This is a genomic window from Desemzia sp. C1, from assembly GCF_020882875.1.
Classification (GTDB): Bacteria; Bacillota; Bacilli; order Lactobacillales; family Carnobacteriaceae; genus Desemzia; species Desemzia incerta.
This window is the reverse complement of sequence record NZ_JAJIZP010000003.1, coordinates 954,773-1,012,443: the sequence shown is the minus strand read 5'-3', so window position 1 is coordinate 1,012,443 and position 57,671 is coordinate 954,773. Positions and strand designations below refer to the sequence as shown.

Annotated in this window: 43 protein-coding genes, 6 rRNA genes, 1 pseudogene and 2 other annotated features; of the genes and pseudogenes, 39 read left to right on the top strand and 11 right to left on the bottom strand. The window is 40.3% G+C overall.

The window, feature by feature from the left end:
* Nucleotides 1-14: 14 nt before the first annotated feature.
* The 12 genes from LMF32_RS05350 to LMF32_RS05295 all read left to right on the top strand — a co-directional run bounded on the left by LMF32_RS05350 (nt 15) and on the right by LMF32_RS05295 (nt 18,395).
* Nucleotides 15-701 (top strand): response regulator transcription factor, encoded by a 687-nt coding sequence (locus LMF32_RS05350; protein WP_230524086.1) that lies wholly within the window; start codon nt 15-17, stop codon nt 699-701.
* Nucleotides 702-759: 58 nt separating this feature from the next.
* Nucleotides 760-1,881, top strand: coding sequence for a HAMP domain-containing sensor histidine kinase (locus tag LMF32_RS05345; RefSeq protein WP_230524085.1), 1,122 nt, complete (start codon nt 760-762; stop codon nt 1,879-1,881).
* A gap of 202 nt (nt 1,882-2,083) precedes the next feature.
* Nucleotides 2,084-3,439: a serine hydrolase gene (locus LMF32_RS05340; RefSeq protein ID WP_188205472.1), complete on the top strand. Its 1,356-nt coding sequence runs from the start codon at nt 2,084-2,086 to the stop codon at nt 3,437-3,439.
* A gap of 75 nt (nt 3,440-3,514) precedes the next feature.
* Nucleotides 3,515-3,752, top strand: a binding site (T-box leader).
* A 56-nt stretch (nt 3,753-3,808) separates the two neighbouring features.
* Complete coding sequence (gene serS / locus LMF32_RS05335; RefSeq protein ID WP_230524084.1) at nt 3,809-5,083, top strand: serine--tRNA ligase; 1,275 nt, start codon at nt 3,809-3,811, stop codon at nt 5,081-5,083.
* 124 nt (nt 5,084-5,207) lie between these two features.
* Nucleotides 5,208-5,744: a peptide-methionine (S)-S-oxide reductase MsrA gene (gene msrA / locus LMF32_RS05330; protein ID WP_092480459.1), complete on the top strand. Its 537-nt coding sequence runs from the start codon at nt 5,208-5,210 to the stop codon at nt 5,742-5,744.
* Between the two features lie 470 nt (nt 5,745-6,214).
* Nucleotides 6,215-7,765: ribosomal RNA gene (locus LMF32_RS05325) — 16S ribosomal RNA — on the top strand.
* Between the two features lie 207 nt (nt 7,766-7,972).
* Nucleotides 7,973-10,891, top strand: a 23S ribosomal RNA gene (locus tag LMF32_RS05320).
* Between the two features lie 79 nt (nt 10,892-10,970).
* A 5S ribosomal RNA gene (rrf, locus tag LMF32_RS05315) occupies nt 10,971-11,086 on the top strand.
* Nucleotides 11,087-12,785: 1,699 nt separating this feature from the next.
* Nucleotides 12,786-14,336, top strand: a 16S ribosomal RNA gene (locus tag LMF32_RS05310).
* A gap of 207 nt (nt 14,337-14,543) precedes the next feature.
* A 23S ribosomal RNA gene (locus LMF32_RS05305) occupies nt 14,544-17,462 on the top strand.
* 79 nt (nt 17,463-17,541) lie between these two features.
* Nucleotides 17,542-17,657 (top strand): 5S ribosomal RNA (gene rrf / locus LMF32_RS05300).
* The 16S, 23S and 5S rRNA genes sit together here, the layout of an rRNA operon.
* Nucleotides 17,658-17,855: 198 nt before the next feature.
* Complete coding sequence (locus LMF32_RS05295) at nt 17,856-18,395, top strand: methylated-DNA--[protein]-cysteine S-methyltransferase (protein WP_230524083.1); 540 nt, start codon at nt 17,856-17,858, stop codon at nt 18,393-18,395.
* Between the two features lie 104 nt (nt 18,396-18,499).
* Here LMF32_RS05295 and LMF32_RS05290 read toward each other — a convergent pair whose 3' ends face one another.
* A complete protein-coding gene (locus LMF32_RS05290; protein ID WP_230524082.1) occupies nt 18,500-18,955 on the bottom strand; it encodes a transposase in 456 nt (151 codons plus the stop codon).
* A gap of 167 nt (nt 18,956-19,122) precedes the next feature.
* Between LMF32_RS05290 and LMF32_RS05285 the strand changes: the two genes are divergently transcribed.
* Complete coding sequence (locus LMF32_RS05285) at nt 19,123-19,863, top strand: polysaccharide deacetylase family protein (protein ID WP_230524081.1); 741 nt, start codon at nt 19,123-19,125, stop codon at nt 19,861-19,863.
* A 270-nt stretch (nt 19,864-20,133) separates the two neighbouring features.
* Here LMF32_RS05285 and ugpC read toward each other — a convergent pair whose 3' ends face one another.
* Entirely contained in the window at nt 20,134-21,261 is a 1,128-nt protein-coding gene (gene ugpC / locus LMF32_RS05280) for a sn-glycerol-3-phosphate ABC transporter ATP-binding protein UgpC (RefSeq protein WP_230524080.1), read from the bottom strand.
* Between the two features lie 535 nt (nt 21,262-21,796).
* Here ugpC and LMF32_RS05275 point away from each other — a divergent pair.
* The 11 genes from LMF32_RS05275 to LMF32_RS05225 all read left to right on the top strand — a co-directional run bounded on the left by LMF32_RS05275 (nt 21,797) and on the right by LMF32_RS05225 (nt 32,951).
* Nucleotides 21,797-22,336 (top strand): dUTP diphosphatase, encoded by a 540-nt coding sequence (locus LMF32_RS05275; protein WP_230524079.1) that lies wholly within the window; start codon nt 21,797-21,799, stop codon nt 22,334-22,336.
* Nucleotides 22,337-22,508: 172 nt separating this feature from the next.
* Nucleotides 22,509-23,882 carry a DNA repair protein RadA gene (gene radA / locus LMF32_RS05270; protein WP_230524078.1) on the top strand — a complete coding sequence of 458 codons (1,374 nt, stop codon included), beginning with the start codon at nt 22,509-22,511 and terminating at the stop codon, nt 23,880-23,882.
* A 115-nt stretch (nt 23,883-23,997) separates the two neighbouring features.
* Nucleotides 23,998-25,107, top strand: coding sequence for a PIN/TRAM domain-containing protein (locus LMF32_RS05265; protein WP_230524077.1), 1,110 nt, complete (start codon nt 23,998-24,000; stop codon nt 25,105-25,107).
* 12 nt (nt 25,108-25,119) lie between these two features.
* Nucleotides 25,120-25,842, top strand: a complete 723-nt coding sequence (gene ispD / locus LMF32_RS05260; protein ID WP_230524076.1) for a 2-C-methyl-D-erythritol 4-phosphate cytidylyltransferase — start codon at nt 25,120-25,122, stop codon at nt 25,840-25,842.
* A gap of 137 nt (nt 25,843-25,979) precedes the next feature.
* Entirely contained in the window at nt 25,980-27,452 is a 1,473-nt protein-coding gene (gene gltX / locus LMF32_RS05255) for a glutamate--tRNA ligase (protein ID WP_092480851.1), read from the top strand.
* Between the two features lie 26 nt (nt 27,453-27,478).
* Nucleotides 27,479-27,690 (top strand) — a binding site (T-box leader).
* Nucleotides 27,691-28,468: 778 nt separating this feature from the next.
* Nucleotides 28,469-29,008: a serine O-acetyltransferase EpsC gene (epsC, locus tag LMF32_RS05250; protein WP_230524075.1), complete on the top strand. Its 540-nt coding sequence runs from the start codon at nt 28,469-28,471 to the stop codon at nt 29,006-29,008.
* Nucleotides 29,009-29,039: 31 nt separating this feature from the next.
* Nucleotides 29,040-30,446: a cysteine--tRNA ligase gene (gene cysS, locus LMF32_RS05245; protein WP_230524074.1), complete on the top strand. Its 1,407-nt coding sequence runs from the start codon at nt 29,040-29,042 to the stop codon at nt 30,444-30,446.
* Nucleotide 30,447: 1 nt separating this feature from the next.
* A complete protein-coding gene (locus LMF32_RS05240) occupies nt 30,448-30,858 on the top strand; it encodes a Mini-ribonuclease 3 (protein ID WP_230524073.1) in 411 nt (136 codons plus the stop codon).
* Nucleotides 30,845-31,696 carry a 23S rRNA (guanosine(2251)-2'-O)-methyltransferase RlmB gene (gene rlmB, locus LMF32_RS05235; protein WP_230524072.1) on the top strand — a complete coding sequence of 284 codons (852 nt, stop codon included), beginning with the start codon at nt 30,845-30,847 and terminating at the stop codon, nt 31,694-31,696. Before LMF32_RS05240 ends, rlmB begins: the two co-directional genes overlap by 14 nt.
* A gap of 52 nt (nt 31,697-31,748) precedes the next feature.
* Nucleotides 31,749-32,273 carry an NYN domain-containing protein gene (locus tag LMF32_RS05230; protein ID WP_230524071.1) on the top strand — a complete coding sequence of 175 codons (525 nt, stop codon included), beginning with the start codon at nt 31,749-31,751 and terminating at the stop codon, nt 32,271-32,273.
* Between the two features lie 81 nt (nt 32,274-32,354).
* Nucleotides 32,355-32,951, top strand: a complete 597-nt coding sequence (locus tag LMF32_RS05225; protein ID WP_092480857.1) for a sigma-70 family RNA polymerase sigma factor — start codon at nt 32,355-32,357, stop codon at nt 32,949-32,951.
* Nucleotides 32,952-33,077: 126 nt separating this feature from the next.
* Here LMF32_RS05225 and LMF32_RS05220 read toward each other — a convergent pair whose 3' ends face one another.
* The gene (locus tag LMF32_RS05220) at nt 33,078-33,914 is read right to left on the bottom strand and encodes a DUF975 family protein (RefSeq protein WP_230524070.1); all 837 of its coding nucleotides are present in this window, start codon (nt 33,912-33,914) and stop codon (nt 33,078-33,080) included.
* Nucleotides 33,915-34,221: 307 nt separating this feature from the next.
* On the opposite strand from LMF32_RS05220, the gene LMF32_RS05215 reads away from it, so the two are divergent.
* The 4 genes and pseudogenes from LMF32_RS05215 (at nt 34,222) to LMF32_RS05200 (ending at nt 39,378) form a co-directional block, all read left to right on the top strand.
* Nucleotides 34,222-35,760, top strand: coding sequence for a helix-turn-helix domain-containing protein (locus LMF32_RS05215; protein ID WP_230524069.1), 1,539 nt, complete (start codon nt 34,222-34,224; stop codon nt 35,758-35,760).
* Nucleotides 35,757-36,530: a hypothetical protein gene (locus tag LMF32_RS05210; RefSeq protein ID WP_230524068.1), complete on the top strand. Its 774-nt coding sequence runs from the start codon at nt 35,757-35,759 to the stop codon at nt 36,528-36,530. Before LMF32_RS05215 ends, LMF32_RS05210 begins: the two co-directional genes overlap by 4 nt.
* 241 nt (nt 36,531-36,771) lie before the next feature.
* Nucleotides 36,772-37,974, top strand: coding sequence for a M20 family metallopeptidase (locus tag LMF32_RS05205; protein WP_230524067.1), 1,203 nt, complete (start codon nt 36,772-36,774; stop codon nt 37,972-37,974).
* A 48-nt stretch (nt 37,975-38,022) separates the two neighbouring features.
* Nucleotides 38,023-39,378: pseudogene (locus LMF32_RS05200) on the top strand (MFS transporter).
* Between the two features lie 60 nt (nt 39,379-39,438).
* On the opposite strand, the gene LMF32_RS05195 reads toward LMF32_RS05200, so the two are convergent.
* Nucleotides 39,439-39,771, bottom strand: a complete 333-nt coding sequence (locus LMF32_RS05195; protein WP_230524066.1) for an NAD(P)H-dependent oxidoreductase — start codon at nt 39,769-39,771, stop codon at nt 39,439-39,441.
* 310 nt (nt 39,772-40,081) lie between these two features.
* Here LMF32_RS05195 and LMF32_RS05190 point away from each other — a divergent pair, with 310 nt between their 5' ends.
* Both LMF32_RS05190 and LMF32_RS05185 read left to right on the top strand, forming a co-directional pair.
* On the top strand, nt 40,082-40,525 hold the full coding sequence (locus LMF32_RS05190; RefSeq protein ID WP_230524065.1) for a MarR family transcriptional regulator: 444 nt from the start codon (nt 40,082-40,084) through the stop codon (nt 40,523-40,525).
* Nucleotides 40,518-40,952: an organic hydroperoxide resistance protein gene (locus LMF32_RS05185; RefSeq protein ID WP_230525081.1), complete on the top strand. Its 435-nt coding sequence runs from the start codon at nt 40,518-40,520 to the stop codon at nt 40,950-40,952. The genes LMF32_RS05190 and LMF32_RS05185 overlap by 8 nt, the downstream gene beginning before the upstream one ends.
* A gap of 40 nt (nt 40,953-40,992) precedes the next feature.
* Here LMF32_RS05185 and LMF32_RS05180 read toward each other — a convergent pair whose 3' ends face one another.
* Entirely contained in the window at nt 40,993-41,904 is a 912-nt protein-coding gene (locus LMF32_RS05180; RefSeq protein WP_092480863.1) for an AEC family transporter, read from the bottom strand.
* Between the two features lie 191 nt (nt 41,905-42,095).
* Between LMF32_RS05180 and LMF32_RS05175 the strand changes: the two genes are divergently transcribed.
* The 4 genes from LMF32_RS05175 to LMF32_RS05160 all read left to right on the top strand — a co-directional run bounded on the left by LMF32_RS05175 (nt 42,096) and on the right by LMF32_RS05160 (nt 46,935).
* Nucleotides 42,096-42,662: a class A sortase gene (locus tag LMF32_RS05175; RefSeq protein WP_230524064.1), complete on the top strand. Its 567-nt coding sequence runs from the start codon at nt 42,096-42,098 to the stop codon at nt 42,660-42,662.
* 266 nt (nt 42,663-42,928) lie between these two features.
* Nucleotides 42,929-43,375 (top strand): MarR family winged helix-turn-helix transcriptional regulator, encoded by a 447-nt coding sequence (locus tag LMF32_RS05170; protein WP_230524063.1) that lies wholly within the window; start codon nt 42,929-42,931, stop codon nt 43,373-43,375.
* A 19-nt stretch (nt 43,376-43,394) separates the two neighbouring features.
* Nucleotides 43,395-45,161 carry an ABC transporter ATP-binding protein gene (locus LMF32_RS05165; RefSeq protein WP_230524062.1) on the top strand — a complete coding sequence of 589 codons (1,767 nt, stop codon included), beginning with the start codon at nt 43,395-43,397 and terminating at the stop codon, nt 45,159-45,161.
* Between the two features lie 37 nt (nt 45,162-45,198).
* Nucleotides 45,199-46,935: an ABC transporter ATP-binding protein gene (locus LMF32_RS05160; protein WP_223156112.1), complete on the top strand. Its 1,737-nt coding sequence runs from the start codon at nt 45,199-45,201 to the stop codon at nt 46,933-46,935.
* 344 nt (nt 46,936-47,279) lie between these two features.
* Here LMF32_RS05160 and LMF32_RS05155 read toward each other — a convergent pair whose 3' ends face one another.
* From LMF32_RS05155 to LMF32_RS05140, 4 genes are all read right to left on the bottom strand, one after another.
* Complete coding sequence (locus LMF32_RS05155; RefSeq protein ID WP_230524061.1) at nt 47,280-48,320, bottom strand: SDR family oxidoreductase; 1,041 nt, start codon at nt 48,318-48,320, stop codon at nt 47,280-47,282.
* A gap of 207 nt (nt 48,321-48,527) precedes the next feature.
* On the bottom strand, nt 48,528-48,728 hold the full coding sequence (locus LMF32_RS05150; RefSeq protein WP_092480867.1) for a cold-shock protein: 201 nt from the start codon (nt 48,726-48,728) through the stop codon (nt 48,528-48,530).
* Nucleotides 48,729-48,963: 235 nt separating this feature from the next.
* A complete protein-coding gene (gene fetB / locus LMF32_RS05145) occupies nt 48,964-49,722 on the bottom strand; it encodes an iron export ABC transporter permease subunit FetB (RefSeq protein ID WP_230524060.1) in 759 nt (252 codons plus the stop codon).
* Nucleotides 49,706-50,377 carry an ATP-binding cassette domain-containing protein gene (locus LMF32_RS05140; protein ID WP_092480869.1) on the bottom strand — a complete coding sequence of 224 codons (672 nt, stop codon included), beginning with the start codon at nt 50,375-50,377 and terminating at the stop codon, nt 49,706-49,708. Before LMF32_RS05140 ends, fetB begins: the two co-directional genes overlap by 17 nt.
* 207 nt (nt 50,378-50,584) lie before the next feature.
* On the opposite strand from LMF32_RS05140, the gene LMF32_RS05135 reads away from it, so the two are divergent.
* Entirely contained in the window at nt 50,585-51,676 is a 1,092-nt protein-coding gene (locus tag LMF32_RS05135; RefSeq protein ID WP_230524059.1) for a MupG family TIM beta-alpha barrel fold protein, read from the top strand.
* Between the two features lie 159 nt (nt 51,677-51,835).
* On the opposite strand, the gene LMF32_RS05130 is transcribed toward LMF32_RS05135, so the two are convergent.
* Nucleotides 51,836-52,270 carry a hypothetical protein gene (locus tag LMF32_RS05130; RefSeq protein ID WP_230524058.1) on the bottom strand — a complete coding sequence of 145 codons (435 nt, stop codon included), beginning with the start codon at nt 52,268-52,270 and terminating at the stop codon, nt 51,836-51,838.
* Nucleotides 52,271-52,560: 290 nt separating this feature from the next.
* Between LMF32_RS05130 and LMF32_RS05125 the strand changes: the two genes are divergently transcribed.
* The 4 genes from LMF32_RS05125 (at nt 52,561) to LMF32_RS05110 (ending at nt 56,599) form a co-directional block, all read left to right on the top strand.
* Complete coding sequence (locus tag LMF32_RS05125; protein WP_230524057.1) at nt 52,561-53,202, top strand: NAD(P)H-dependent oxidoreductase; 642 nt, start codon at nt 52,561-52,563, stop codon at nt 53,200-53,202.
* Between the two features lie 398 nt (nt 53,203-53,600).
* Nucleotides 53,601-54,647, top strand: a complete 1,047-nt coding sequence (locus LMF32_RS05120) for a PTS sugar transporter subunit IIC (RefSeq protein ID WP_092480874.1) — start codon at nt 53,601-53,603, stop codon at nt 54,645-54,647.
* Nucleotides 54,648-54,686: 39 nt separating this feature from the next.
* Nucleotides 54,687-55,613: a 2-dehydropantoate 2-reductase gene (locus LMF32_RS05115; RefSeq protein WP_230524056.1), complete on the top strand. Its 927-nt coding sequence runs from the start codon at nt 54,687-54,689 to the stop codon at nt 55,611-55,613.
* A 116-nt stretch (nt 55,614-55,729) separates the two neighbouring features.
* Nucleotides 55,730-56,599: an MBL fold metallo-hydrolase gene (locus tag LMF32_RS05110; RefSeq protein ID WP_230524055.1), complete on the top strand. Its 870-nt coding sequence runs from the start codon at nt 55,730-55,732 to the stop codon at nt 56,597-56,599.
* Nucleotides 56,600-56,646: 47 nt separating this feature from the next.
* On the opposite strand, the gene LMF32_RS05105 is transcribed toward LMF32_RS05110, so the two are convergent.
* On the bottom strand, nt 56,647-57,639 hold the full coding sequence (locus LMF32_RS05105) for an asparaginase (protein WP_092480877.1): 993 nt from the start codon (nt 57,637-57,639) through the stop codon (nt 56,647-56,649).
* Between the last annotated feature and the right edge of the window lie 32 nt (nt 57,640-57,671).

The following is a 57,671-nucleotide window of genomic DNA, read 5'->3' as shown; positions in this document are numbered from 1 at the left end:
GAAGAGGGATCGGTATGAAGGTATTAGTCATTGATGATGACAAAGAAATCGTCGAACTATTAGGCATCTATATCCAAAACGAAGGCTACGAATTAGAGAAAGCTTACAATGGAAAAGAAGCCTTGAGCAAATTGAACACCCAAGAAATCGATTTGGTAGTATTGGATGTGATGATGCCGGAAATGAACGGCTATGAGATCATTAAAGAGATTCGAAAAGATTCGCAATTGCCTATTTTGATGTTGAGTGCGCGGTCAACGGATGTTGATAAAATCAAAGGTTTGATAACGGGAGCGGATGACTACGTAGTAAAACCGTTCAATCCACTGGAAGTTATGGCTCGCATCAAATCTTTATTGCGTAGAAGTACGTATACAGCTGTGCCAGAGCAGCCGAACAAGTTAGAGATTGGACCGTTGATCATTGAAAAAAATTCGCATGAAGTGATAACACTTACGGGTACACGCATCGTTTTAACGGTATTGGAGTTTGGGATTCTCTATTTGTTAGCAAGCCATCCAAATCGTGTGTTTAGCGCAGAAGAAATTTTTGAACGTGTGTGGCAGCAAGAAAGTATCGTATCTGCTAAAACAGTTATGGTCCACGTTAGTCATTTGCGCGATAAAATCGAAGAAGCTACAGGCGGCGAAAAAGTGATTCAAACCGTATGGGGAGTAGGCTATAAAATCGAAGACCGGTAATGAGCGAAAGATGGAATGAATGTCCAGTTTCTACTATACGTAAGGGAGTTTTTTCTTAGTGAATCTATCTAGAAGAGAAAAAGGTAAAATGATACTAGAAGCTTTTATCACTATTGGCCTCATGTTTTTATCTTACTATGCGGTTCATATGATTTTGAAACGCGTCGTACTTATTTTTCCTGAGTCTTTTAAATCGATTTGGGGGATTGGTGATGTCATCGTCAATATTGAAGGGAATCAAGTATTCACTTCTACACCGCCTTTTCTCATATTAGTGTTGATTTTGACAGGATCTGTGACGTATTGGCGTTTAAAGAGACGTTACCGCCAGTATCAATTGAATCATATTATCAATGAATTGCATTACATCGCAGAAGGACATTACGAGCACCGCATCACTCATGATTACAGAGGGGATATGTCCAGAGTTGTTGATAGTATACATGTATTGGTGGATAGTACAGTGAGAGCTATGGAAGAAGAGCGGATGATCGAACAGTCTAAAGACGAGCTGATCACAAATGTGAGCCATGACATCAGAACGCCGCTAACTTCTATCATCGGGTATTTAGGATTGATAGAAGAAGGCAGATACCACAATCAAGAAGAATTGTTGAAATATACGAGAACAGCCTACCAAAAAGCTAAACAAATGAAAGTGCTGGTAGATGACTTGTTTGAATACACTAGAGTTCGGCAGCAAACAACGCCTTTGAACTTGGTTCATTTTGATATGATCCAAATGTTGGAACAAATTGCTGCAGATTTTGAGTTAGAGGCCAATAAACAGGAAATGACTATAGAAGTGGTTTCTGCATTGCCTAGTTTGTATATGGAAGCTGATACAGAAAAGCTCGTTCGTGTATTCAATAATCTGCTGTCTAATGCATTAAAATATGGCAAAGACGGGAAACGAATCTTGATCAAAGTAGAAAAAACGAGTGAAGAAGCAGTTATTACTGTAAAAAATGATGGTCCGGAAATTTCACCTAGAGCTTTAGCGCATTTATTTGATCGCTTTTATAGAGCAGATGAATCGAGATCGCAAGAAACAGGAGGAACCGGGCTAGGATTGGCAATTGCTCAAAGCATCGTGCGATTGCATCATGGAGATATCAGTGCGCATTCTCAAAGCGGTTGGACAAGTTTTATTATTCGATTGCCGCTGAATGAGGCATAAGTGAAACAGAAGAATGTTTCACGTGAATCAATTTCAAAAAAAGTGTGAATATAAAACAACTGTCTTTGTTCTTATAGAAGAAAGAGGGTTGTTTTTTTATAGCATGTTCGTTAATATAGAAAAAGTGAGATTTACTTAGTAAATGAATAAAATGGACAATTAACTTAAAAGAAAAAGACATATTTGAGGAGAACATACATCGATGAAAACATTAAAAAAATTTGGAGCAATATTTGCTGCAACAGTATTACTAGGAACAGCTGCACCAACTTTCCAAATAGCAGGAACTGAGTTCAATGTTAATACCGAAGTTGCTGCTGCAACAAAAGCACCTGAGATCAAAGCTGGAGCTGCATTTGCTATTGAGCCTACAACTGGGAAAGTATTATTGAATCAAAATGGCGATACACCACTAGGAATAGCATCGATGACAAAAATGATTGTTGAATACATTTTATTTGAATCAATCGAGAGCGGTAAAATCAGCTGGGATCAACAAGTTTCCATCAGTGACTATGCATTTAAAATCAGTCAAGATACAAGATTATCTAATGTACACTTGAGACCAGACGAAACTTATTCAATTGAAGAATTGTACCAAGCTTTAGCAATCTATTCAGCAAATGGTGCGACTATAGCTATCGCAGAAGCTATTGCAGGTACTGAACCGGCATTTGTAGACATGATGAAAGTGCAACTGGACGAATGGGGTATTACAGATTACAAATTGTATAACTCAACAGGTCTGAACAATAGTGATTTACAAGGAAATGTGTATCCAGGAAGTTCTGATACAGATGAAAACATCATGACTGCAAGAGGAATTGCAGAAGTAGCGATGCATTTGGTAAATGATTATCCAGAAGTATTGGAAACAACCAGCATACCAAAAATGACGTTTAGAGAAGGCACGGATGATGCTATCGATATGTCTAACTGGAACTGGATGTTAGAAGGATTGTTATTTGAACGTGAAAACGTTGATGGTTTGAAAACTGGGACGACAGATTTCGCTGGTGCTTCTATTGCAGGAACAGCGGTTGAAAATGACATGCGCATTATTACAGTTGTCATGAATGCGGAAAATGGCGAAGAAGACAAAGGTTCTCGCTTTAAAGAAACAGACAAGATCATGGATTGGGTTTTTGCGAACTGGGAATTTTTAGATGTTTATAAAAAAGGCGATGTGGTAACGGAAGCTGGGAAAACACCAGTAGCTAAAGGTAAAGACGACGCGATTGAGGTTGCTGCGGGATCAGATGTATCCATCGTTGTCCCTCAAGGAACAGATGCTGAACAAGTAACTGCTGCATACCAAGCAGATCCTGACTTGTTAAACGAAGGAAACGAATTGACAGCACCGTTCAAAAAAGGACAAGAGATCGGTCAAGTTCAAGTGAACGTAGAAGGCGATGAGTTAGGTTACATTGATGGCAATGAAGGTAAACAAGTTGCTGCAACAACTACAGAAGAAGTCAAAAAAGCTAATGTCTTTGTTCTTGCTGGACGTTGGGTAGGAAACTTCTTCACCGATCTTTACGCTAATATTTTTGGCTAGAACTTCTCACCAGTAGAGTTTGTATTGACTTATATAAATGAGTTGGTTAAAATAAACTCAATTAAAAGAATACAACGAACGTTAGTAGTATGAGCTAGTAAAGAAAAGTTAATTCTTTAGAGAGTCAGCGGCTGGTGGAAGCTGATGGTTAATTTTCTTGAATCCGTCATACGAAGTAAATAATGAACCTTAATAGTTTCTTCTATTAAGTATTAAATTATTTCGGCTCCAGACCGTTATCTGAAGTAGAGAGTAACTGTAACAAGTTAAATCTGGGTGGTACCGCGAACGTGAAGTCCAATTCGTCCCTATAACAGGGAAGGATTGGGCTTTTTTTATTTGTAAGAGTGACTAGAGGAGGAATAAGGTATGTTGGATAATAAAGAATTGAGAACTAATTTTGACGTTATTGCAAAGAAATTAGCTGCACGTGGAGTAAAAGAAGAGGAATTGAATCATTACGTCGACTTAGACAGTAAGCGTAGAGATCTAATAGTAGAAACAGAAAAAGCAAAGAGCTACCGTAATGAAGTATCAGATGCTATTGCTTCTTTAAAACGCAATAAAGAAAACGCAGATGAAAAAATCCTTGAAATGCGTGAATTAGGCGGCAAAATCAAAACCTTAGATCGAGAACTTTCTTCTATAGAAGAAGAAATCGAAAACATCGCTACTAGATTACCTAACTTACCACACGACTCAGTACCAGTCGGCGCAGACGAAGAAGAGAATGTTGAAGTACGCAAATGGGGAGAGCCTCAAGCATTCGACTTCGAACCAAAACCACACTGGGAGATCGGAGAAGATTTAGGCATACTTGATTTTGAACGTGGAGCTAAAGTATCTGGAAGTCGCTTCTTATACTATAAAGGGTTAGGTGCTCGTTTAGAACGTGCCGTATACAATTTCATGTTAGACATGCACATTTACGACCATGGATATACAGAAATGATGACACCTTATATGGTAAACAGTAAAGCGATGTTTGGAACAGGCCAATTCCCTAAATTCAAAGAAGACGTCTTTCAAATGGAAGATAGTGATTTGACATTGATTCCGACTGCGGAAGTTCCCTTAACGAATTACTATCAAGATGAAATCATTGATGAAAAAGAATTGCCTGTATACTTCACAGCGCTAAGTCCATCATTTAGATCTGAAGCGGGAAGTGCTGGACGTGATACTAGAGGGTTGATTCGATTGCATCAATTCAATAAGGTAGAAATGGTGAAATTCAGTAAGCCTGAAGAATCATACGAAGAATTGGAAAAAATGACGGCTAACGCAGAAGATGTATTGAAGAAACTAAATCTTCCATATCGTGTACTAGCTTTATGTACAGGAGACATGGGCTTCTCTGCTGCTAAAACGTATGACTTGGAAGTTTGGATTCCAGCTCAAGACACCTATAGAGAGATCTCTTCATGTTCAAACACTGAAGCTTTCCAAGCTAGAAGAGCTAAGATCCGCTACCGTAATGAAGAAACTGGGAAATTGGAGTACGTTCATACATTGAATGGTTCTGGTTTAGCAGTTGGACGTACAGTGGCAGCCATTTTAGAAAACTACCAACAAGCAGATGGTTCAGTAAAAGTTCCAGAAGCATTAGTTTCTTATATGGGTGGAGTAACTGAGATACGTTAACAACATAGGTAAGAAGATGAAAGGGAAGCTGACTCGGCTTTCCTTTTTTTGATCGTAATTTTTTTAAATAGAGAACTAGACGTGATATACTATTGAATACTAATGAGATAAGGAAGGTATAAGTATGAGACAAACAAATTTAAAAAAAGCGACATTTGCTGGCGGATGTTTTTGGTGCATGGTAAAACCTTTTGACTCTCTACCAGGTATAGAGTCTGTAGTATCTGGTTATACAGGCGGACATGTAAAGAACCCAACTTACGAACAAGTTACTACAGGAACTACAGGACACACTGAAGCGGTTCAAATAACTTACGATCCAGAATTATTTGATTATGCAGAGTTAGTCGAGATCTATTGGAGACAAACAGACCCCACTGATGCGGCGGGGCAATTTGCAGATAGAGGCGATTCCTATCGTCCAGTAATTTTTTACCATGACGAAGAACAAAAAGAAATAGCAGAAGCCTCAAAAGAAGCGTTACAAAATAGCGGGAAGTTTAATGCTCCCATTGTTACTTCGATAGAACCAGCTGAACCATTTTATGAAGCAGAAGACTACCATCAAGACTTTTATAAGAAGAATAGTGCCCATTATAATAGATATAGTCATGGATCAGGTAGAGCAGGGTTTATTCAACAAACTTGGGGAAATGAATAATAAGTTGTTATATTAATAAATATTCATTTTTCACCTATCTGTACCATCTTGGTTAACTGAAAGAAATCGTTCGGCAAACGAGGGGAATTCCCCTCGTTTTTTAGCGGTAAAAATAAAATAGTTCAGTTTTATAAAAGTTTTTGATTTATTTCGAAAAAACAGTTGACGAAACTCAGGAATGTTGGTATATTAATAAACGTTGCAGGGGACAAACAAAACGTTCACGAGCAACGAAAAAATAATTTTAAAAAGTTGTTGACATCGAGTTGATAACCTGATATTATTAAGTAGTTGTCAAAACGACAACGAAACACGAAATTAGACCTTTGAAAACTAAACAAAGTAAGACGAACCAAACGTGTAAGGAGTTTCGGCAAGTGCCGAAACAACAACATTAGTGAATAATTATTCGCTAGCAATCAATTAATGAGCTTCAAGCATCATTAAGCAGTCACCTTCGGGTGACGACTTTATATGAGAGTTTGATCCTGGCTCAGGACGAACGCTGGCGGCGTGCCTAATACATGCAAGTCGAACGCTTCCTACCGGTGCTTGCACCGGGAAAGAAGAGTGGCGGACGGGTGAGTAACACGTGGGTAACCTACCTACAAGCGGGGGATAACATTCGGAAACGGATGCTAATACCGCATAGATCTTTTTGTTTCCTGACAGAAAGAAGAAAGACGGTTTCGGCTGTCACTTGTAGATGGACCCGCGGCGCATTAGTTAGTTGGTGAGGTAATGGCTCACCAAGACGATGATGCGTAGCCGACCTGAGAGGGTGATCGGCCACACTGGGACTGAGACACGGCCCAGACTCCTACGGGAGGCAGCAGTAGGGAATCTTCCGCAATGGACGAAAGTCTGACGGAGCAACGCCGCGTGAGTGAAGAAGGTTTTCGGATCGTAAAACTCTGTTGTTAGAGAAGAACAAGGATGAGAGTAACTGCTCGTCCCTTGACGGTATCTAACCAGAAAGCCATGGCTAACTACGTGCCAGCAGCCGCGGTAATACGTAGATGGCAAGCGTTGTCCGGATTTATTGGGCGTAAAGCGAGCGCAGGCGGTTCTTTAAGTCTGATGTGAAAGCCCCTGGCTCAACCAGGGAGGGTCATTGGAAACTGGAGAACTTGAGTGCAGAAGAGGAAAGTGGAATTCCATGTGTAGCGGTGAAATGCGTAGATATATGGAGGAACACCAGTGGCGAAGGCGACTTTCTGGTCTGTAACTGACGCTGAGGCTCGAAAGCATGGGGAGCAAACAGGATTAGATACCCTGGTAGTCCATGCCGTAAACGATGAGTGCTAAGTGTTGGAGGGTTTCCGCCCTTCAGTGCTGCAGCTAACGCATTAAGCACTCCGCCTGGGGAGTACGACCGCAAGGTTGAAACTCAAAGGAATTGACGGGGGCCCGCACAAGCGGTGGAGCATGTGGTTTAATTCGAAGCAACGCGAAGAACCTTACCAGGTCTTGACATCCTTTGACCACTCTAGAGATAGAGCTTTCCCTTCGGGGACAAAGTGACAGGTGGTGCATGGTTGTCGTCAGCTCGTGTCGTGAGATGTTGGGTTAAGTCCCGCAACGAGCGCAACCCTTATTATTAGTTGCCAGCATTCAGTTGGGCACTCTAGTGAGACTGCCGGTGATAAACCGGAGGAAGGTGGGGATGACGTCAAATCATCATGCCCCTTATGACCTGGGCTACACACGTGCTACAATGGATGGTACAACGAGTCGCAAAACCGCGAGGTTAAGCTAATCTCTTAAAGCCATTCTCAGTTCGGATTGTAGGCTGCAATTCGCCTACATGAAGCCGGAATCGCTAGTAATCGCGGATCAGAACGCCGCGGTGAATACGTTCCCGGGCCTTGTACACACCGCCCGTCACACCACGAGAGTTTGTAACACCCAAAGTCGGTGAGGTAACCTTCGGGAGCCAGCCGCCTAAGGTGGGACAGATAATTGGGGTGAAGTCGTAACAAGGTAGCCGTATCGGAAGGTGCGGCTGGATCACCTCCTTTCTAAGGATATAACGGAACTTTACACGGTTCGCTTTTACTTTGTTTAGTTTTGAGAGGTTTAGTCTCTCAGAACTTTGTTCTTTGAAAACTGGATATTGTCTAATAGAAACATTTAAGTAAGAAAACCGAGAAAACACCGCGTTTTAAATGAGTTTTTTAATGTTCTTATCGTAAGATAAAGCAAGTAATACCAATTTAGTAATGATAGGTTAAGTTACTAAGGGCGCACGGTGGATGCCTTGGCACTAGAAGCCGATGAAGGACGGGACGAACTCCGATATGCTTTGGGGAGCTGTAAGTAAGCTTTGATCCAGAGATTTCCGAATGGGGGAACCCAGCATCTTTAATAGGATGTTACTGCTGACTGAATACATAGGTCAGTAGAGGTAGACGCAGAGAACTGAAACATCTAAGTACCTGCAGGAAGAGAAAGAAAATTCGATTCCCTGAGTAGCGGCGAGCGAAACGGGAAGAGCCCAAACCAGAAAGCTTGCTTTCTGGGGTTGTAGGACTGAACACATAGAGTCATAAATGAACGTTGTAGAAGAAGCGTCCTGGAAAGGACTGCCGAAGAAGGTAAAAGCCCTGTATTCGAAACGACGTTCACTCTGATCAGTATCCTGAGTACGGCGGAACACGAGAAATTCCGTCGGAATCCGGGAGGACCATCTCCCAAGGCTAAATACTCTCTAGTGACCGATAGTGAACCAGTACCGTGAGGGAAAGGTGAAAAGAACCCCGGAAGGGGAGTGAAATAGCACCTGAAACCGTGTGCTTACAAATAGTTAGAGCCCGTTAATGGGTGATAGCGTGCCTTTTGTAGAATGAACCGGCGAGTTACGATTACATGCGAGGTTAAGTTGAATAGACGGAGCCGTAGCGAAAGCGAGTCTGAATAGGGCGAATGAGTATGTGGTCGTAGACCCGAAACCAAGTGATCTACCCATGTCCAGGTTGAAGGTGTGGTAAAACGCACTGGAGGACCGAACCCACGTACGTTGAAAAGTGCGGGGATGAGGTGTGGGTAGCGGAGAAATTCCAATCGAACTTGGAGATAGCTGGTTCTCTCCGAAATAGCTTTAGGGCTAGCCTCGGAATTTAGAATCATGGAGGTAGAGCAACTGTTTGAACTAGGGCCCCTTATCGGGGTACCGAATTCTGATAAACTCCGAATGCCATTGATTCATGTCCGGGAGTCAGACTGCGAGTGATAAGATCCGTAGTCGAAAGGGAAACAGCCCAGACCACCAGTTAAGGTCCCAAAGTTTATGTTAAGTGGAAAAGGATGTGGGGTTGCTTAGACAACTAGGATGTTGGCTTAGAAGCAGCCATCATTTAAAGAGTGCGTAATAGCTCACTAGTCGAGTGACCCTGCGCCGAAAATTTACCGGGGCTAAACATAACACCGAAACTGTGGATAGAACCATTGGTTCTATGGTAGGAGAGCGTTCTAAGGGCGTTGAAGCTAGATCGTGAGGACTAGTGGAGCGCTTAGAAGTGAGAATGCCGGTATGAGTAGCGAAAGACGGGTGAGAATCCCGTCCACCGAATGACTAAGGTTTCCTGGGGAAGGCTCGTCCTCCCAGGGTTAGTCGGGACCTAAGCTGAGGCCGAATGGCGTAGGCGATGGCCAACAGGTTGATATTCCTGTACCTGTTTGTTTTGTTTGAGCAATGGAGGGACACAGGAGGCTAAGAAATGCGTGCTGCTGGATATGCACGTCCAAGCAATGAGTCTTGAAGTGAGTGAAATGCTTGCTTCTCTAAGGATGAGTTGTGATGGGGAGGGAAATTAAGTACCGAAGTTTCTGATGTCACACTGTCAAGAAAAGCTTCTAGTGAGAAACAAACAGCCCGTACCGCAAACCGACACAGGTAGTCGAGGAGAGAATCCTAAGGTGTGCGAGAGAACTCTCGTTAAGGAACTCGGCAAAATGACCCCGTAACTTCGGGAGAAGGGGTGCTGACCATTGGTCAGCCGCAGTGAATAGGCCCAAGCGACTGTTTATCAAAAACACAGGTCTCTGCTAAATCGAAAGATGACGTATAGGGGCTGACGCCTGCCCGGTGCTGGAAGGTTAAGAGGATGGGTTAGCTTCGGCGAAGCTCAGAATTGAAGCCCCAGTAAACGGCGGCCGTAACTATAACGGTCCTAAGGTAGCGAAATTCCTTGTCGGGTAAGTTCCGACCCGCACGAAAGGCGTAACGATTTGGGCACTGTCTCAACGAGAGACTCGGTGAAATTATAGTACCTGTGAAGATGCAGGTTACCCGCGACAGGACGGAAAGACCCCATGGAGCTTTACTGCAGTTTGATATTGAGTGTCTGTACAGCTTGTACAGGATAGGTAGGAGCTATTGAAGCCAGGACGCCAGTCTTGGTGGAGGCATTGGTGGGATACTACCCTTGCTGTATGGCCACTCTAACCCTCAACCATGATCTGGTTGGGAGACAGTGTCAGACGGGCAGTTTGACTGGGGCGGTCGCCTCCTAAAATGTAACGGAGGCGCCCAAAGGTTCCCTCAGAATGGTTGGAAATCATTCGTAGAGTGTAAAGGCAGAAGGGAGCTTGACTGCGAGACCTACAAGTCGAGCAGGGACGAAAGTCGGGCTTAGTGATCCGGTGGTTCCGCATGGAAGGGCCATCGCTCAACGGATAAAAGCTACCCTGGGGATAACAGGCTTATCTCCCCCAAGAGTCCACATCGACGGGGAGGTTTGGCACCTCGATGTCGGCTCATCGCATCCTGGGGCTGTAGTCGGTCCCAAGGGTTGGGCTGTTCGCCCATTAAAGCGGTACGCGAGCTGGGTTCAGAACGTCGTGAGACAGTTCGGTCCCTATCCGTCGCGGGCGTAGGAAATTTGAGAGGAGCTGTCCTTAGTACGAGAGGACCGGGATGGACACACCGCTGGTGTACCAGTTGTTCTGCCAAGAGCATCGCTGGGTAGCTATGTGTGGAAGGGATAAACGCTGAAAGCATCTAAGCGTGAAGCCCCCCTCAAGATGAGATTTCCCATCACGTAAGTGAGTAAGACCCCTGAGAGATGATCAGGTAGATAGGTTGGAAGTGGAAGTCTAGCGATAGGCGGAGCGGACCAATACTAATCGGTCGAGGACTTAACCAAGATTTTAGGTGGATTCAACGGATCCGAACGAATGCGATATTAGACAAATCCAGTTTTGAGAGCGCAAAGTTCTCATATGTGTGGTGATGATGGCAAGAAGGTCACACCTGTTCCCATGCCGAACACAGAAGTTAAGCTTCTTAGCGCCGAAGGTAGTGAGGGGTTTCCCCTTGTGAGACTAGGACGTTGCCACGCAAATCGACAGTACCATCTTCGGATGGTGCTTTTTTTGTTTTATAAAGAAAACAACATCTTAAAATCACCAATAGGATGTTTTTGGTCGGACGATATTCATGAAATATATTTTTTTCATTCCTATTTTAGCCAAAGGCTATAAGTAGGCATCTAATTGGAGAAATTTATATAAATGCCAACTGCTTTTCGAATAAAAAGTAAAGACATTCGAGATTCTGATTTATGATCACTAATTACGGGTGAAAGCGATGAAAAAAATGGTTAAGCATCTTACAGATGATGACTAAGTAAAGTTGGAGTGAGTAAAGCATTCATTGTCTGTCAATTACATAATATTCTCATGGGTTCTTTCGTTTTTTTATGTTTAGTATTTCTGTACACGGAGTTCTACTTTTCCTGTTTTCTATTGGACTATATAAAAGTAAATACCCCTGGATGTCTGTATCAAATTCGATCTGGTGATACAGACGTTTTTCCTTATAATACTGATTCTGCTGATTCCGTTGTCGTTTACTCTTTACCTTTATTTAATGGAAAAAGATGTCTTACACAAGGGTGAGAATGGATTGAACCTTTACTTACGCAAACGTTTATTATGTAGGAGACTAATAAGAATAATAGTGCAGCAAAAAATAATAATTTGCCTCTAGTGATTCATTCGCAAAAGAATGATTTACGCAGTGTAGTTCTTCTTCGATGAGTTAAAGTTCATTACTGTAAAAGACTAGAGATTTTAACTAGTTGTAGTAATGAGTTTTTCTTTGTATACTTAGCCTCGATAACTCGGCTCAGTGTAAACCTACAATCAATGAATTTAAAAGCTTATCAGAAAATCAAAAAACTGAGTATGGAGCTGACAAACTATATAAGATGTATTGATAAGGATTAACTTCGAAAAGGAGTTGCTTTTTAAAGTATATATTCTCAGAAGATAAAGAAGGTATAGTTTTAAGTAAGCAGGTACTAAAAGAGGGGACTGAAATGAAAGATAATGAATAAATTAATGGTATTTTCTTACATAGTAAAAACGGCTTAGAAAGGGTACCTAGAAAATTAGGTCTTCTAAAAAATATAGAAATCAAATTTAAGTGAAATGAATACTTTACGTACTAGGAATGAATCTTCAATAAATGTCAGTTTAAGAAACAGCGCGTAATGAAATAAATTTTGGATGGAAAATTACACCACTTCGAAAATAAGAAAGTAAAAAAAGAGCATTAAAATCGTTAAAGTAATAGAGGGGAAACACAATAAAAACATACATTTTTTATGCTTGAAATGCATAAAAACAGTGCTAACACTGAGGTCTAGAAGCCATAATGCTGACAAAAGCTATGAAGGATCAAAATAATTGATATTCAAAAAGTGAACTAAATGTTAAAAAAGTGTTGACGGCTTTTTAAATCCCTGTTATAATAAAATACGTTGCTGAGGGAGCTGTAAAAAAGCCTTCATGACAACGAAAAAATAGTTTTAAAAAGTTGTTGACATCGAGTTGATAACCTGATATTATTAAGTAGTTGTCAAAACGACAACGAAACACGAAATTAGACCTTTGAAAACTAAACAAAGTAAGACGAACCAAACGTGTAAGGAGTTTCGGCAAGTGCCGAAACAACAACATTAGTGAATAATTATTCGCTAGCAATCAATTAATGAGCTTCAAGCATCATTAAGCAGTCACCTTCGGGTGACGACTTTATATGAGAGTTTGATCCTGGCTCAGGACGAACGCTGGCGGCGTGCCTAATACATGCAAGTCGAACGCTTCCTACCGGTGCTTGCACCGGGAAAGAAGAGTGGCGGACGGGTGAGTAACACGTGGGTAACCTACCTACAAGCGGGGGATAACATTCGGAAACGGATGCTAATACCGCATAGATCTTTTTGTCTCCTGACAGAAAGAAGAAAGACGGTTTCGGCTGTCACTTGTAGATGGACCCGCGGCGCATTAGTTAGTTGGTGAGGTAATGGCTCACCAAGACGATGATGCGTAGCCGACCTGAGAGGGTGATCGGCCACACTGGGACTGAGACACGGCCCAGACTCCTACGGGAGGCAGCAGTAGGGAATCTTCCGCAATGGACGAAAGTCTGACGGAGCAACGCCGCGTGAGTGAAGAAGGTTTTCGGATCGTAAAACTCTGTTGTTAGAGAAGAACAAGGATGAGAGTAACTGCTCGTCCCTTGACGGTATCTAACCAGAAAGCCATGGCTAACTACGTGCCAGCAGCCGCGGTAATACGTAGATGGCAAGCGTTGTCCGGATTTATTGGGCGTAAAGCGAGCGCAGGCGGTTCTTTAAGTCTGATGTGAAAGCCCCTGGCTCAACCAGGGAGGGTCATTGGAAACTGGAGAACTTGAGTGCAGAAGAGGAAAGTGGAATTCCATGTGTAGCGGTGAAATGCGTAGATATATGGAGGAACACCAGTGGCGAAGGCGACTTTCTGGTCTGTAACTGACGCTGAGGCTCGAAAGCATGGGGAGCAAACAGGATTAGATACCCTGGTAGTCCATGCCGTAAACGATGAGTGCTAAGTGTTGGAGGGTTTCCGCCCTTCAGTGCTGCAGCTAACGCATTAAGCACTCCGCCTGGGGAGTACGACCGCAAGGTTGAAACTCAAAGGAATTGACGGGGGCCCGCACAAGCGGTGGAGCATGTGGTTTAATTCGAAGCAACGCGAAGAACCTTACCAGGTCTTGACATCCTTTGACCACTCTAGAGATAGAGCTTTCCCTTCGGGGACAAAGTGACAGGTGGTGCATGGTTGTCGTCAGCTCGTGTCGTGAGATGTTGGGTTAAGTCCCGCAACGAGCGCAACCCTTATTATTAGTTGCCAGCATTCAGTTGGGCACTCTAGTGAGACTGCCGGTGATAAACCGGAGGAAGGTGGGGATGACGTCAAATCATCATGCCCCTTATGACCTGGGCTACACACGTGCTACAATGGATGGTACAACGAGTCGCAAAACCGCGAGGTTAAGCTAATCTCTTAAAGCCATTCTCAGTTCGGATTGTAGGCTGCAATTCGCCTACATGAAGCCGGAATCGCTAGTAATCGCGGATCAGAACGCCGCGGTGAATACGTTCCCGGGCCTTGTACACACCGCCCGTCACACCACGAGAGTTTGTAACACCCAAAGTCGGTGAGGTAACCTTCGGGAGCCAGCCGCCTAAGGTGGGACAGATAATTGGGGTGAAGTCGTAACAAGGTAGCCGTATCGGAAGGTGCGGCTGGATCACCTCCTTTCTAAGGATATAACGGAACTTTACACGGTTCGCTTTTACTTTGTTTAGTTTTGAGAGGTTTAGTCTCTCAGAACTTTGTTCTTTGAAAACTGGATATTGTCTAATAGAAACATTTAAGTAAGAAACCGAGAAAACACCGCGTTTTTAAATGAGTTTTTTAATGTTCTTATCGTAAGATAAAACAAGTAATACCAATTTAGTAATGATAGGTTAAGTTACTAAGGGCGCACGGTGGATGCCTTGGCACTAGAAGCCGATGAAGGACGGGACGAACTCCGATATGCTTTGGGGAGCTGTAAGTAAGCTTTGATCCAGAGATTTCCGAATGGGGGAACCCAGCATCTTTAATAGGATGTTACTGCTGACTGAATACATAGGTCAGTAGAGGTAGACGCAGAGAACTGAAACATCTAAGTACCTGCAGGAAGAGAAAGAAAATTCGATTCCCTGAGTAGCGGCGAGCGAAACGGGAAGAGCCCAAACCAGAAAGCTTGCTTTCTGGGGTTGTAGGACTGAACACATAGAGCCATAAATGAACGTCGTAGAAGAAGCGTCCTGGAAAGGACTGCCGAAGAAGGTAAAAGCCCTGTATTCGAAACGACGTTCACTCTGATCAGTATCCTGAGTACGGCGGAACACGAGAAATTCCGTCGGAATCCGGGAGGACCATCTCCCAAGGCTAAATACTCTCTAGTGACCGATAGTGAACCAGTACCGTGAGGGAAAGGTGAAAAGAACCCCGGAAGGGGAGTGAAATAGCACCTGAAACCGTGTGCTTACAAATAGTTAGAGCCCGTTAATGGGTGATAGCGTGCCTTTTGTAGAATGAACCGGCGAGTTACGATTACATGCGAGGTTAAGTTGAATAGACGGAGCCGTAGCGAAAGCGAGTCTGAATAGGGCGAATGAGTATGTGGTCGTAGACCCGAAACCAAGTGATCTACCCATGTCCAGGTTGAAGGTGTGGTAAAACGCACTGGAGGACCGAACCCACGTACGTTGAAAAGTGCGGGGATGAGGTGTGGGTAGCGGAGAAATTCCAATCGAACTTGGAGATAGCTGGTTCTCTCCGAAATAGCTTTAGGGCTAGCCTCGGAATGTAGAATCATGGAGGTAGAGCAACTGTTTGAACTAGGGCCCCTTATCGGGGTACCGAATTCTGATAAACTCCGAATGCCATTGATTCATGTCCGGGAGTCAGACTGCGAGTGATAAGATCCGTAGTCGAAAGGGAAACAGCCCAGACCACCAGTTAAGGTCCCAAAGTTTATGTTAAGTGGAAAAGGATGTGGGGTTGCTTAGACAACTAGGATGTTGGCTTAGAAGCAGCCATCATTTAAAGAGTGCGTAATAGCTCACTAGTCGAGTGACCCTGCGCCGAAAATTTACCGGGGCTAAACATAACACCGAAACTGTGGATAGAACCATTGGTTCTATGGTAGGAGAGCGTTCTAAGGGCGTTGAAGCTAGATCGTGAGGACTAGTGGAGCGCTTAGAAGTGAGAATGCCGGTATGAGTAGCGAAAGACGGGTGAGAATCCCGTCCACCGAATGACTAAGGTTTCCTGGGGAAGGCTCGTCCTCCCAGGGTTAGTCGGGACCTAAGCTGAGGCCGAATGGCGTAGGCGATGGCCAACAGGTTGATATTCCTGTACCTGTTTGTTTTGTTTGAGCAATGGAGGGACACAGGAGGCTAAGAAATGCGTGCTGCTGGATATGCACGTCCAAGCAATGAGTCTTGAAGTGAGTGAAATGCTTGCTTCTCTAAGGATGAGTTGTGATGGGGAGGGAAATTAAGTACCGAAGTTTCTGATGTCACACTGTCAAGAAAAGCTTCTAGTGAGAAACAAACAGCCCGTACCGCAAACCGACACAGGTAGTCGAGGAGAGAATCCTAAGGTGTGCGAGAGAACTCTCGTTAAGGAACTCGGCAAAATGACCCCGTAACTTCGGGAGAAGGGGTGCTGACCATTGGTCAGCCGCAGTGAATAGGCCCAAGCGACTGTTTATCAAAAACACAGGTCTCTGCTAAATCGAAAGATGACGTATAGGGGCTGACGCCTGCCCGGTGCTGGAAGGTTAAGAGGATGGGTTAGCTTCGGCGAAGCTCAGAATTGAAGCCCCAGTAAACGGCGGCCGTAACTATAACGGTCCTAAGGTAGCGAAATTCCTTGTCGGGTAAGTTCCGACCCGCACGAAAGGCGTAACGATTTGGGCACTGTCTCAACGAGAGACTCGGTGAAATTATAGTACCTGTGAAGATGCAGGTTACCCGCGACAGGACGGAAAGACCCCATGGAGCTTTACTGCAGTTTGATATTGAGTGTCTGTACAGCTTGTACAGGATAGGTAGGAGCTATTGAAGCCAGGACGCCAGTCTTGGTGGAGGCATTGGTGGGATACTACCCTTGCTGTATGGCCACTCTAACCCTCGACCATGATCTGGTCGGGAGACAGTGTCAGACGGGCAGTTTGACTGGGGCGGTCGCCTCCTAAAATGTAACGGAGGCGCCCAAAGGTTCCCTCAGAATGGTTGGAAATCATTCGTAGAGTGTAAAGGCAGAAGGGAGCTTGACTGCGAGACCTACAAGTCGAGCAGGGACGAAAGTCGGGCTTAGTGATCCGGTGGTTCCGCATGGAAGGGCCATCGCTCAACGGATAAAAGCTACCCTGGGGATAACAGGCTTATCTCCCCCAAGAGTCCACATCGACGGGGAGGTTTGGCACCTCGATGTCGGCTCATCGCATCCTGGGGCTGTAGTCGGTCCCAAGGGTTGGGCTGTTCGCCCATTAAAGCGGTACGCGAGCTGGGTTCAGAACGTCGTGAGACAGTTCGGTCCCTATCCGTCGCGGGCGTAGGAAATTTGAGAGGAGCTGTCCTTAGTACGAGAGGACCGGGATGGACACACCGCTGGTGTACCAGTTGTTCTGCCAAGAGCATCGCTGGGTAGCTATGTGTGGAAGGGATAAACGCTGAAAGCATCTAAGCGTGAAGCCCCCCTCAAGATGAGATTTCCCATCACGTAAGTGAGTAAGACCCCTGAGAGATGATCAGGTAGATAGGTTGGAAGTGGAAGTCTAGCGATAGGCGGAGCGGACCAATACTAATCGGTCGAGGACTTAACCAAGATTTTAGGTGGATTCAACGGATCCGAACGAATGCGATATTAGACAAATCCAGTTTTGAGAGCGCAAAGTTCTCATATGTGTGGTGATGATGGCAAGAAGGTCACACCTGTTCCCATGCCGAACACAGAAGTTAAGCTTCTTAGCGCCGAAGGTAGTGAGGGGTTTCCCCTTGTGAGACTAGGACGTTGCCACGCAAATCGACAGTACCATCTTCGGATGGTGCTTTTTTTGTACATATTTAAGTTACAATAAGATTACTATTGTTGATTTGGCTATCTTAGTTTTAGAAATCCTTGTACAATAAATGTAAGATAAAGATACGGAAACTAAAGACAGAATATTTGATCTTGATATCTGTCACAGCTCCATGAGTATCAAGAGGAGTGGATTATATGGAAGAATCAACTAAAGAAATGTATTATTGTGCTCTTAGTCTGAATGACAAAGAATATTTGATTGCTGCTACTACGAAAGGTTTAGCTTTTGTAGGATCGCAAAATGCTGGTTTGATAGAATTAGTCGTTTGGATCGAAAAAAACCGACCAGGAACGCTATTAAAAGAAGATAGTATGTTTATGGAACCTTACTGTATAGAGTTGGAAGAATACTTTACAGGTAAAAGAAAGAAATTTGATTTACCATTAGATGTAGAAGGATCAAATTTTCAAAAAATGGTTTGGAGAGAATTGCTGAATATTCCTTATGGAGAAACAAGAACGTATTCTGATATTGCTTGGGCAGTAGAAAATCCAAAAGCTATTCGTGCAGTCAGTTCTGCTGTAGGAAAGAATCCTATTGCAATCGTTGTTCCTTGTCATCGTGTGATTGGCAAGAATGGAAAATTGAATGGATATCGTGGTGGTTTGGAAATGAAACAAGAACTATTGGATCTTGAAAAAATCAATACACCACCTTTAAAAGCAACTATGTAACAAAGAGGCTGGGACAAAATCTCCTGGTAACTGAAAAAACGGTAATTGCAAAAATGCAATTACCGTTTTTTGTCTATTTCAAATATATCTGTAAGATTTTAAGCTCAGCTAATCTTCATTTTTCTATATTTTTTGAAATTATTGGCCATAAAGGCCAAGCCGATAACGACTTTTACTTTCTCTTTTCCACGTAAGTGGAAGCGGGCGAAACCTAAATTAGCTTTTACCTGCCCGAAAACTGGCTTCACTTCGATTTTGCGTCTCGCAAAAATCTTAGAACCTTCAGGAGATAAAAGCTTGTTGGATTCTATTTCTTTTAGTGATTCATAGTGCCAATTATAATGGAATGTTTTTTGTTCAGTCTGCTCAGGGTAGTCTGGTTTGTACACATGAATATCCTGACAAAAGCCACTACGGTTTTTCCTGTGACTGATGTGGCTGAAGTCAAAGCGATTGTTGTTTCGATCCGTAAAATAATTTCCTTCGGAATGATACGACCAATTCTTTCGGTTTCTTGGAGATTTTTTATACGATCGTGTTTGTTCTTTATCATCGTGCAAAAAAGCATCCAGCTTTTTAAAGACAAGCAAGATAAAGCGACCACATTCGGGTTGGCTATTAAAAATTTAGTCGTTTACCATGGAGCGCAAATTGTATTGTACAGTCTGGGGATTTTATTTGGTTAATGTGAAGCGCAATGATTAAGCAGAGAGAAGGCTGAGGGTGTATGGGGTTTAGAACATTGTGTTACCATGAATTTCGCAAACGAGAAGAAATAACTGAAACAGGTCCATCGACAATAAAAGTTGCGCAAGATTATCAAGATGCATTGCCGCGACCGTTGTTTACTTATGTCGAAGATTTTGAAGAGCAAATAGGTTATTTAAAAGCGGAAGGTTATCACTTTTTGACGTTGGAAGAAGTACGGGCATATTACACAGGACAAGATATTCCGAAGAAAGCTATTTTACTAACGGTTGACGATGCGTATCAATCTTTTAAAAAGTATGCTTACCCGATTCTAAAAAAACACAACATTCCCATCGTTTCTTTTGTAGTATTGGGATGGTTGAGTGAAGAGAGAGAATCGTATGCACCTGATCTTTCTCTAACGATGAGCAAAGAAGAATTGTCAGAGATGGCAGATAGTATAACAACGGCTAATCATACAACGCGATTGCATCAAAGGTATGCAGACGGCAGCACGGCTTTCCAAAATATTTCTTTTGAAGAGTTGAAAAGTGATTTGGATGAATGTGGAGAGTTTGTAGAAGAGCCTTCAGTGTTTGCTTATCCTTTTGGCATTTACAACAAAGAAGATGTGCTGCGTTTAAAGAACGCAGGTATGGAGTTTGCTTTTACATGCGAGTCAGGGATGAACACGCGCCTGACAACACCGCTGGAATTGCACCGGGAGGTTGTTCCATTAGGGATAGCTTTAAAACAATTTAAAGATTTAGTGAAATAAAGCTGGGAAAAGCCGGACCTGGGAAATAACTCCCAGCTCCGGCTTTTTTTACGAATATTGGTTTCGTAAACGTGCTCAAAAAGGCAGCCCCGACGTCCACTTCACGAATAATGCTCGAATGGTCTACGACCATCCTGTGCTTATTCGCTCCAGTGATTCGGGGCTAAACGCCTTTTTTCCCACTCTCGGCTTTTTGGCAGCAGCTCAAATAAAAATCCTTTCTGCCACAAAGACAGAAAGGATAAAAAGGGGTAATCATTTGAACCAAAATTATGGTTTCATTGTTACTGGTTCTCTGCGAACAACTTCTTGAGTTTCTAAATCAAAGAAGTGACCTTTATTCATATTGAAAGCTAATTCGATCATTTCACCAGGGTTGTGGAAGTCGCGTGCATCAACTTTAGCAATGAATTCTGTATCGCCGACTCTTGAGTAAAGCATCGTTTCAGCACCTAATAATTCAGATACCACTACTTCAGATGTCACGACAGTATTTGGACTAGCGTCAATTGCCACTTGTTCGCTGTGGATATCTTCAGGACGAATACCGAAAATCAATTTTTTGCCATCATATCCGCGTTCTTTCAATAAGCCTAATTTACCTGCAGGAACTTCGATCTCTAGATCTCTTCCATTCGAGATCATGTTTCCATTTAGAGTTACTTCAAACAAGTTCATTGCCGGAGAACCAATAAAACCAGCTACGAATACATTGTTTGGAGTATCATAAACTTCTTTAGGAGAACCGATTTGTTGAATGAATCCATCTTTCATAATAACGATACGGTCAGCCATAGTCATAGCCTCTGTTTGGTCATGGGTTACATAAATCGTTGTTGTTTCAAGGCGACGGTGTAGTTTAGCGATCTCAGCACGCATCGCTACACGTAATTTAGCATCTAAGTTGGATAAAGGTTCATCCATTAAGAATACTTTCGCATCACGAACGATGGCACGTCCTAAAGCAACACGTTGACGTTGTCCACCAGAAAGAGCTGCTGGTTTACGTTTTAGATATTCTGTTAAACCTAAGATTTCTGCAGCTTCTTCAACACGTTTTTTGATTTCTTCTTTTTTGTACTTACGCAATTTCAACCCGAAAGCCATGTTGTCGTATACAGTCATATGAGGGTATAAAGCGTAGTTTTGGAAAACCATCGCGATATCACGGTCTTTTGGTGCAACGTCATTCATCATTGTGTCGCCGATCCAAAGTTCGCCATCTGTGATTTCCTCTAAACCAGCTATCATACGCAATGTAGTGGATTTACCACATCCAGATGGTCCGACGAATACGATGAACTCACGATCTTTGATGTTTAAATTGAAGTCTGTTACTGAGTAAGTATCATTATTGTCATAACGTTTATGAATTTGTTTTAGTGCCATTTCTACCATGTCGTTTGTCCCCTTTAAGTAAAGTGTTTGTTTGAATATCATCAGTATATTGTAAACGCTCTCTTTTTCAAATGTTGGAGTGCACAAAAATGAAAAGCGTTCTTTGTGCAAATTGCTCAGGAGTGAAATGGGTAGTTACATACGTCATACGCATAAAAAAATTAAATAAAAAAAACTGTATTCGATAGTTTTAGGGACTTAGTAATGAATTTTCCTCCGGAATGGACGTGTTTGCTTATGAAGAGCCATGGGATCGTATGGAGCCTGTAGTCTCCAGACTTTTAAGCCTCAAACGGAGCGTACGCGCTAAAGCGCAAACGCTTCATAATTTGCATTTCATCCATTGCCAATATCCACTAGTTGACATAGCTCCTTTATAAAAATAAGTATCTGATATTCAGTAAAAAGAATCTTTCATGTGTATGTCATAGTAATTACAAGAATTGTATTCATGAGGTGTGCAGAATATGCTAAACTAATAAGATGAAATCTGCTCAGAAAGCGGAAATTTTTTAATAGAGAGAGGAATTATCAAATGAATAAAGTAAGAGGTTTTGAAGTTGTGTCATCGTATGAAGGAAAAGGAATCGAGTTGCCGAAAAGAGCTACTCAACAAGCAGCAGGGTATGACTTTCAAGCAGCCGAAGATACGGTAATTCCTTCTATTTGGAACTTACTGTTGAAAAATCAAGCGTTAAGCAATGCTAATGAATCAGAATCGATTGTTTTACCGGAAGAAAACAAGACTTATCTAGCATCTACGCTTGTTCCTACAGGAATTAAAGCTTACATGCAAGAAGACGAATATTTGCAATTGGCAAACCGTTCGAGCAATCCAATCAAAAATCAGTTGTCTATGCCGAATGGAGTGGGCATTGTGGATGCGGATTACTATGGAAATGAAAAAAATGAAGGGCATATTTACTTCCAGTTCATCAATTATGGAACAACAGATTATGTGGTCAAAAAAGGAGACCGCATTGGTCAAGGGATCTTTATGCCGTATTTGAAAGCGGATGGCGATCAAAACGAAGGTGTTTTACGTACTGGCGGTTTTGGCTCTTCTGGGAAATAAACCACCGAGCAAATAAACACTACTTTTAGCTGTTTTTGCATATACTAGTGTAATAAAGAAAAAACTTATAGGATATTTAAGCTAATTGCTCGATCTGAAGCCCATAGAGCTTGCTAAATGTGGTAAAATAAAGACAGTGATTCTATAAGTTTAAGAAAGAGGGGTTCACCTATTGGCCAAAAAGAAATCGACTAAATTTGTTTGTCAATCTTGCGGTTATGAATCTCCTAAGTGGATGGGACGTTGTCCTAATTGTGGCAGTTGGAATGAAATGATGGAAGAAATGGTAGTAGATAAAGATGATCGTCGCAGCCGCGTCAGTATGACGGGTACGACCGCTAAAGCTCAACTCGTCCAAGATGTAACGATTTCAAATGAAACTCGTGTAAAAACCAAATTAGGCGAATTGAACCGAGTATTAGGCGGGGGAGTAGTTCCTGGATCATTGGTCCTTATCGGTGGAGACCCGGGTATCGGAAAATCCACTTTACTATTGCAAGTATCAGCTCAACTCAACATGACAGGCGGGAAAGTACTTTATGTAACTGGAGAAGAGAGCGCGACACAAATTAAGCTGCGTGCTACTCGTTTAGGTGTAGATGGAGAAAAATTCTACATTTACCCAGAAACAGATATGAGTGCGATTAGAAAAACCATTGAAGAGATCAGACCGGAATACGTTATTATTGACTCAATCCAAACAATGAATCAACCAGATATTACGAGCGCTGCAGGAAGCGTCTCACAAGTACGTGAAAATACTTCAGAATTGATGAAAATAGCTAAAACCAACAACATTGCAATTTTTATTGTTGGGCACGTAACCAAAGAAGGAGCTTTAGCTGGACCGCGAATGTTGGAACATATGGTGGATACGGTGTTGTATTTTGAAGGCGACCGTCACCAATCGTTTAGAATTTTGCGGGCAGTCAAAAACCGGTTTGGCTCCACGAATGAAATTGGAATTTTTGAAATGCGGGAAAGCGGTCTGCAAGAAGTACTGAATCCATCAGAAATGTTTCTGGAAGAGCGGCTGACTGGAGCAAACGGGTCATCAGTCGTAGCAGCTATGGAAGGTACAAGACCGATCTTAGTGGAAATTCAAGCGTTACTGACTCCGACAGCATTTGGTAATGCGAAACGGACGGCGAGCGGATTGGATCACAACCGTGTGTCACTGATCATGGCTGTGCTGGAAAAAAGGGCTAACCTGCTGTTGCAAAACCAAGATGCTTACTTGAAAGCAGCTGGTGGAGTAAGGTTGGATGAACCTGCGATTGATTTGGCGATAGCAATCAGTATTGCATCAAGCTACAAAGAAAGAGGTACCCAAGCTACAGATTGTTTTATCGGCGAAATCGGTTTGACGGGTGAGATACGACGAGTGAGTCATATCGAGCAGCGTGTTAAAGAAGCAGCCAAGTTAGGGTTTGAAAGAATCTTTATTCCTAAAAACAATATTGGCGGCTGGACATTGCCTAAAGAAATTACCGTAGTAGGTGTGGAAACAATCAGCGAAGCATTGAAAAAAGCGCTCGGCGACTAAAAGTCATCAAGTCATCTGAAAAGCTTTGTTTTGGTAGAGTAAGTTATACTAAAACGAAGCTGCTCAATGGCTCGTATTATTCTTTAAATAAAGAGTTTAAAAAGGAGGAATATAGTTGAAGAAAAAAATCATTTCGCTTGTTTTTATCTTAATCGGTGGAAGTATCGGAGCAACATTTCTGCCAGTTTTTTGGGAAATAATCAGCGTTCATAATCAGTTGATCAACAACATTTTCACGAATATTTTGATTGGTGCACTTATTTTTTATATTATCTCTTTACCTTCCGTGAAGTATGTTGAACAAGGGGTTCAAAAGTTAGAAGAGTTTATCAGCCATTTGAGTTTAATGTATTTGATCGCAGGAAGTATTGGAACCATTATAGGGTTATTGTTGGCATGGTTGATCAACATGTCGCTTTACAGTTTAAACTGGCCAATCGTCAGTACAGTGATGCCGATCGTTGTAAGTATCTTATTGGCATATATGGGTTTTCGCGTGGGGACATCACGCCAACCAGAAATCAGAGCTTTATTTCAATCTAAACCGAAACCAGAAGTGGAAGAAAGCAGTCAGATCTTAGAACGTAACGCAGATGACAATTTCCGCAAATACAAGATTTTAGACACAAGTGTCATTATTGATGGACGCATTTACGATATCGTGATGACGGGATTCTTAGAAGGAACGATTTTAATTCCGAATTTTGTGTTGCATGAATTACAGCATATCGCCGATTCATCTGATAGTTTAAAACGAGTACGAGGCAGACGTGGTTTAGACATTTTAAATGCATTGCAAAAAGAAGAAGGTTTGCAAGTAGAGAACTACGACGGCGACTTCAATGAAATCGAAGAAGTAGATGCTAAGCTCGTCAAATTAGCTAAAGTATTAGACGGAATCGTCGTTACCAATGACTACAACTTAAATAAAGTATGTGAGTTCCAAAATGTACCTGTGTTGAACATTAACGAATTAGCAAATGCTGTTAAGCCAGTTGTGATTCCTGGTGAAAATATGGTGGTTACTATTGTAAAAGCCGGTACAGAAAGAACTCAAGGTGTCGCTTACTTAGACGATGGAACGATGATCGTAGTAGAAGAAGGACAACATTACATGAACAAAACTATAGAAGTAGTGGTGACAAGTGCTCTTCAAACAGCAGCTGGTCGAATGATTTTTGCGAAGCTGGCTAATGGACAAAAGAAACTGAATGAAAAAGAATAGGAGCGATTGGATTTGGCAAAGACAAGTTATGAGCTGGTTTTACTAGCAGCTGGCCAAGGCAAGCGCATGAAAAGCGATCGCAATAAAGTATGGTTGTCTTTAATGGGAAAACCACTGATTCAACGAGCTCTAGAGACTTTTTTGAAAGACCCTTTTTGTACCCACATTATTGTGACGGTCAACCCGGATGAAATCGAAATGCTGCAAGAACTGATTGAAGCAGAGTTTTCAGACACCAAAAAGCCAATTACACTCGTTGTAGGCGGAGCAGAAAGACAGTACAGTTCTTACAATGGACTGCAATATCTACAAAATCCTCAAGATGGTTATGTTATGATCCATGAAGCTGCACGTCCGTTTTTGGAACAATCTGCAGTCGATGAATTGAATGAAGAAATGCAAAAAAGCGGCGCAGCTATCTTAGCTGTTCCACCTAAAGATACCATCAAACAAGTAAAGAACGGCATTATTGAACAGACGATTTTGCGAGAAACGGTCTGGCAAGCTCAGACTCCGCAAGCATTTAAGAGTTCTCTAGTTTTAGAAGCTCATGAAAAAGCACGAGTGGAAGACTTTTTTGGAACAGATGATGCGTCAGTGGTGGAAAGAACTTTTTCCGGTATCCGAATCGTTTCCGGAAATTACTACAATATCAAAATGACGACACCAGAAGACTGGGTCACAGGCGAAGCTATTCTTTGTCACCAACAGAACAAAGAAGTACCCGGTCAATAATAATAATTCACTAAAAATTGACCGCCATCTTAGAGTTAACAATTGTCAAAGGAACATTTGCATGTTAACTTTAATTTGATAAGCTTAAACGCTTCAGCATAAAATGAATTCACTTATTTCAGAGAAGAGGATATATTATGACAAAAAAAGTTCGTGTACGTTATGCACCAAGCCCAACAGGACATTTACACATCGGAAATGCTCGTACGGCTTTATTTAACTACTTATTCGCTCGTCACCACGACGGAGAATTCATCATCCGAATCGAAGATACCGATCAAAAACGGAATATCGAAGGCGGAGAAGAAAGCCAGTTGGAAAACTTGAAATGGTTAGGGATCGAATGGGATGAAAGTCCAGAAAACCCTGGTAAATATGGACCTTACCGCCAATCAGAACGTAAGGATATTTATGATCCGCTGATCGATCAATTATTGATGAGCAACCGCGCGTATAAATGCTACTGTACAGAAGAAGAACTTGAAGAAGAACGTGAAGCACAACGAGCTCGTGGCGAAATGCCTCATTATGGCGGAAAATGTGCTCATTTATCTGCTGCTGAACAAAAAGCTAAAGAAGAAGAAGGGATCACGCCGGTTATTCGTTTCCGCGTACCCAAAGAAAATACGTATACTTTTGAAGACTTGGTTAAAGGACACATCTCTTTTGAAGCAGAAAGTGTTGGGGGAGACTTTGTTATCCGTAAACGTGACGGATTCCCAACGTATAACTTTGCTGTTGCAGTAGATGACCACTACATGAAAATCACTCACATCTTACGTGGGGATGACCATATCGCCAATACACCAAAACAAATGATGATTTACGAAGCATTTGATTGGAAAGCACCTGAATTTGGACATATGACATTGATCATCAATAGCGAAACAGGTAAAAAATTAAGTAAACGTGATGAAAGTATTCTTCAATTTATTGAACAATACCGTGAATTAGGCTACTTACCAGAAGCTATGTTCAACTTTATTGCCTTATTAGGTTGGTCGCCAGTTGGAGAAGATGAGATCTTTGATCCTAAGACATTGGTCGATATCTTTGATTCAGCTCGTTTGAGTAAATCTCCAGCAGCATTTGATGCGAAGAAATTAGAATGGATCAATAACCATTACATGAAAGCAGCAGATTTAGAAACGGTTACTGAATTAGCGAAACCACATTTGGTAAAAGCTGGACGTATTGAAGAAAATCTATCTCCTGAACAAGAAGAGTGGGTAAAAAATCTTGTCAGCTTATACCATGAACAAATGAGTTTTGGGGCAGAAATCGTTGAATTGTCTGAATTGTTCTTTACTGAAGCACCAACGTTAGGAAACGAAGCTCGTGAAGTTCTAACGGGAGAAACCGTTCCTGAAGTATTGGCTGCATTTGATAAAGTGTTGGATGAAATCGAACCATTTGATGCAGAAAATGTCAAAAAAGGAATCAAAACAGTTCAAAAAGAAACAGGCATCAAAGGTAAAAACTTATTCATGCCGATTCGTATTGCTGTAACAGGCCAAATGCATGGACCACAATTGAACGAAACGATTGAATTGTTGGGACGCGAAAAAACGAAAAAACATTTAGAAGAAGTGTTAAACACTCTAGCTTAAAGCAAGAGCTGTTCAGTACAATATGATTAAAGACGATGATAAGAAAGAGTAGCTGAACAAACGCCTACAGAGAGTCTGCGATGCTGGAAGCAGATGACGTGAATTCAGTGAAGTGCCTCTTGGAGTCGTGCTGTTGAATAAAGTAGACCGCACCGGTTAACAACCGTTACCCTGTCAAAGATCGCCTGCTTAAGCAGCCGATGAAAAAAAGTGGAACCACGCCCAAAGCGTCTTTTATTGTGAAAACAACAAAAGACGCTTATTTTTTTCAGGATGCGGAGGTCGCTGTTTTGGCTTGAAGGAATATCTATTCTGTTTTTAGAGGATGCTCTTTATCCTCAAAAAACAGAATGATATTTCCAAAAGCCAAGCGACCGCAGCTCTACTACCAGTAAGCGAAGTGCCTCGTTAAGCTCCGGCAGAAAAATCTATTTCAGTTTTAGAGGATTCTTTTCATCCTCAAAAACTGAAATGATTTTACGGAGGAGTTGAGGCACGTAGCTGCACTATCAGTATGCTGAGAAAGCCCGAAAGAGATGAAGGAAAAATAGGGTAAAATTGTTGTGGTGCTTTTCAACCATAAAATTTTTCATCTTTTTTCCAAAACCTCTGACTTTCGCAGCTCTACTAACAGTAAGCGAAGTGCCTCGTTAAGCTCCGGCAGAAAAATCTATTTCAGTTTTAGAGGATTCTTTTCATCCTCGAAAACTGAAATGATTTTACCGAGGAGTTGAGACACGTAGCTGCACTATCAGGATGCTGAGAAAGCCCGAAAGAGATGAAGGAAAAATAGGGTAAAATTGTTGTGGTGCTTTTCAACCATAAAATTTTTCATCTTTTTTCCAAAATCTCTGGCTTTCGAAGCTCTACTAAAAGGATGCAAAGGTTGTTGTTTTCTTTATCTCAAGTGCCTAGAGACACGACAAGAACTCAGTTAAAGAATACAAAAAATCCCGATTCACTTTCCAGCTGCAAAAAAAAACAATTTCAACCATAGAAAAGAAAAGGTGGTTAAAATGCGTACTATTAAAGAGAGTATACAAACGATAAAACGAAATGATCCTTCAGTTCGTAGTACTTTAGAAATCATCTTAACGTACCCTGGTTTTCATGTATTAGGTTTTCATCGGGTTGCTCACTTTTTTTATCAGCGTCAATGGTTTCTGATAGCAAAAGTGATAGCAGCTGTTGCTCGCTTTATTACTGGCATTGAGATTCATCCAGGCGCTGTTATTGGTAAAAGATTGTTTATTGATCATGGTATGGGATTGGTTATAGGAGAGACGACTGAAATCGGCGACGATGTCGTTCTTTTCCACGGAGTAACGCTAGGCGGTACAGGAAAAGGTAGAGGGAAGCGACACCCGACAATTGGAAATAATGTCTTGATATCGGCTCACGCGCAAGTTTTAGGCCCTATTACGATCGGAGATAATTCTAAAATCGGAGCCAGCGCAGTAGTGTTGAAGGATATCCCGGCTGATGCTACGGCGGTTGGGATACCTGCTGTAGTCGTCAAATTGAATGGACAACGCGTACACGAAGAAAACCACTAAGCAAAGCAATTTATAAGGAAGGGGTAAATCTATGTTAAAAATCTACAATACATTGACCCGACAGAAAGAAAAATTTGTGCCTTTAGAAGAAGGCAAAGTCAAAATGTATGTGTGCGGCCCGACTGTATATAATTATATTCATATTGGGAATGCTCGCAGTACTGTTGCTTTTGATACCGTTCGCCGTTACCTTGAGTACAAAGGTTTTGACGTGAACTATGTTTCCAATTTTACTGATGTAGACGATAAAATCATTCGTACTGCTAAAGAGTTGAACATCACGGCACCAGAAGTAGCACAACGATTTATTGATGCTTACTATGAAGACACAGCGGCTTTAGGTGTTGCAAAAGCTACCAAGAATCCTCGTGTAATGGACAGTATGCCGGATATCGTTGAGTTTATTCAAGCATTGATTGAAAAAGAGTATGCTTACGAGTCTATGGGAGATGTTTATTTCCGTACGCGCAAATTCAAAGATTATGGAAAACTGAGCGATATGTCGATTGATGACTTAGAAGTTGGAGCCAGCAATCGTTTAGAGGATGAAGAAAACAAAAAGAAAGAAGATCCTTTAGATTTTGCGCTGTGGAAAGCTGCCAAAGCAGATGAAATAAGTTGGGATTCACCTTGGGGTAAAGGGCGTCCTGGTTGGCACATTGAATGCTCGGTGATGGCTACGAAATATCTAGGAGATACGATCGATATCCACGCTGGCGGCCAAGATTTGGCTTTCCCTCATCATGAAAATGAAATTGCTCAAAGTGAAGCGAAAACCGGTCACCCATTTGCGCATTACTGGATGCATAATGGATTTGTGACGATGGACAACGAAAAAATGAGCAAATCCCTAGGGAACTTTGTTTTAGTGCACGATATTATCAAACAAGTAGATCCACAGATTTTACGTTTCTTTATGGCAACGACTCAATACCGCCGTCCGATCAGTTACAGCATGGCAACGATTGAAGAAGCTAAGAACAATTTGGCAAAATTGAGAAACGCTTACGAAAATGTTGGTCATCGTTTGAAAGATGCTGTAGAATCAATAGGAACAGATGATGAGAAGCTTGCTCAATTGGAGCAATTTAAACAAGATTTCATTCATGAAATGGATGATGACTTCAATGCGGCTAACGGAATCACAGTGGTTTACGAGTTGGCAAAAACGATGAATATTTATAGCGAACAAGCAGAAGTGTCTAAAGTCGTACTAGAAGCTATGCGTGAACTAATGAGTGAGCTGCTGCAAGTATTCGGGATCACGTTTGAAGAAGAGACGTTGTTAGATGAAAAAATCGAGCAATTAATTGTGGAACGAAATGAAGCCCGTGCGGCTAAAAATTTCCAACGCAGTGATGAGATTCGAGACCTGTTAAAAGCAGAGGGCATTATTCTAGACGATACACCGCAAGGAACCAGATGGAAAAGAGGATAATATGACTGAAAAGAATTGGGCATTACTTAACGGATTGGCTTTAGCTTATATTGGGGATGCCATTTATGAAACATATATACGAGATTATTTAGTAAACCAAGGACAGACTAGACCCAACCAATTGCATCGCATGGCAACTCATTTTGTTTCAGCGAAAGCACAAGCCTTTTTGATGCATGAAATGATTTCGGCAGAGTTACTGTCTGAGGAAGAAGAAACGATGTTCAAACGAGGAAGAAATGCTAAGAGCCATACATCAGCTAAGAACGCGGATATCACGACTTACCGTATTTCAACAGGATTCGAAGCTTTGATGGGTTTCTTGCATTTGTCCGGCAGAAAAGAACGTATGGAAGAACTAATCAACTGGTGTATCCAGAAAGTGGAGGAGACGAACGATGCCAAGAAATGATAAACGATCGCCTAAGAGAGAACAAAGAAAATCCAATCAACAACGCCCTCAGCGTAAACGTCCTCAGCCGAGAGAAGAAGTAGAAGTTGTAGAGAACGAAGAAGAACGCGATTTTGTCATGGGAAGAATCCCGGCAATCGAGGTATTGAAGTCTGAAAGAGACATCAATAAAGTCTTCTTGCAAGAAGGGCTGTCTGGTACTAAATTAGATGAGATCCAAGGACTGGCGAAAAAACGCAAGTTGCAGATTTCTATCGTACCTAAATCAAAGTTGGATCAACTAGTTGAAGGCCAAAATCACCAAGGTGTAGTTATTGGAACTGCAGCTTATCCATATGCGTCAATTGATGATTTATTTGAAGCAGCTGCTAAGAAAAATGAAGATCCGTTCTTTATTTTATTGGATGGAGTGGAAGATCCGCATAATCTGGGATCCATCATGCGTACGGCAGATGCGAGTGGCGCTCATGGAATCATTATTCCTAAACGTCGTGCAGTAGGTTTGACAGCTACTGTAGCCAAATCTTCTACGGGAGCAATCGAACATGTACCTGTTGTTCGAGTTACTAATTTGGTTCAAACGATCAAAGACCTAAAAGAACGCGGTATCTGGTTCTACGGAACAGATATGGAAGGGCAAGATTACCGTCGTTGGGATGCAACATTGCCTGTCGGACTTGTGATCGGAAATGAAGGAAAAGGTGTTTCAAGGCTAGTAAAAGAACAAATGGACGGAACTATTACGATTCCTATGACTGGACACGTTCAAAGTCTGAATGCCAGTGTGGCAGCCAGCTTATTGATGTATGAAGTTTATCGTGGTCGAAATCCATTATAATTGATTGAATAGTATGGGATAAAGTAACAAGAAAAGAAGGGAGGTCGAGACCATGAAAAAAGAAGTACTGCTTGTTGATGGATACAATATGATCGGCGCGTGGCCTATGTTGGAAAAACTAAAGAACCAAGATGAGATGGAAGAGGCAAGAGACCTTCTGCTTCATGAATTGTCGAATTATGCCAAATATGAAGACATTGAAGTACGTGTGGTCTTCGACGCCCAACTGGTTCCCGGCATTCAAAAAAGCTATAAAAAATTTCACTTAGATGTTATTTTCACTAAAGAAGGTGAGACGGCAGACAGTTATATTGAACGTGTTGTTGGAGAAGAAAACTTACTAATCACTCAAGTTACCGTCGCTACAAGCGATTTGGCGGAACAATGGATCGTTTTTCAAAGAGGAGCTTTGCGCAAATCAGCTAATGAATTGTACAAAGATCTGCAACACTCCAAAAAGGCAATTGAAAATGATGCAAAAACATTGCACGGGCAAAGTTACAGACGAAATTCTCCTTGGAACCATCGTCAACTAGATGCACTAGAAAGATTCCGAGATGACTTAGCAAAAAAATAACCATACACTATTTGAGAATTCAGAAAAAGAGCAGACTGAATGAAAGGCCAAAAGAATAAAACATAGGCTGGAGGAAAACAAGTGAGTGGTACCAAGGAATTCTTTGAGCAGTTAAAAGATGAAGATTTGATCACAGTAATTAAAAGCGGCGATTATTATCCTTTTGAAATTCTATTTCAACGTTATACTCCATTGGTAAAGAATGTCATCAAGGATTATTATATATTGGGTTACGAAAGAGATGATTTTGTCCAAGAAGCAAGAATTGTCTTCAATAAAACCATTCTTTTTTATGATAAAACAAGAGGACATACTTTCGGAAATTATTTCAAATTAAACTTAAAAAATCATTTATTCAGTCTGATACGAAAAGATATGGCTAAAAAGAGAAGGATAGAAAAAATTTCTGAGTCGTTAGACAGTTTGTTAGAAAATGGTTTTTCCCCGCAATACATACAAAATTATACCAGCAGTATGAGCTTCCAAGAAGCTTTAGAAGTTAAGGAGAGTATACCTCAATACTTCGAGTCATTATCTGATTTCGAACATCAAGTCTTTATTAGGTATCTTCGAAATATACCACGAGAAGATATCGCAAAAGAGTTTAATTGTGAAACCGTAAAAGTAATCAATGCGTTAGATAGATGTAAAAGAAAAATGAAGCAGTACTGCAACTAAAAATGGAAGCGTTTGCTAAATAAGTCTGCTCTTTTTAGCACTCTTAAATAATGCATGTTATATAAAAAACTACCTCACTGCAATTCAGTGAGGTAGTTTTTTGATGAATGCTCTGTTGAATTTTCTTTAAATAAGCGAGTCATTCCATTCTTCGTCTTCCCAATCTTCGTCCCATTCCATGTCAGTTTCTGTAGGTGTTCCACCAACTAAATCATTGTAGAATGCTGTTCTGGCAGCAGTTGTGTATGGAGTGATCCATAAAAACCCGATTCCTAAAGTAAGGAAACCAATCAAATACCAACCGATAAAGCTTAAATCAAGGGCGAACAACCGTCCTTTGTGTCCATCCATCAGTTCTCGACTCTCCGTAATGCAATTGATTGCTGAGACTTTTTCCGTATTAGGATGATCCGCGTGGTCTTTGTAAATCAAGTAAGCTTGCGAATAGGAATAAGATTTGATGAGCCCAGGGATAAAGAATAACAATGTCCATAAAACTATAAACAGGCTTGAAACGATATAAATCAGAAATACACCTAAAAAATATTTTTTAGAGAATACTTGGAATGCATCTCTAAATGGTCGAATTTTATAACCAGGATCTCTAAAGGCTGTTAAGAAGGCAAATGACATTCCAGTAGTGATAATCGTCGTAAATAAATTTTGAACGAACGTAACTCTTGTATCATTAGTATCATTATAGGAATTTTCGTCTTCGTACAATACATCTGTATCAGAATAAGCGCCTCTATCTTCGTATTCAATATCACCATATGTACTTTCCGTTGCAAAATAGTCGCTTGTGCTTGCAGAAAAAGTAGCAATACCTACTACCAACAGCGCCAAAGTGGCTATCCCCAATAATGCTGGAAGAAGATTCATTAAGACCGCATCTTTCCATCGACCTTTCAACATCTCACGAGCATCTTGCTTAAGTTCAGAGCTTGTTTTAAACTCATCCATTTTGTGTAACTCCTTTTTCTTCTATATTATTTCATGATTAATATAACACACAGAATGACATAAAAATAGCTAAGTATAACAGTTTTTATATTAAAAAAATCCACTTTAAAATTGTAAAAGATTACTTGTTTGGTATGTTTTCAATCGGATTTCAAAATATTTGAATCCATTATTGGCTAGACATTTTCTGACGTGTTAAAGTAAGGGTAATAGAAAAGAAGGTCTGAATTAAGAGGCGATTTGTTTTAAACGAAAGGGTGTAGTGACGAATTTGAAAAGTGATCAAACCTAAGATTTTAATATTGTAATGGAAAATGTCCTATATTTTCCTCCACAACAATATTATGGGACCATCGTTTTATTTATGATTAAGGGAACGGCACAAGTCAGGTATGAAGGTCAAGAAGATGAACTGAAAGAAAATGATATTTTGTTTATCAACCGGAATTCTCGTTATTCCATTAGAGGAAATGAAGAGAATATACTGATATCTTTATCCATATCCAGTCATTTTTTTGCGCTGCATTATAAAAATTATTTCCATAGTTACTTTCAGTCTTTCTCTAAAGAATTGGATAAAGGAAGAGAAAAAGTCACTCAACAATTGAGGCCTTTATTGTCAGAAATGATTATTGAAAAGTACCGCGACGAAGATGGCAGTGCACTCGTGATCCAAAGCAGTGTTTACCAAATTATGTTGATGATGACGCGTTTCTTCAAAAAAGAGATGCCGATGTGGGAAGGCGCTGAAGCCAACGATGAACGTATTGCTCGCATCATTCAACTAATCGAACAACACTATTCAGAACCGCTGACGTTATCTGAAGTGGCTGAAAACGAGTTTTTATCTGTCTCTTACTTATCGCGCTACTTTAAGCAAATGGCAGGGATCGGTTTTTTGAACTATTTGAATCAAGTTCGTTTGAAACACAGTATCGATGATTTATTGTACACAACAGATAATTTATACGAAATTGCTCACAACAATGGATTTTCAACGGCTAAAAATTATTCTGCAATCTTCAAGTCGGTCTACCACATGACTCCCTCACAGTACCGAAAACAGCATCAGCAAGCCAATTTGATCAGAGAAAAAGAAGAGGAAGTTCAAGAAGAAACACGTTCAGTGATGGAATCCCCAGCAGTCTTGATCCGATTAGCCAAATATTTAGATGAAAGTGCAGACCAAAATTTTGTTTACGATAAAGCTCCAGTAGAAGAATTAGAGATTCGCCTAGAGAAAGAAAGCGATGAAAAATTGGGGCACGAAAAGCATTTAGTGTTCATAGGTGAATTGAAAGAATTGCTGAATGAAAATGTTAAAAAACAAGTTCTAACAGCTAATCAACAATTAGGAATCCACTATATAGGAATTCGAAAATTACTGGAGGGAACTACTTTGCTGCCGGAAGTAGATACTGACGAGATGATCTCAACATCGCCTGTATATGCTAATTCCGATTTGGCTATCCAATTTTTAAAAGAGCAGCACATCCCTTTATTTATCCGTGTCGATTACAAAGAAATCAAACAAGATGAACTCTCCTTTTTTGATCGTTTTGATCGCTTTATTCAGCATTCATTATTGGTTTTTGGACGTTCATTTGTAGGACAGTGGCGCGTCTTATTTCAAGGACCAAATCAAAAATCTGTATCCGCTGATGAGTTGAAGAAGATGTATTTGAAGTTACGGCAATTATTAAAGAATCGTGTATCTGACATAGCGGTTGGCTATTATGTTTCTTATGATGAAAAAAAGATATTATTTCACAGGATCAGCATTGGATATTCGATGAAGCAGAAAAAATTGAATTTATCAGTTACGACGCTGATCAAAACGATTTGATTGATTTTGATAAAATCAGCGACAAAGATTTTATCAAGAGTCAGGACTACATCGTTGATAAGACAGCCAGATTAAAACAGTTTTTAAGAAAACACCAATTGAATAAACCCTTGTACTTGAACAACTGGAATACATTAACAGGTAATACGCGTTATACGAATGGAACTTTCTTTAGAGGAGCACTGATTCTGAGAACTGTTCTTGCTTTAAGCAAGGAAGTTGAGAGCTTGGGCTTTTGGATCAACAATGAATTGCATGAAAAAAGCAGCGGCAGCCGCAACATCTTGATTGATGGACTGGAATTGTTTCACTTTTTCGATGGAAAACGGCCAGTGTATTATGCGGTCATGTTTAAAGAAAGACTCCGAGGAAAAGTAATTGCAAGAGGAGACAGCTTTTTGATGACTGAAAATGAAGAGGGTTATCAAATTATTTTATATAACGAGAAACGATTTAATCCTCAATACTCTACGGATGAACTGTTTGTCCAATCTCGTAAAAAAGAGCTGCATTTCAGTTTGAAGGGGTTAGAAAAAGGCGATTATCAAATTCGTACATTCCGATTCGACAGCGAAAACGGCGGTCTATATAAAAATTGGGGCAAATTAAACAGTCAGTATGGTATTGATAAAGAAATCATAGATTACATTGTTCAAACATCTCGTCCAGCCATTGAGTTAACAGATGAAAGCATTGAAGGAGACTGGTCTTTTTATTCCTTATTGAATATCAATACTATTCACTTTATTGAAATGAGAAAAGTTATATAATGGAATTAAAAAAAGTTTCTACTTGCTATAAAAGAATAAAATGACAAAAAAGACGAAAGGACAAAAAACACCCCCTGGATTTTGTCTTTTTTGTTTTACCTTAGGAGAAGAGGGCAAAAAAGCAGTAAAAAAGGATAAGAACCGCTCTGGTTAAAACTTTTAAAGAGGCTATAATAGAGATTGTCGCTAAATGAAAGCTTGGTATTAAAGGAATAGGTAAAAAATTAGGAGGTAATGTTAAATGACAGAAGTATCGGTTAAAGAAGAGTTGCTGAAACGATTAGAAGAAAAAAATGATCGTATGATTGAAATCCGTCGTTATTTGCATGCACACCCAGAATTGTCTTTTAAAGAAGATAAAACGGCTAAATACATTCAAGATTTTTATAAAGAAAAAGAGTGCGATGTTCGTGCAAACGTTGGAGGAAATGGCGTTGTTGTAACGATTGATAGTGGTAAACCCGGAAAGACTATCGGGATTCGTGCCGATTTTGATGCACTTCCGATTACAGAAGAAACAGACTTGCCATTTGCTTCGCAAAATCCAGGAGTCATGCATGCATGTGGACATGATGGACATACAGCTTACATGTTGGTCCTTGGAGAAACGTTGATCGAAATGAAAGATAAATTAGAAGGTAAAGTTGTCATCCTTCACCAACATGCAGAAGAAGTTCCCCCAGGCGGAGCTATCAGCATGATCGCAGATGGAGCTCTAGACGGAGTGGACAATGTATTTGGTATCCACGTGATGTCAGAAATGGAATCAGGTAAAATCTTCTACCGTCCAGGCAATGTTCAAACAGGACGTTCTTATTTTAAAGTTACCATCAATGGTGTTGGGGGACATGGTTCTTCTCCACACAAAGCAAAAGATGCGATCGTTGCAGCGAGTCATTTTGTAGTGGCTCTTCAAAGTGTGGTCAGTCGTGCGTTGAGTCCATTTGATGTAGGTTCAATCACGATCGGAAATTTTGATGGAAAAGGTTCATTCAATGTCATCAAAGACAAAGTGACCCTTGAAGGAGATGTCCGCTCCATGTCTGATGAAGCACAAGCAACTATCGAAAGAGAAGTTCGGGCGAAATTAGATGGAATCAGTGCCATGTTCGGCGTCACTTATGATTTAGATTACAAAAATGATTACCCGGTTCTTTACAATGATCCTGAAATAACTGAATTTGGTGTCAACGTATTGCGTAACACAGATATTCCAGAATTAACAGGTGTGGAGATGTGCGAACCGCAACCACCTTCAGAAGATTTTGCTTATTACGCCAAAGAACGTCCGAGTATGTTCTTCTATGTAGGAGCAACTCCTGAAAACGGAAAAGCTTACCCTCACCACAATCCTAAGTTTGATATTGATGAAAAATCACTAATGATCTCTGCTAAAGCAATGGGTGCCATCGTTGTTGATTATTTGAAAGGAAGTAGCAAGTAATTGGAACAAGAGTATAAAGGGAATAACAGATTAATCGCAGGTATCGTCATGGGTGTTATCACATTTTGGTTGTTTGCCCAAACGATGCTGAATATCGGTCCAGCTGTACAACCTGTACAACAAGATCTAGGGATCTCTGCAGGAGTATTGAATATTTCTGTCAGCTTGACCGCTTTATTCTCCGGTATGTTCATGGTTGGAGCTGGAAGCTTGGCTGACCGTATCGGACGCGTAAAAATGACGAATATTGGTATGGTTTTAAGCATTACTGGTTCCTTGTTTATTGTAGTGGCACAAGGTGCGCCTCTATTGATTCTTGGACGGATCATCCAAGGGTTGTCTGCAGCAGCTATCATGCCATCCACCATGGCTTTGATGAAAGTGTACTTTGATGGAAAAGAAAGATAACGGGCGCTAAGTTACTGGTCAATTGGTTCGTGGGGCGGTTCTGGATTAACGTCTCTATTTGCTGGATTGGTTGCCAGTACACTTGGATGGAGAGCAATCTTCATTTTGTCTATCGTGATTACTGTTATCGGGATGATGTTGCTGAAAGGTACACCTGAAAGCAAAGTAGAAGCTATTGGGAGTCAAAAGTTTGATTTTTCGGGATTAATGGCTTTCGTGGTAATGATGTTGTCGTTCAACCTTTATATTACGAACGGGTCTGCATTAGGCTGGACTAGCTTAGCTGGACTTGGACTTATTGCTGTTTTCCTGCTTTCAACATTAGTTTTTGTCAAATTAGAAACCAGTAAAGACAATAGTTTGATTGATTTCTCGCTTTTTAAAAACAAAGCTTATGCTGGAGCAACTTTGTCGAACTTCTTATTGAACGCAGCAGCGGGCACATTGATCGTTGTAAACACGTATGCTCAATCTGGTCGCGGATTCACTTCTTTCCAAACAGGACTATTAACAATCGGTTACTTAGTCTTTGTGTTGATCGCGATTCGTATGGGTGAAAAATTCTTGCAAAAATATGGTGCGCGTATGCCAATGCTGGCTAGTGCAGTCATTACTGCAATAGGGATTGCCTTGATGTCATTGACGTTCTTACCAAATAGTCTGTACATCATTTTTATCATCGTAGGGTATGCATTATTTGGATTCGGATTAGGAATTTATGCGACTCCTTCAACAGATACCGCTGTTTCAAATGCACCCGCTGAAAAAGTAGCCGTTGCATCTGGTGTTTACAAAATGGCCAGTTCTTTAGGCGGTGCTATTGGTGTAGCTATTTCAGCAAGTGTCTTTGCAGCCGTAAATGCTGATGGACATGTGCATGAAGCAAGTTCTATTGGGTTATTGGTCAACATTTTATTTGTGGTGATTGCTTTCTTAAGTGTGTTCTTTACAACACCAAAAGATCATGCAGATGCTGTACATTCAACAACTAAATAAACAACAAAACAAGCGACTGGGAACAAAATCCTAGTCGCTTGCTTTATTATCAGATTGGATTTAAAAAGTCTTTCCTAATTCTTTAGCTTTTTCAATTCCTGCCGCTACAATGCTGTCTGCATTTTCAGGATCGTGATCCATGCCTTCAACAAATAACTCGGAACAGTCTTTGATGCCTAGGAAGCCGAAAATAGTTTTGAGGTATTGGCTGGCAGGATCTTGTCCGTGAAATACGCCGCCATTGGCTTGAATATGTAAAAGTTTTTTGTTGTTGATCAAACCTTCGGATCCTGTTTCAGTATAGCGGAATGTTTTGCCAGCAACCGTTACGGTATCGATCCAAGATTTCAGGCGAGAAGGTACATGCAGATTCCATAATGGAGTCGCAATCAATTTCTGGAAGAGTTACTTGGTATAAGTTCAACTCTTCAATGCTGTTATCAGGATTAGTCTTTTTGTATTCTTCTAGAAAGCATCTAACACTTTCATTGAACTTGAAACTGAACGATCAAACTGGTGAAGGCGTACTACTAAAACTTTTGCCATTTCTTTCCCTACTTTCGTTTTTATAAATAAACTGTATCATGATTGAAGCGCTTTAATAATAAGCTCTGAAGAATTTACAAATAAAAGCTAAGCGCTTGCATAAAACAATTTGGTTGTGTACAATTCAATTGTGCACAACCAATTAGGGGGAAATCAAATGGAAGGAAATCAGTTTTTATTAGAAGAACAGCTTTGTTTTTCGACGTACACTCTATCTAAACAATTTACCAAATTTTATCGGCCAATTTTAGAACCGTATTCGTTAACGTACCCTCAATATGTAACTTTATTGATTTTATGGGAGAACGATAACCAAAGCGTGCAAGAATTAGGTAATCGATTAGGATTAGATAGCGGAACGTTGACGCCTATGCTCAAGCGAATGGAAACAGCGGGATATGTTACTCGAAATCGTCATCCGGAAGATGATAGAAAAGTCGTAATTGCTGTGACTGAAAAAGCGATGGGCATCAAAAGTGAAGTAATAGAAAAAGTTTCTGCCTGTTTGCAGCTTCTCCAATTGGAAGAAAAAGATTATTTTGATTTGATCGAACGCATCAATGCTCTGACCAAAACTTTAGGAGGAATCAATCCTGACTGAATCAAGAAAACTTTATACAACAAAAGCAATCAATACAGGTGGACGTAACGGAGAAAGCCGTTTACCAGACGGGTCATTTTCAGTTAGAGTTTCTACACCAAAAAAATTAGGTGGTCTAGGACAAGGAAGCAACCCTGAACAATTATTTGCATTAGGATACAGTGCTTGTTTCAACTCTGCTTTAGAAGCGAAAATGAAAGAAGCAAAAGTAGAGGCTAAATCAGAAGTAACGGCTGAAGTAATTTTAAATTCAGATCCGTCAGACAATGGCTTCAAATTATCTGTTGTCTTAGAAGTCGGTATTGAAGGAAAAACGTTAGAAGAAACAACAGAACTAGCTGAAAAAGCTCATGCATTCTGCCCGTATTCAAAAGCTGTTCAAAACAACATTGATGTTGAAGTGAAAGCTGTAGAATATGTCGGTTAATTTTAAAAAAACTCTCGCCGAATCTGGCGAGAGTTTTTGTTTACAAAATGAAGATCAAAGCTCCAATCATGAGAATCAAGGATAACAGGATGCTCATTGAAGATAAAAATCCTGAAAGAGAAGCTTTGTTTCCATAAACCACCATGTTGATGGTAGAAACAGTCCCTATTGGAGCAAGAGCCAATAAGACTAACGATATTCGAACGAGCTGCGGCAATGGCAGCAAGAAATAGAAAATCAACGCAAGTAAAATACCTAATAAGTAGCGTGTAAACAATAGTTTTGCTACTTTCGTCAAATCGACTCGAGGAATCTTAAAGTCTAAGTAAAGCCCAATCATAAACATGGATAGAAAGGCATTTCCGCTAGAAAAAAGTTTGACGACCGAAAGAACATTTTCCGGAATCACAAATTGAAAAAGAGCCAGTAGGATCATAACAATGTAAGTAGAAAAAGAAGGAGAGCGAAACAAACGAAAAATCACTTCTTTAGCCCCGCGAGAGCTTCGATTTTGTCCCAGCATTTTATCTGCTAATAAAGGCGTCCCGCCAAATAACATCAACGCATTACCTGTATCGAAACTGCCGATAAAAGGAATAGCAGCAGGGAAAAAACCTTGTACAAATGGAATCGTAAAATTCCCAATGTTGTACCCCGCTTGACTGAACATCATTAAAGCCTGATCAGAAGTGTCTTTCTTACGCCAGATTATTCCGCCGATTGACACCAACAAAATATTTGACAACAAACCTAAAGAAATCATAATGATCAATATGCTATCAATCTCAACGGCATTGAAGCCGACAATAATCGTAGCCGGCAAAGTTAAGTTCAGAATGATTTTTGAAATGGTGTGGCCGTCCCGCTCTTCTAATAGCCCACCTGCTTTAAATAAATAACCTACTAGTATGACCAATAAAAAGCTGATTGCTTGTGTTAATACAGCCCCCAATAAAAAAACGCTCCTTTTTCTAGGTTTAAAACCTAGTTTTACCTTATCTTACCTTACCAAATCATAAATTCCAATCTTAAGGTAAATGCCTTAAAACAAGTTCGAATAAAATAGATAATGCTCTCCTTGTCTTTTCTGCTTAACACATTTGTATATTAGGTAGAAAAAAATTCGAAAGTTAGCGAGGGAAAATGAAAAAGGGCAAAGAAAATCAGACCAGTGATGCGTCATTTGATTTTGGAGAAGTGGAACTGTTAGATATGGAAACAGTAGCCTTAGCCCAGTTCAACAGCGATCAAATAATGGTGTTAGGCGATATCAGTATACCTAGCGTTGGATTGAATCTGGCAATTGGAAAAGGTACCTCTCCTTATACCTTGGCATTGACAGCAGGAACCATGAAAGAAGAGCAAGCAATGGGGAAGGGAAACTATGCCTTAGCCGGCCACTATATGAATGATCCTGATTTGTTGTTTAGACCATTATATGAGGTAGAAATAGGCGATACGGTTTATCTGACTGACTTGAACTACATTTATGAGTACCAAGTCATCGAGCAGCGAACAATCGAAGCTACCGAAGTCAGTGTCATAGACGATGTTCCGAACCAAACATTATTAACGTTGATTACGTGTGACGATGATGGAGTTATTCGCTTATTGACCACTGCTGAATTTGTCCAAAAGGTCTCTGTAGAGGATGCTTCTGATGAAATGTTAGAAGCTTTTGAGTCGGATTTGAGTATTCGGTCACGTTGATGAGTAAAAAAGTAATCAGGGATAAGATGAAATTTATATAACAACATAAATCAAAAGAACCTCAACTTTTTCTTAGTTGAGGTTCTTTTGTGCCTAAAGGAATGTAAGGACAAACATTGAAAAGACGGGCTTTTACATTGAAAATAAAGCTTGCAAACAGGATACAATAAGAGCATACTATTTGTTAGTTGCCTAACAGTTCGGTGCCGAACTATTAGACGAAGGATTCATAAAAACAACCAAGAAATTTTAAGAGGAGGTAAAAAGTGAGGGAATTTCAGGATTACGTTTGTTTCTCACTGCAAGCAGCCAATCACCAAGTCAAAAAGTCTATCGCTGCCAAAATGACAGAGATCTCAGATGATCAAAACAATATGATGCAATCCAGAATCATTGGTTTCATTCATAGTCGGCAAGACCAAGATGTCTTTCAAAAAGACATTGAAGAATTATTGAAAATACGCCGTTCAACAGCCACTGGTATGTTAAATACACTGGAAAAAAAAGGGCTTATAGAGCGCCAGCCAGTGAGTCATGACGCTCGCTTGAAAAAACTGGTCATCACTCCTAAAGGAATCGAATTTTCAAAAAAAGCAGCAGAATGCATTCAAAGTGTAGAACGTAAAGTACGTTCCGGATTGAGCGAAGAAGAACTGGAAACCTTTTTTAATGTATTAAGTAAAATCAGAAAAAATATAGAAGATATGGAATAGAATGTAAGGGAGTTTATGTATGATACAGTTGTTAAAATATTTAAAAACGAAAGACTGGGGAATCGTTTTTATGGTTCTCCTATTTATTATTGCTCAAGTCTTCTTAGATTTGAAATTACCAGACTATATGTCTGAAATCACTGTTAAGGTTCAAACACCAGGTAGTGAGACCAGTGAAATCATCCAAACAGGTGGATACATGATGCTGTGTGCTTTAGGAAGTTTAGTGGCGGCAATTATCGTCAGCTTCCTGTCTACCAGACTAGCAGCTTCGTTTGCTAAAAATTTGAGAGAAAGACAATTTGATAAAGTGGAAAGTTTCTCGATGCAAGAGATCAATGGTTTCTCGACTTCCAGCTTGATCACTCGTTCAACAAATGACATCACTCAAGTGCAAATGTTTATTGCAATGGGAATGCAAATATTGTTTAAAGCACCTATCATGGCAGTTTGGGCGTTAACAAAAATTTCTAATAAGAACTGGCAATGGACAGCAGCTACTGGAATCACTGTAGTCGCATTGTTAGCGGTGATTATTACAGTTATTTCTTTGGCATTGCCTAGATTTAAACGTATCCAGTCATTAACCGATAACTTAACCTCTGTTACAAGAGAGAACTTAACAGGGATTCGCGTAGTTCGCGCATATAACGCTGAAGACCACGAAGAAAGTAAATTCGAGACAGCTAATACAGCTTTGAATCAAAATTACTTATTTACGACACGTTTGATGGCGTTTATGTCTCCAAGTATGGTCGCTGCAATGAATGGATTGAGTTTAGCTATTTACTGGATCGGAGCTTATTTGATTAATGAATCGATGGACATGATGGAACGTATCACTATTTTCAGTGACATGGTCGTGTTCTCTTCTTATGCCATCCAAGTCGTGATGTCATTCGTTATGTTGACATTCGTTTTCGTGATCTTGCCAAGAGCGCAAGTTTCAGCAAATCGTATCAAAGAAGTTTTAAATACAGATTCTACTATTAATGATGGAACAGTAACAGAAGGAAAAGACGATTTAGAAGGTGAAGTTGAATTCCGCAATGTCAGTTTCAAATATCCGGATGCTGCTGATTATGTAATCAAAGATATCAGCTTCAAAGCGCGTAAAGGAGAAACTATTGCGTTTATCGGATCAACAGGAAGCGGTAAAAGTACGATCGTCAATCTTGTTCCGCGTTTCTACGATTCAACAGAAGGTGAAATTTTAATTGATGGTGTGAACGTAAAAGATTATACCCAAGAAGCGTTGCGCAATAAAATCGGGTACGTTCCTCAAAAAGCTGTTTTATTCAGTGGAACGATTGCTTCGAATATTGCTTTCGGAGAAAATGGAAAAGAAGACATCTCTAGAGATGCTGTAAAACGTGCAATCAGTGTAGCCAAAGGAACAGATTTTGTTGAAAAAACAGAAAATCAATATGAAGGTCACGTTGCCCAAGGCGGGAACAACTTCTCCGGAGGTCAAAAACAACGTATGGCGATTGCCAGAGCGATTGCTCGCGATCCGGAAATTTTCGTTTTTGATGATTCATTCTCTGCATTAGACTACAAAACAGACCGCGAATTGCGTTCGCAATTGAAAGAAGAAGCAAGCGGAGTCACTAATCTGATTGTTGGCCAACGAATTGGAACAATCAAAGACGCTGACACGATCATTGTACTAGATGAAGGTCGGATCGTTGGAAAAGGTACGCATACAGAATTGCTGGAAACATCTGAAGTGTACCGCGAAATTGCTTATTCTCAATTATCAGAGGAGGAATTAGCTAGTGAGTAAACATGCTGGAAAAGTATCGGGTATGAAACCGAAAAATATGAAACAAACGTATAAAGACTTATTGGCTTACATCAATGTGTACTTGCCTATTGTGATAGTAGCACTTGTTTTAGCTATGGGAGCAGCAGTCATTTCGTTGATCGGTCCGCGCCAATTAAGTGAGATCACAGATTTGATCACAGCAGGATTGACCGGTCAATTGGATATTGCAGCAATCGAAAAAATCGCTCTTCTCTTGGTGACTTTATATGTGATCAGTTACATTGCCAACTATGTTCAAGGATTCATCATGGCAACGATCACGCAACGCGTTTCTAAAAAATTAAGAAGAGACATTTCTGAAAAAATCAATCGTTTGCCGTTGCGCTATTTCGACTCTAACAGTGTCGGAGATGTACTGAGTCGAGTAACGAATGATGTCGACATGATCAGTCAAACGATGAACCAAAGTATCAGTACTTTAGTAACAGCAACAACTATGTTCTTGGGTTCATTATTTATGATGTTCATTACAAATGTCCCTATGACTCTTGCAGCAATTGCTTCAACGTTGATCGGGTTCGGTCTAATGATCTTAATCGTGAGACACTCTCAACAATACTTTGGAGCACAACAAAAAGCTTTAGGAGCCGTTAATGGACATGTGGAAGAAATCTATTCCGGTCATAATGTCGTAAAAGCCTATAATGCTGAACGAGGAGCCAAAGAAACTTTTGACCAAATCAATGATGATTTGTACCAAAGTGCCTGGAAGTCTCAATTCTTCTCTGGGATCATGATGCCATTGATGAACTTTATCGGGAACTTCGGTTATGTAGTTGTCAGTATTTTAGGAGCTGTGTTGGCTTTAAATGGAGATATCACTTTTGGAGTGATCGTAGCCTTTATGATGTACATTCGCTTGTTCACCCAACCGTTATCTCAATTTGCACAAGCAGCAACAAGTCTGCAATCAACAGCTGCAGCAAGTGAACGCGTATTCGACTTCTTGCATGAAGTCGAATTGATAGACGAAAAAGGGAAGACAAGTCAATTGGAAAACATCCGTGGAGACGTGGAATTTGAGCATGTTCATTTCGGATATACACCTGAGAAAACAATCATCAATGATTTCTCTGTGCATATCAAACCTGGTCAAAAAGTAGCTATTGTTGGACCGACTGGTGCTGGTAAGACAACGATCGTCAATTTATTGATGCGTTTCTATGAGATCAATAGCGGTTCGATCAAAATTGATGGAATTCCAACAACGGATCTGACGCGTGAAGATGTCCATGAGCAGTTTTGTATGGTGCTTCAAGATACTTGGATCTTCCAAGGAACTGTACGAGAAAATATCGTCTACAACGTCGAAGGTGTAACTGATGAGCAAGTTGTAGCGGCATGTAAAGCAGTAGGTATCGATCACTTTATCCATACGCTGCCTCATGGATACGATACAGTATTAGATGATCAAACAAGCTTGTCTGCTGGACAAAAACAATTGATCACGATCGCTCGTGCTTTAGTTAAAGATGCGCCATTATTGATTTTGGATGAAGCAACGAGTTCAGTAGATACACGTACAGAAGCCTTGATTCAACAAGCAATGGACCGTTTGATGGTTGGACGTACGTCATTTGTGATTGCTCACCGTTTGTCTACGATCAAGAACTCTGATGTGATTTTGGTAATGGATAATGGAGACATTATCGAAAAAGGAAATCACGTAGAATTATTGGCCGCTGGCGGGTTCTATGCAAACTTGTATAATAGCCAATTTGAAGAAGCTTAATTTACAGGCTTCATTTGAACAATAAACAGTTAAAAGGTCCTTTCTGCTGTATAAGTAGAGAGGACCTTTTTTGTTGAATTTTGAAGATAGTCCATGAATGATATGGGAGTTAGGCTCATGGCTGAAAATGAAGTAATTCCGGCCATGAGCAACTAAAAAACAATACTCATGGCAAATCAGGAAAAATAGTTGGCCATGAGCAAGCTAAGAACCGAGCTCATGGCACATAAAAAGAATTTATCGGCCATGAGATTTCAAAAATGAAGGCTCATGGCAAAATAAGAAACCATAACTCAAAAAACGAGCCCCTCAATCATCCAGTGAGGGGCTCGTTACTTTACTCATTATTTTTTATGTTTCAGCAGTTTCATCCCGATCAAAGCTAAACTAGTGACAGCAACAGTAGCCAACACAGGGTTTTTAGTAGCCTTGACATAGTAGCTTTTCTTTCGTATCCAGCCTTTATTGGTGCCGCGTTCATGCAGACCGTATCCAGCGTGATATAGGCTGCTTTCTTCTTTTGGCTTAGATGGACGAGAATCGTATTGAGAAGGGTGCATCACTTTTTCAACAAATTTGTCCGTGAAGCGCGGCAGCATATGAGATAGAACGGTCAAGAACTTCGATTGCCCGCCTACATAAACATCTCTTGTTGGTTTTTCAGCTGCAAATAGAATAGCTTCTGCGACGGCATCTGGAGGATAGACCATACCGATATGAGTCGGTTGGTGTTCCAAATAACTGTGTGCATGCTCATTGTATGGGGTATCGATTTTTCCAGGCTGAATCAAAGTAACAGAAATCGGAACATGATCTTTTTCAAATTCCATACGAATACTTTCCGTCCAGCCGTGTACAGCAAATTTAGAGGAAGCATAAATCGATTGAATCAAGGAAGCTTTGTTCCCGAAAATTGATCCGACATTAATAATTGCGCTGGGTTGCCCAGTTTCTTTAAAGTGCTTGGCCGCAGTTTTTGTCCCATAGACAACGCCCCAAAAGTTGACTTCAAACATTTGCTTCATATCAGGAGTACTGATCTCTGTACCGTGTCCGTAAATAGAAACACCGGCATTGTTGACCCACGTATCAAAATGTCCAAATTCTGCAATAGCCATTTCAGCGATTCTATAGACATCTTCTTCTTTTGAAACGTCAGCTACTACATACATGGCAGATTGCCCTTTAGATTTCAGTTCATCGACCAATTTCTTCAAGGCTTCTTCGTTTCTTGCGGCTGCAACTACCTTTGCACCTTTAGCAGCTGCCATCCTGGCAGTAACTAACCCAATCCCGCTGGATGCTCCTGTGATAACAATGACTTGATCAGCTAATTTCTTCAAAGGCAACTTCATATTATTGACGGGCATTTTTTCTTTTGACATAAATGAATATCCTCCTTATTTTATAGTTTGTGGTCCACAACCAGTAAAAAAGAATTTATTCCTAATGACAATTGCTTCAACATTTCTTTCTTTACTCTTTATTTTAAAGAAAGGATGGGACGATATGCAAAAATAAGGCTTAGTAAACCTAAAAAAAACACCCCGACTAGACTAATCTAGTTGGGGTGTTTGAGTTTTAAGTTTAAATTATGCTTTAGTAATGTTTACTGCTTGAAGTCCGCGGTTACCTTCTTCAATATCAAAAGTAACTGTTTCGCCTTCTTCTAAAGTTTTGAAACCGTCAGTTTGGATAGCTGAGAAGTGTGCGAATAAATCTTCTTCGCCTTCGCGTTCGATAAAACCGAAACCTTTGTCTGCATTAAACCATTTAACTGTACCTTTATTCATAATAAAATTCCTCCATTGTTTTGTGCTTTGAGCACGTTGTATTTGCAATATTTCATTTAAAAAAAGAAGAGGGAATTTAGTCATAAAATGAATAAAACTACCAATTAATTTTGTTAATAAAACTACTACAATTAATACTATACCCTTTATTTCGAGATAAGTAAAGCTCCACGCTGAATATCTTTTTTTACTCCCTCGGATTGAGTGAACAAAAAGACACATCTGTTATGAATATCTAACCCAAAAACTGTTGTCTGTCATTAAAGAAACTGCGGTAAGCCAGGAACGATGCAATATAAGAAGACAAGCTGGTCGTCGCTACGATCATGAAAGTCACCATGATCTGATACATGATAGCTGTAGTAGGGACAGTTCCGGCAAATATCAATCCTGACATCATACCTGGCAGTGTCACGATCCCAATGGTTTTAGCAGAATCTAGAGAAGGCTGCATGCCGGATTTAATCGTTTCTCGTAAAATCGAACGCGAAGCTTGGTTAGGTGTAGCGCCAAGCGACAGTTTTTCCAATATTTGTTGGCGCTGGTCTCGAAACAGGGTATTCAAGTTACGGTAGCACAAACCAATGGTCGTCATAGCTGTCCCACAAATCATTCCTGAAATAGGAACGATTTGGGAAGGGGTAAATTTGATAGAGCCTGATAAAACAAGTACCGTTAACGTTAAAATAACAGTAGAAAAAATAGCGATGATGGAGATTTTTAAGGAATTTGGAATCTGATTGCTGCGTTTATGAGCGTTCCACGCAGCATTGAAAGACATCACAAAGACTAAACCAATCGTCACCAAAGGACTGTCTATCCCAAACAAGTAAGTTAAAATATACCCCACAGCCACTAATTGAATGACCGCTCGAGTAATGCTGTACAAGATTTCTTTGGCGGTCCCTAACTGTTCTTTATAAGAAATAAAGACACCTACAAGAACTAAAACAAAGCTAAGAGCAATGGTTGTTGGGCTAATTTGCAAATTCATTTTGCAATTCCTCCTTATGAACAATTTTCCCGTCAACGATACGGATCCGTTTATCTGCCAAAGCAGCTTCTGCTTCATTATGACTGATCATCAAAATCGTCATTTCCGTCGTTGAACGCATTTCTTGAAGCCAGTGCCAGATGATTTGACGGTTTTCTTCGTCTAAAGCACTGGTTACTTCATCCAACAATAAAATTTTCGGCTGGAACAAAACGTTGCGGATCAAAGCAATTCGTTGTTTTTCTCCACCTGATAGTGCATTGATCGGTTTGTCTAAGTAATCCTCAGGCAATCCGACCATCCCTAAATAGTCCGTCGCTTTTTGTTGATCAAATGCCATCTGGCGAATCTCATATGGAAAGCTCAAGTTGTCTCTCACCGTGTCTCCAAATAAAACAGGGGACTGGAAGCAGTAAGACACTTCTTTTCGGTATTCAATAGGATCATACTGTTCAATAGAGCGACCATTGTAAAGCAATTCGCCGTTCGTTTTAGATAAGATGGTCGCAATGATTTTTAATAAAGTGCTTTTCCCACTGCCAGATGGCCCGGTAATGGATACAAACTCTCCACTTTCCACTGTAAACTGAATATCTGCTAAAATTTTTTTACCTTCAGACTCAAAAGACAGCTGTTTGATTTCTAATAAAGCCATGGTTATCGGTCTCCTTTTAATGTACTGGTTCTCTTATCCTATCATATTTTTTGAATGGATAGAAAGATAACTGACAGAAAAGTGTGTTATTGAAGAAAGTTGTTCGTTGAATCCGTTTTCTTTGTCGTTGACACTTTTTTATATAAGCGGTAGACTATTTAAGTGTTTATGATAAAGCGTTTGCAACGAGAAGAGAGGGCAATAAGCATGAAAAAAATGGGCGTATCGATCTACCCGGAAAAAAGCACTTATGAACAAGACAAAGATTATTTAGACTTAGCGCATCAATACGGGTACAAACGTATTTTTACTAGTTTGCTGGAAATTACAGGAGATTCAAAAGAAGTTGTAGCTAAATTCAAAAAGATCATCGAGTACGGCAATTCATTAGATATGGAGACTGTGGTCGATATTAATCCTGGTCTATTTGAACAATTAAATGTCAGTTATGATGATTTATCTTTCTTCCATGAACTAGGCGCAACAGCCGTTCGATTAGATTTAGGTTTTACGGGTGCTGAAGAGGCGCGAATGACCAAAAATCCATACGGTCTTCAAATTGAAGTCAATATGAGCAGTGGGACGAAATACATCGACAATATTATGAGTTACCAACCAAACAAAGAAAATTTGACCGCTTCACAAAACTTCTACCCTCAAAGATACTCTGGTTTGGCTCAAGACCACTTTGAACAAACAACTGCTCAATACACTCACTACAGATTGAATACAGCAGCTTTTGTTACTTCACAAGCTGGGAAATTGGGACCATGGCCTGTTCAAATGGGATTATGCACATTAGAACAGCATAGACATTTGTCTATCCAGACGCAAGTCACACATTACCGTTTAATGGACACGATCGATGATTTATTGATCGGGAATGGATACGCTTCTGAAACTGAATTAAAAGCTATGGCAAGTGCATTTTCAAATGCGCATCCTCAATTGGAAATCGTATTTGAGCCGCATGCAACAGAATTGGAAAAGAAAGTGATCTTAGAAGAAGTACACCAATACCGTGGTGACCGATCAGAATACATGATTCGTTCTTCTATGACTCGAGTAAAGTACAAAGCAGAAGACTTTCCAGTGCATTCTACTGCAGAAACAAAAAAAGGAGACGTAGTGATCTGCAACAACAGCTTTGGTCAATACAAAGGGGAAACCCAAATAGCACTAAAAACTATGGAAGATGATGGATCACGCAATATCGTCGCCAAATTAACACCAGAGTCCGTTTTCTTGTTGGACTACCTAACTCCTTGGTCAAGCTTCCAATTTATTGAAGTTCAGTAAAAATAAGGGAATGCACTAAAATCATGTAGATGTTTTGGTTTAATTAGATTGATAAGCAACTAAAAAAGCAACCATTCCCCTGATGAAAAAATTCGTCAGGGGAATGGTTGCTTTTTGTATCGTCAGTTCTGCAAACTGATTCATTAGTGATGACTAACTTTACACATTAGAATTGTTATCCTTGATATCCGATTTCTCTACGTCAGTCATCATCGATTGAGGTTTGTTTTGCCATTCCAAAAACTCCATTCGGTGACCGAAAAAGGCATACGTGTAGAAGCGGCGGGCCCCACGAAGATTGTGATCTTCCTCAAACGGAATGTTGTATTCTGTCAAACGGTCCATCAATCCAGTAATATTAGTTATTTCGAAGGCAGGATGTCCTCTTTTTTCTGCGTGAAAGTTTTCATCTAACCCCACATGCAGAATGTGTTTGCCAGTATCAAACCATAAACTTTCAAAGTGACTAAGTGATTCTGGTTTTTCAATCTCTTGGCATCCTAAAATCTCGGTAAAAAAGTGCCTAGTTTCTTTTTCTGTCCCTAATGGAGCAGTAATGTGAATATGATCTAAACCTTTAAAAGAAAAATTCATTTTATCCATCTCTTTTCTATTTCATATTTTAATCCTACATGATTTGGAAACTTATTATAAGTATGCTTTCCTCCTAAATCATCTTCAATCAATTACACCATACTTCGATTTGTACTGATTGAAGTTGAGCATGGTATTAATTATTAGGATGGATAAAAAAATATCTCGAATTCGTAATTTTCCTCTTGTATTTAATTTATTTTCATGACATAATGTAAGTAAGTTAACTAAAAGTAAGTAAAGAGTTAGTGGGTTTCCCACAATTCATTACAAAAATGGGAGGAAACGCATTGGCAACAGAAAGCTTTATTACACGAATAAAGAATACTTTATTCAGTAACCAACAACAAACAATAGAAGAGGAGAACAAAATTATGAAAATCGGTATTATATCAGGAAGTGTACGTGAAGGAAACAATGCAGCAGCAGTATCACAATGGATCTTAGATTTTGCTAATAACAGAAACGACGAGGGTGTAGAATACGAACTAGTTTCTTTAGCAGATTATGATTTGCCGTTGTTAGGAGCTAAACTTCCTATTGAACGTCAAGAAGCTGCAGGTGCTGCTATTCAAGCTTGGTCAGAAAAAATAGCTTCATTTGACGGATATGTATTTGTTACTCCAGAGTACAACCACGCAGTAGGCGGCGCATTAAAAAATGCGATTGATTTCTTGAAGCCAGAAGTAGCTAATAAAGCAGCAGCATTAGTTGGATACGGCAGTTTAGGGGGAGCTCGTGCTCACGAAAACCTGCGTGTTATTTTAGGCGAATTAAGTGTAGCAACTGTTCGTACAACGACCAACTTCTCATTGATGACAGACTTTGAAAATATGAGTGTCTTCAAACCAAATGACTACAACAAAGTAAATGCTGAAGGTATGTTCAATGACTTACTGTTATGGACTAAAGCATTGAACACAATTAGATAATTTATTCTTAAAATAATTAAAAGAACATAAAACAGAGCTGTGTGCAGAATCTATTCTGACACAGCTCTGTTTTTATTAATGGGTAATCTGCTTAATTGTGAAAAAAATCTCATAAATAAAAAGCTCGAAAATAGAAATTGGAATAATGGAAAAAAACAAAAAAATCTTATTATTTCTAGCATGTAATACTGCGTAATCAGAATAAAAAAAATACTGGTACAGTTGTAAAAGGAAAAATTGAAAGGGGAATTGTTTTCTTAATCTAAATTATAAATGAGAAAACCAGTCAAATATTGTATTAACATTCAACTTGTGATAAATTTAACTTGTAATAATTAGTGAATATTTGAGCAAAAAGAAACGTTTATTGATTATCAAAAGAAGAGAGGTTGAGTTTGATGGAAGAAAGAGTAAAATATACGGGTAAAGATTATTTGAATAAAGTTTTAGGAGGCACGGCATCAGGTATTGTTATTGGGTTGATTGCTAATGCGATTTTAGGTTCTATTTTTACCGCACTTATTCCTTATGGTTCAATTTTTGCTTTGTTAGCAAATGTAGTCAAAATCATGCAATTTATTACACCAGCAATTATCGGCGTTCTCGTAGCTATGCAATTCAAAATGAATGGAATGGAAAGTGTCATCATCGGAGCAGCAACCTTTTTAGGTTCTGGAGCTTACCAAGTGACTGAAACTGGTGTCCAATTAGTGGGAATCGGAGATTTGATCAATGTGATGCTCATCTCAGCGATTGCTGTCTTTGTTACTCGTTTGCTGCAAGGTAAATTAGGGTCGTTGACACTGATTTTAATGCCGATCATCGTAGGAGCCGGCGTAGGAACTTTAGGGTTAGTGATGCTGCCTTATGTAGGGATGATCACTTCTTCAATAGGTAATTTGATCAACAGCTTTACGACTCTTCAACCGTTATTGATGGCTGTATTGATATCAGTCGCTTTCGCTATTTTGATTATTTCTCCTATTTCAACAGTCGCTATCGGAATCGCGATAGGAGTAGCAGGATTAGGCGCAGGTGCAGCAGCAGTCGGAGTGACAGCTTGTACAGCAATTTTGATCATTGGTTCTTTAAGAATCAATCAATCTGGGACAACCTTAGCTATCTTGCTGGGAGCTATGAAAATGATGATCCCCAACTTGATCAAATACCCTAAAATCATGATTCCGATCGTATTGAATGCTATCGTATCAGGTGCAGGAGTTTACTTCTTAACCATTCAAGGAACTCCTCAAACTGCTGGATTTGGTATCGTCGGATTAGTCGGACCCATTCAAGCGTATAACATGGGAACAAGTTTAATCAGTGTATTAGCGGCTTACTTTATCATTCCATTTGTCGGAGGCTTTATAATCGACTTTATATGTACCAAATTGCTGCATGTGTATGAAGACGAAATTTTCAAATTTATTCCAGCTTCAAATTAAAAACAATAAACTAATGAGTACAAACGGAGGAAATTCGATATGAAAATTGCTATTGCAGGTTCAGGAGCTTTAGGATGCGGGTTCGGGTATATGATGCAAAAGGGCGGTAATGAAGTAACGCTGCTTGATTTTTGGGAAGACCACATTCAAGCGATTCGTGAAAATGGACTTTCTATCACGGTTAATGGGAAAGAAGACAACATCACTATTCCAGTAGGTAAACCAGATGAATTCAATGAAACATTTGAGACGGTTTTTATCTTTACCAAATCAATGGGCTTAAGACATATGTTGGAAGCCGTCAAACACTTATTAGACGAAAATACGAAAGTAGTTTGTTTATTGAATGGACTGGGACATGCCAACACGATTTCTAAATACGTTCCTAAAAAAAATATCATCATGGGAACAACGGTATGGACAGGAGGACTGGACGCTCCAGGGAAAACGCACTTTATGGGTGAAGGTCCCGTAGAGGTTCAAAATTCCGACGAGAATGAAGAAGCGGCAGCTCGCCAAGTGGTGCAAATGATGGCGGATTGCGGATTAAACGGAGTATATAGTTCAAACGTCCACTTTACTACTTGGAGAAAAGCTTGTGTCAATGGAACAATGAATGCTTTGTGTTCTCTATTAGACTGCAATATCAAAGAATTGTTTGAGACTGCTCAAATCGAACAATTGAATCACAATATCGTATCCGAATTTTCACGCGTAGCTGAAACAGAAGGAGTCCAACTGGACGTGGAAGAAACGGTCGATTACTTAAAAGCTGTTGCGGAAAAAGTAGGAGGACACTACCCTTCAATGCATCAAGATCTTAAAAATAAACGTCCGACAGAAATCGACTTTTTAAATGGTGTTGTGGCCAAAGAGTCTGAAAGAAACGGCTTTGAAGCTCCTTACAGCAAACAAATAACTCAATTGATCCACGCTAAAGAAGATATATTAGGTATCAAACGCTAAGCGAACAGACATCAGGCTGGTTAAGGATAAAACCTTGAACAGCCTGAATTTTTTTGCTTCTGGGAAGAAAGTTAGTATAATGGATTGGAAACGTTTTTATTTTTAGGAGGAAAAGAATGGATATATTAGCATTTTACGACATGACATTGACTTGGATAGACGGCGGAATCACGTCTATGGATGGAGGAGCTATGTTTGGTGTAGTGCCAAAGCCTTTATGGTCAAAAAAATACCCGCATAACGAGAAAAACCAAATTGAATTGCCGACTGATGCAATTGTAGTCCAATACCAAGACAAAAACTATTTGATTGATGCCGGAGTAGGACAAGGAAAATTAAGTGAAAAACAACGGCGAAACTTTGGCGTGACGGAAGAAACGAAAATAGATGAAAGCTTGAAGGAACTAGGATTGACGGTAAACGATATTGATGTAGTGTTGATGACGCATATGCATTTTGACCATGCCGGCGGATTGACTCGTTTCGAGGATGGGGAGTTAGTCTCTACTTTTCCAAATGCCGTTATTTATGTGAACGACATAGAATGGGATGAATTGCGCAATCCCAATATTCGCTCGAAGAGTACGTATTGGAAAGAAAACTGGGAACCGATTCAAGAGCAAGTTGTTACCTATCATGATCGGTTAGAAGTCGTACCAGGAATAGAAATGATCCATACAGGCGGTCACAGCGATGGACATGCGGTTATAAAACTGTCCCAACAAGATGAAACATTACTGCATATGGCTGATATCATGCCGACACATGCCCATCAAAATCCTTTATGGGTGCTGGCGTATGATGATTATCCAATGACATCTGTTTTCAGCAAAGAAAAATGGATGAAAGAAGCATACGAAAATCAGTACAAATTTATTTTTTACCATGACGCTTATTATCGAATGATGCAATGGGATGAAACTGGAAAAGAAGTCATCGATTCTTTGAAACGAACCAAACCTGCTTATATCACATTTCCTGAATAAAAAAATGGTCCAAGCTCTCTTCTAAGAGAACTTGGACCATTTTTAGCTTAAAACAAAATATCGTTGGCGATCGTTTGATAAAACAGGGTTTTGACTTTGTCTGGATCGCTTTCTCTGCCGAGAGCCCACATCAATTTACAGACCACGGATTCGGTCGTCATATCGTAAGCCTCTAACACACTGACTTTATTTTTCAGTTTGTTACCGACTTTGTAGATTTCCATGTCGCTGCCTTCGTTAGGCACTTGTGTGGTCATCACAATAATTTTCCCGCGTTTCGTCCATTTCTTGATAACATCGTAGAAGCCGTATTCCGGAAATGAAGGAATGCCTCCAACACCGTAACTTTCAATGATAATAGCGTCTTTCTTAGATAACATAAAGTCTAAGATCTCGGCTTCTGCACCAGGGGTCAATTTGAACAAACCTACTTTTGGATTGATGGTTGGGTAAAATTCAGGCTGAGCAGCTGCGGGTTGTTGAATGTATTGAATCAAATGATTGTCTTGGATAATAGCGATATAGGGATAATTGATGCTGGAAAAAGCTTTGAAACTTTTGGAATGCGTTTTTCTAGCTCGTGTCCCCAAAATCACTTTCCCGTTGAATACGATTTGAACACCGCTGGCTTTATCGGATGATGCGTATAAAAAACTGTCGTACAAATTGGTTTTCGAATCGCTGATCTCCATATTGATCGGCTTTTGAGATCCTGTAATCACAATGGGTTTCGGCGAGTTTTGAATCATGTAAGACAAGGCAGATGCTGTATAAGCCATCGTATCTGTTCCATGTGTAACAACGAAACCATCATACTGATCGTAGTTGTCTCGAATTGTTTCTGTTAATAAAGTCCAAATGTCAGGAGACATATTGGTGCTGTCTATGTTGCAAACTTCTAAAGTGCTCACTTCGCAAAATTTGGAAATATTCGGTATGTAATGCAAAATATCTGAGGAAGCCATTTGCGGTTCTAATCCATCTGCTGTCAATGCAGAAGCAATCGTTCCGCCGGTTCCAATCATTAAAATACGTTTCATTTCAAAACTCCTTACATTTTTAATCCATGTGA

Bases quoted from the DNA above. Each gene is read 5' to 3' on its own strand.
- LMF32_RS05275 (WP_230524079.1), top strand. From the start codon at position 21,797: ATGAATAAAGTAAGAGGTTTTGAAGTTGTGTCATCGTATGAAGGAAAA.
- LMF32_RS05190 (WP_230524065.1), top strand. From the start codon at position 40,082: ATGGAAGGAAATCAGTTTTTATTAGAAGAACAGCTTTGTTTTTCGACG.
- msrA (WP_092480459.1), top strand. From the start codon at position 5,208: ATGAGACAAACAAATTTAAAAAAAGCGACATTTGCTGGCGGATGTTTT.
- LMF32_RS05350 (WP_230524086.1), top strand. From the start codon at position 15: ATGAAGGTATTAGTCATTGATGATGACAAAGAAATCGTCGAACTATTA.
- fetB (WP_230524060.1), bottom strand. From the start codon at position 49,722: ATGAATTTGCAAATTAGCCCAACAACCATTGCTCTTAGCTTTGTTTTA.
- LMF32_RS05340 (WP_188205472.1), top strand. From the start codon at position 2,084: ATGAAAACATTAAAAAAATTTGGAGCAATATTTGCTGCAACAGTATTA.
- LMF32_RS05230 (WP_230524071.1), top strand. From the start codon at position 31,749: ATGAAAAAAGAAGTACTGCTTGTTGATGGATACAATATGATCGGCGCG.
- LMF32_RS05215 (WP_230524069.1), top strand. From the start codon at position 34,222: ATGGAAAATGTCCTATATTTTCCTCCACAACAATATTATGGGACCATC.
- LMF32_RS05165 (WP_230524062.1), top strand. From the start codon at position 43,395: ATGATACAGTTGTTAAAATATTTAAAAACGAAAGACTGGGGAATCGTT.
- LMF32_RS05285 (WP_230524081.1), top strand. From the start codon at position 19,123: ATGGGGTTTAGAACATTGTGTTACCATGAATTTCGCAAACGAGAAGAA.
- LMF32_RS05155 (WP_230524061.1), bottom strand. From the start codon at position 48,320: ATGTCAAAAGAAAAAATGCCCGTCAATAATATGAAGTTGCCTTTGAAG.
- serS (WP_230524084.1), top strand. From the start codon at position 3,809: ATGTTGGATAATAAAGAATTGAGAACTAATTTTGACGTTATTGCAAAG.
- rlmB (WP_230524072.1), top strand. From the start codon at position 30,845: ATGCCAAGAAATGATAAACGATCGCCTAAGAGAGAACAAAGAAAATCC.
- LMF32_RS05105 (WP_092480877.1), bottom strand. From the start codon at position 57,639: ATGAAACGTATTTTAATGATTGGAACCGGCGGAACGATTGCTTCTGCA.
- LMF32_RS05220 (WP_230524070.1), bottom strand. From the start codon at position 33,914: ATGGATGAGTTTAAAACAAGCTCTGAACTTAAGCAAGATGCTCGTGAG.
- epsC (WP_230524075.1), top strand. From the start codon at position 28,469: ATGCGTACTATTAAAGAGAGTATACAAACGATAAAACGAAATGATCCT.
- LMF32_RS05140 (WP_092480869.1), bottom strand. From the start codon at position 50,377: ATGGCTTTATTAGAAATCAAACAGCTGTCTTTTGAGTCTGAAGGTAAA.
- LMF32_RS05175 (WP_230524064.1), top strand. From the start codon at position 42,096: ATGAAAAAGGGCAAAGAAAATCAGACCAGTGATGCGTCATTTGATTTT.
- LMF32_RS05295 (WP_230524083.1), top strand. From the start codon at position 17,856: ATGGAAGAATCAACTAAAGAAATGTATTATTGTGCTCTTAGTCTGAAT.
- LMF32_RS05240 (WP_230524073.1), top strand. From the start codon at position 30,448: ATGACTGAAAAGAATTGGGCATTACTTAACGGATTGGCTTTAGCTTAT.
- cysS (WP_230524074.1), top strand. From the start codon at position 29,040: ATGTTAAAAATCTACAATACATTGACCCGACAGAAAGAAAAATTTGTG.
- LMF32_RS05110 (WP_230524055.1), top strand. From the start codon at position 55,730: ATGGATATATTAGCATTTTACGACATGACATTGACTTGGATAGACGGC.
- LMF32_RS05120 (WP_092480874.1), top strand. From the start codon at position 53,601: ATGGAAGAAAGAGTAAAATATACGGGTAAAGATTATTTGAATAAAGTT.
- LMF32_RS05115 (WP_230524056.1), top strand. From the start codon at position 54,687: ATGAAAATTGCTATTGCAGGTTCAGGAGCTTTAGGATGCGGGTTCGGG.
- LMF32_RS05135 (WP_230524059.1), top strand. From the start codon at position 50,585: ATGAAAAAAATGGGCGTATCGATCTACCCGGAAAAAAGCACTTATGAA.
- LMF32_RS05160 (WP_223156112.1), top strand. From the start codon at position 45,199: ATGAAACAAACGTATAAAGACTTATTGGCTTACATCAATGTGTACTTG.
- ugpC (WP_230524080.1), bottom strand. From the start codon at position 21,261: ATGGTAGAAATGGCACTAAAACAAATTCATAAACGTTATGACAATAAT.
- LMF32_RS05150 (WP_092480867.1), bottom strand. From the start codon at position 48,728: ATGAATAAAGGTACAGTTAAATGGTTTAATGCAGACAAAGGTTTCGGT.
- LMF32_RS05205 (WP_230524067.1), top strand. From the start codon at position 36,772: ATGACAGAAGTATCGGTTAAAGAAGAGTTGCTGAAACGATTAGAAGAA.
- gltX (WP_092480851.1), top strand. From the start codon at position 25,980: ATGACAAAAAAAGTTCGTGTACGTTATGCACCAAGCCCAACAGGACAT.
- LMF32_RS05130 (WP_230524058.1), bottom strand. From the start codon at position 52,270: ATGAATTTTTCTTTTAAAGGTTTAGATCATATTCACATTACTGCTCCA.